This is a genomic window from Chloroflexota bacterium, assembly GCA_016219275.1.
Taxonomy (GTDB): Bacteria; Chloroflexota; Anaerolineae; order UBA4142; family UBA4142; genus JACRBM01.
In genome coordinates, this window is record JACRBM010000086.1 from 1 (window position 1) to 57,414 (window position 57,414).

General features: G+C 56.8%; 60 protein-coding genes and 1 tRNA gene (1 of these 61 only partly in view). 50 read left to right on the forward strand and 11 right to left on the reverse strand.

Annotated features, from left to right (window positions below; translation table 11 throughout):
* The first annotated feature begins 159 nt into the window (after positions 1-159).
* The 9 genes from HY868_22800 (at position 160) to HY868_22840 (ending at position 9,926) form a co-directional block, all read left to right on the forward strand.
* Complete coding sequence (locus HY868_22800) at positions 160-387, forward strand: GxxExxY protein (GenBank protein ID MBI5304979.1); 228 nt, start codon at positions 160-162, stop codon at positions 385-387.
* A gap of 49 nt (positions 388-436) precedes the next feature.
* The gene (locus HY868_22805) at positions 437-1,678 is read left to right on the forward strand and encodes a DUF2088 domain-containing protein (protein ID MBI5304980.1); all 1,242 of its coding nucleotides are present in this window, start codon (positions 437-439) and stop codon (positions 1,676-1,678) included.
* A 140-nt stretch (positions 1,679-1,818) separates the two neighbouring features.
* Positions 1,819-2,928, forward strand: coding sequence for a hypothetical protein (locus HY868_22810; GenBank protein ID MBI5304981.1), 1,110 nt, complete (start codon positions 1,819-1,821; stop codon positions 2,926-2,928).
* A gap of 36 nt (positions 2,929-2,964) precedes the next feature.
* Complete coding sequence (locus HY868_22815; protein ID MBI5304982.1) at positions 2,965-3,531, forward strand: hypothetical protein; 567 nt, start codon at positions 2,965-2,967, stop codon at positions 3,529-3,531.
* Between the two features lie 70 nt (positions 3,532-3,601).
* Entirely contained in the window at positions 3,602-4,666 is a 1,065-nt protein-coding gene (locus tag HY868_22820) for a hypothetical protein (protein MBI5304983.1), read from the forward strand.
* 86 nt (positions 4,667-4,752) lie between these two features.
* Entirely contained in the window at positions 4,753-5,520 is a 768-nt protein-coding gene (locus HY868_22825) for a corrinoid protein (protein ID MBI5304984.1), read from the forward strand.
* 110 nt (positions 5,521-5,630) lie between these two features.
* A complete protein-coding gene (locus HY868_22830) occupies positions 5,631-6,491 on the forward strand; it encodes a dihydropteroate synthase (protein MBI5304985.1) in 861 nt (286 codons plus the stop codon).
* 35 nt (positions 6,492-6,526) lie between these two features.
* Positions 6,527-8,332 (forward strand): oligoendopeptidase F, encoded by a 1,806-nt coding sequence (gene pepF / locus HY868_22835; protein ID MBI5304986.1) that lies wholly within the window; start codon positions 6,527-6,529, stop codon positions 8,330-8,332.
* Between the two features lie 82 nt (positions 8,333-8,414).
* Positions 8,415-9,926: a hypothetical protein gene (locus tag HY868_22840; protein MBI5304987.1), complete on the forward strand. Its 1,512-nt coding sequence runs from the start codon at positions 8,415-8,417 to the stop codon at positions 9,924-9,926.
* Positions 9,927-10,000: 74 nt separating this feature from the next.
* Here HY868_22840 and HY868_22845 read toward each other — a convergent pair whose 3' ends face one another.
* The 5 genes from HY868_22845 to HY868_22865 all read right to left on the reverse strand — a co-directional run bounded on the left by HY868_22845 (position 10,001) and on the right by HY868_22865 (position 13,792).
* Positions 10,001-10,399 (reverse strand): transcriptional regulator, encoded by a 399-nt coding sequence (locus tag HY868_22845; GenBank protein ID MBI5304988.1) that lies wholly within the window; start codon positions 10,397-10,399, stop codon positions 10,001-10,003.
* Positions 10,396-10,680 (reverse strand): type II toxin-antitoxin system HigB family toxin, encoded by a 285-nt coding sequence (locus HY868_22850; protein MBI5304989.1) that lies wholly within the window; start codon positions 10,678-10,680, stop codon positions 10,396-10,398. The genes HY868_22845 and HY868_22850 overlap by 4 nt, the downstream gene beginning before the upstream one ends.
* A 46-nt stretch (positions 10,681-10,726) precedes the next feature.
* Entirely contained in the window at positions 10,727-11,248 is a 522-nt protein-coding gene (locus tag HY868_22855; GenBank protein MBI5304990.1) for a hypothetical protein, read from the reverse strand.
* Between the two features lie 88 nt (positions 11,249-11,336).
* The gene (gene uxaC, locus HY868_22860; GenBank protein ID MBI5304991.1) at positions 11,337-12,755 is read right to left on the reverse strand and encodes a glucuronate isomerase; all 1,419 of its coding nucleotides are present in this window, start codon (positions 12,753-12,755) and stop codon (positions 11,337-11,339) included.
* Between the two features lie 62 nt (positions 12,756-12,817).
* Positions 12,818-13,792, reverse strand: coding sequence for an acetylxylan esterase (locus tag HY868_22865; GenBank protein MBI5304992.1), 975 nt, complete (start codon positions 13,790-13,792; stop codon positions 12,818-12,820).
* A gap of 206 nt (positions 13,793-13,998) precedes the next feature.
* On the opposite strand from HY868_22865, the gene HY868_22870 reads away from it, so the two are divergent.
* The 25 genes from HY868_22870 (at position 13,999) to HY868_22990 (ending at position 38,946) form a co-directional block, all read left to right on the forward strand.
* Positions 13,999-14,703 (forward strand): ABC transporter ATP-binding protein, encoded by a 705-nt coding sequence (locus tag HY868_22870; GenBank protein MBI5304993.1) that lies wholly within the window; start codon positions 13,999-14,001, stop codon positions 14,701-14,703.
* Entirely contained in the window at positions 14,700-16,556 is a 1,857-nt protein-coding gene (locus HY868_22875; protein ID MBI5304994.1) for an ABC transporter ATP-binding protein, read from the forward strand. Before HY868_22870 ends, HY868_22875 begins: the two co-directional genes overlap by 4 nt.
* A 111-nt stretch (positions 16,557-16,667) precedes the next feature.
* Complete coding sequence (locus tag HY868_22880; GenBank protein ID MBI5304995.1) at positions 16,668-19,187, forward strand: ABC transporter permease; 2,520 nt, start codon at positions 16,668-16,670, stop codon at positions 19,185-19,187.
* A gap of 86 nt (positions 19,188-19,273) precedes the next feature.
* Complete coding sequence (locus tag HY868_22885) at positions 19,274-19,525, forward strand: UPF0175 family protein (GenBank protein ID MBI5304996.1); 252 nt, start codon at positions 19,274-19,276, stop codon at positions 19,523-19,525.
* A complete protein-coding gene (locus HY868_22890) occupies positions 19,512-20,009 on the forward strand; it encodes a DUF3368 domain-containing protein (protein MBI5304997.1) in 498 nt (165 codons plus the stop codon). Before HY868_22885 ends, HY868_22890 begins: the two co-directional genes overlap by 14 nt.
* A gap of 233 nt (positions 20,010-20,242) precedes the next feature.
* Positions 20,243-21,364 carry a carotenoid 1,2-hydratase gene (locus tag HY868_22895; GenBank protein MBI5304998.1) on the forward strand — a complete coding sequence of 374 codons (1,122 nt, stop codon included), beginning with the start codon at positions 20,243-20,245 and terminating at the stop codon, positions 21,362-21,364.
* Positions 21,365-21,539: 175 nt separating this feature from the next.
* On the forward strand, positions 21,540-22,682 hold the full coding sequence (locus HY868_22900) for a citrate synthase (GenBank protein MBI5304999.1): 1,143 nt from the start codon (positions 21,540-21,542) through the stop codon (positions 22,680-22,682).
* Between the two features lie 81 nt (positions 22,683-22,763).
* Positions 22,764-23,051, forward strand: coding sequence for a cupin domain-containing protein (locus HY868_22905; protein MBI5305000.1), 288 nt, complete (start codon positions 22,764-22,766; stop codon positions 23,049-23,051).
* 113 nt (positions 23,052-23,164) lie between these two features.
* Positions 23,165-24,106, forward strand: coding sequence for a malate dehydrogenase (gene mdh, locus HY868_22910; GenBank protein MBI5305001.1), 942 nt, complete (start codon positions 23,165-23,167; stop codon positions 24,104-24,106).
* 43 nt (positions 24,107-24,149) lie between these two features.
* Positions 24,150-24,479: a DUF433 domain-containing protein gene (locus tag HY868_22915; GenBank protein ID MBI5305002.1), complete on the forward strand. Its 330-nt coding sequence runs from the start codon at positions 24,150-24,152 to the stop codon at positions 24,477-24,479.
* On the forward strand, positions 24,472-24,804 hold the full coding sequence (locus HY868_22920) for a DUF5615 family PIN-like protein (GenBank protein ID MBI5305003.1): 333 nt from the start codon (positions 24,472-24,474) through the stop codon (positions 24,802-24,804). The genes HY868_22915 and HY868_22920 overlap by 8 nt, the downstream gene beginning before the upstream one ends.
* 20 nt (positions 24,805-24,824) lie before the next feature.
* Entirely contained in the window at positions 24,825-26,117 is a 1,293-nt protein-coding gene (locus HY868_22925; protein MBI5305004.1) for an insulinase family protein, read from the forward strand.
* The gene (locus HY868_22930; GenBank protein MBI5305005.1) at positions 26,114-27,388 is read left to right on the forward strand and encodes an insulinase family protein; all 1,275 of its coding nucleotides are present in this window, start codon (positions 26,114-26,116) and stop codon (positions 27,386-27,388) included. The genes HY868_22925 and HY868_22930 overlap by 4 nt, the downstream gene beginning before the upstream one ends.
* Positions 27,389-27,473: 85 nt before the next feature.
* On the forward strand, positions 27,474-28,097 hold the full coding sequence (locus tag HY868_22935; protein ID MBI5305006.1) for a hypothetical protein: 624 nt from the start codon (positions 27,474-27,476) through the stop codon (positions 28,095-28,097).
* Positions 28,098-28,175: 78 nt separating this feature from the next.
* Positions 28,176-30,272: a hypothetical protein gene (locus HY868_22940; GenBank protein ID MBI5305007.1), complete on the forward strand. Its 2,097-nt coding sequence runs from the start codon at positions 28,176-28,178 to the stop codon at positions 30,270-30,272.
* A gap of 1 nt (position 30,273) precedes the next feature.
* Entirely contained in the window at positions 30,274-30,951 is a 678-nt protein-coding gene (locus HY868_22945; GenBank protein ID MBI5305008.1) for a histidine phosphatase family protein, read from the forward strand.
* A gap of 70 nt (positions 30,952-31,021) precedes the next feature.
* Positions 31,022-32,359 carry a glutamine synthetase gene (locus HY868_22950; protein ID MBI5305009.1) on the forward strand — a complete coding sequence of 446 codons (1,338 nt, stop codon included), beginning with the start codon at positions 31,022-31,024 and terminating at the stop codon, positions 32,357-32,359.
* A 207-nt stretch (positions 32,360-32,566) separates the two neighbouring features.
* Positions 32,567-32,755: a hypothetical protein gene (locus HY868_22955; protein MBI5305010.1), complete on the forward strand. Its 189-nt coding sequence runs from the start codon at positions 32,567-32,569 to the stop codon at positions 32,753-32,755.
* Positions 32,733-32,921: a MoaD/ThiS family protein gene (locus HY868_22960; protein ID MBI5305011.1), complete on the forward strand. Its 189-nt coding sequence runs from the start codon at positions 32,733-32,735 to the stop codon at positions 32,919-32,921. Before HY868_22955 ends, HY868_22960 begins: the two co-directional genes overlap by 23 nt.
* Before the next feature lie 93 nt (positions 32,922-33,014).
* The gene (locus HY868_22965; GenBank protein ID MBI5305012.1) at positions 33,015-34,022 is read left to right on the forward strand and encodes an adenine nucleotide alpha hydrolase family protein; all 1,008 of its coding nucleotides are present in this window, start codon (positions 33,015-33,017) and stop codon (positions 34,020-34,022) included.
* Positions 34,023-34,051: 29 nt separating this feature from the next.
* Positions 34,052-35,620, forward strand: coding sequence for a murein biosynthesis integral membrane protein MurJ (gene murJ / locus HY868_22970; GenBank protein MBI5305013.1), 1,569 nt, complete (start codon positions 34,052-34,054; stop codon positions 35,618-35,620).
* A 45-nt stretch (positions 35,621-35,665) separates the two neighbouring features.
* Positions 35,666-35,953, forward strand: a complete 288-nt coding sequence (locus HY868_22975) for a hypothetical protein (protein MBI5305014.1) — start codon at positions 35,666-35,668, stop codon at positions 35,951-35,953.
* A 41-nt stretch (positions 35,954-35,994) separates the two neighbouring features.
* Positions 35,995-37,704 (forward strand): M3 family oligoendopeptidase, encoded by a 1,710-nt coding sequence (locus HY868_22980; protein ID MBI5305015.1) that lies wholly within the window; start codon positions 35,995-35,997, stop codon positions 37,702-37,704.
* The gene (locus tag HY868_22985; protein MBI5305016.1) at positions 37,694-38,575 is read left to right on the forward strand and encodes a sortase; all 882 of its coding nucleotides are present in this window, start codon (positions 37,694-37,696) and stop codon (positions 38,573-38,575) included. The genes HY868_22980 and HY868_22985 overlap by 11 nt, the downstream gene beginning before the upstream one ends.
* A 125-nt stretch (positions 38,576-38,700) precedes the next feature.
* Positions 38,701-38,946, forward strand: coding sequence for a hypothetical protein (locus tag HY868_22990; protein MBI5305017.1), 246 nt, complete (start codon positions 38,701-38,703; stop codon positions 38,944-38,946).
* Positions 38,947-39,031: 85 nt separating this feature from the next.
* On the opposite strand, the gene HY868_22995 is transcribed toward HY868_22990, so the two are convergent.
* From HY868_22995 to HY868_23005, 3 genes are all read right to left on the reverse strand, one after another.
* The gene (locus tag HY868_22995; protein MBI5305018.1) at positions 39,032-39,778 is read right to left on the reverse strand and encodes a hypothetical protein; all 747 of its coding nucleotides are present in this window, start codon (positions 39,776-39,778) and stop codon (positions 39,032-39,034) included.
* Entirely contained in the window at positions 39,775-41,538 is a 1,764-nt protein-coding gene (locus HY868_23000) for a GAF domain-containing protein (protein ID MBI5305019.1), read from the reverse strand. The genes HY868_22995 and HY868_23000 overlap by 4 nt, the downstream gene beginning before the upstream one ends.
* A 60-nt stretch (positions 41,539-41,598) precedes the next feature.
* Positions 41,599-41,672: transfer RNA gene (locus tag HY868_23005), tRNA-Val, on the reverse strand.
* A gap of 105 nt (positions 41,673-41,777) precedes the next feature.
* Between HY868_23005 and HY868_23010 the strand changes: the two genes are divergently transcribed.
* Positions 41,778-42,503, forward strand: coding sequence for a hypothetical protein (locus HY868_23010; protein ID MBI5305020.1), 726 nt, complete (start codon positions 41,778-41,780; stop codon positions 42,501-42,503).
* A gap of 55 nt (positions 42,504-42,558) precedes the next feature.
* Here the strand turns inward: HY868_23010 and HY868_23015 are convergent, their stop codons facing one another.
* Both HY868_23015 and HY868_23020 read right to left on the reverse strand, forming a co-directional pair.
* Complete coding sequence (locus HY868_23015; GenBank protein MBI5305021.1) at positions 42,559-42,819, reverse strand: hypothetical protein; 261 nt, start codon at positions 42,817-42,819, stop codon at positions 42,559-42,561.
* A 12-nt stretch (positions 42,820-42,831) separates the two neighbouring features.
* Positions 42,832-44,229, reverse strand: a complete 1,398-nt coding sequence (locus HY868_23020; GenBank protein ID MBI5305022.1) for a hypothetical protein — start codon at positions 44,227-44,229, stop codon at positions 42,832-42,834.
* A 209-nt stretch (positions 44,230-44,438) separates the two neighbouring features.
* Here HY868_23020 and HY868_23025 point away from each other — a divergent pair, with 209 nt between their 5' ends.
* From HY868_23025 to HY868_23055, 7 genes are all read left to right on the forward strand, one after another.
* Positions 44,439-45,086: an MBL fold metallo-hydrolase gene (locus HY868_23025; protein MBI5305023.1), complete on the forward strand. Its 648-nt coding sequence runs from the start codon at positions 44,439-44,441 to the stop codon at positions 45,084-45,086.
* Positions 45,087-45,229: 143 nt separating this feature from the next.
* Positions 45,230-45,718 (forward strand): MarR family transcriptional regulator, encoded by a 489-nt coding sequence (locus HY868_23030; protein ID MBI5305024.1) that lies wholly within the window; start codon positions 45,230-45,232, stop codon positions 45,716-45,718.
* A gap of 9 nt (positions 45,719-45,727) precedes the next feature.
* On the forward strand, positions 45,728-47,965 hold the full coding sequence (locus HY868_23035) for an ABC transporter permease (GenBank protein ID MBI5305025.1): 2,238 nt from the start codon (positions 45,728-45,730) through the stop codon (positions 47,963-47,965).
* Positions 47,966-47,976: 11 nt separating this feature from the next.
* The gene (locus tag HY868_23040) at positions 47,977-49,029 is read left to right on the forward strand and encodes a hypothetical protein (GenBank protein MBI5305026.1); all 1,053 of its coding nucleotides are present in this window, start codon (positions 47,977-47,979) and stop codon (positions 49,027-49,029) included.
* A gap of 13 nt (positions 49,030-49,042) precedes the next feature.
* Positions 49,043-50,146, forward strand: coding sequence for an efflux RND transporter periplasmic adaptor subunit (locus HY868_23045; protein ID MBI5305027.1), 1,104 nt, complete (start codon positions 49,043-49,045; stop codon positions 50,144-50,146).
* Positions 50,147-50,232: 86 nt separating this feature from the next.
* A complete protein-coding gene (locus tag HY868_23050; GenBank protein ID MBI5305028.1) occupies positions 50,233-50,961 on the forward strand; it encodes an isoprenylcysteine carboxylmethyltransferase family protein in 729 nt (242 codons plus the stop codon).
* Between the two features lie 14 nt (positions 50,962-50,975).
* Positions 50,976-51,809, forward strand: coding sequence for an ABC transporter ATP-binding protein (locus tag HY868_23055; protein ID MBI5305029.1), 834 nt, complete (start codon positions 50,976-50,978; stop codon positions 51,807-51,809).
* A 55-nt stretch (positions 51,810-51,864) separates the two neighbouring features.
* Here HY868_23055 and HY868_23060 read toward each other — a convergent pair whose 3' ends face one another.
* A complete protein-coding gene (locus HY868_23060; protein ID MBI5305030.1) occupies positions 51,865-52,701 on the reverse strand; it encodes a GNAT family N-acetyltransferase in 837 nt (278 codons plus the stop codon).
* Positions 52,702-52,914: 213 nt separating this feature from the next.
* Here HY868_23060 and HY868_23065 point away from each other — a divergent pair, with 213 nt between their 5' ends.
* The 8 genes in view from HY868_23065 to HY868_23100 are tightly spaced (at most 59 nt apart) and all read left to right on the forward strand, a layout consistent with a single transcriptional unit that may run on beyond the window.
* Complete coding sequence (locus HY868_23065) at positions 52,915-53,832, forward strand: DMT family transporter (GenBank protein ID MBI5305031.1); 918 nt, start codon at positions 52,915-52,917, stop codon at positions 53,830-53,832.
* Entirely contained in the window at positions 53,819-54,700 is an 882-nt protein-coding gene (locus tag HY868_23070; GenBank protein ID MBI5305032.1) for a CPBP family intramembrane metalloprotease, read from the forward strand. Before HY868_23065 ends, HY868_23070 begins: the two co-directional genes overlap by 14 nt.
* Before the next feature lie 48 nt (positions 54,701-54,748).
* Positions 54,749-55,240: an aminoacyl-tRNA deacylase gene (locus HY868_23075; protein ID MBI5305033.1), complete on the forward strand. Its 492-nt coding sequence runs from the start codon at positions 54,749-54,751 to the stop codon at positions 55,238-55,240.
* Between the two features lie 58 nt (positions 55,241-55,298).
* On the forward strand, positions 55,299-55,646 hold the full coding sequence (locus tag HY868_23080; GenBank protein ID MBI5305034.1) for a hypothetical protein: 348 nt from the start codon (positions 55,299-55,301) through the stop codon (positions 55,644-55,646).
* Positions 55,643-56,413, forward strand: coding sequence for a hypothetical protein (locus HY868_23085; GenBank protein ID MBI5305035.1), 771 nt, complete (start codon positions 55,643-55,645; stop codon positions 56,411-56,413). The genes HY868_23080 and HY868_23085 overlap by 4 nt, the downstream gene beginning before the upstream one ends.
* A 59-nt stretch (positions 56,414-56,472) precedes the next feature.
* Positions 56,473-56,772, forward strand: a complete 300-nt coding sequence (locus HY868_23090) for a hypothetical protein (GenBank protein ID MBI5305036.1) — start codon at positions 56,473-56,475, stop codon at positions 56,770-56,772.
* Between the two features lie 15 nt (positions 56,773-56,787).
* A complete protein-coding gene (locus tag HY868_23095) occupies positions 56,788-57,174 on the forward strand; it encodes a DUF309 domain-containing protein (GenBank protein ID MBI5305037.1) in 387 nt (128 codons plus the stop codon).
* Positions 57,175-57,213: 39 nt separating this feature from the next.
* Positions 57,214-57,414, forward strand: the 5' portion of a protein-coding gene (locus HY868_23100) for a ferredoxin family protein (GenBank protein ID MBI5305038.1). 42 nt of this gene lie beyond the right edge of the window; only the first 201 of its 243 coding nucleotides appear in the window; its start codon is at positions 57,214-57,216; its stop codon lies beyond the right edge, outside the window.

Consider the following 57,414-nt stretch of genomic DNA (forward strand, 5'->3'; position numbering starts at 1 on the left):
GTAACTACTCAGCCAACCCACATTTACGCCGATGAAAAAACAAATTTATCCGCGAATAACGCGAATTGCGCGAATAAGAAGAAAAAATTAGCGAAGATTCGCGTAATTCGCGGATAAAGGAACGATGGCTGAGTAGTTACAAAAATTCAAGGTGAAGCGATGACCGAGTTGCTTTTCAAAGAAGAAGTGTATACGATTGTTGGTGCGGCAATCGAAGTTCATCGCGAATTGGGTGACGGCTGTCTCGAAGCCGTTTATCAAGAGGCGTTGGAAATCGAACTGGAATCTAGGGGAATACCATTCCAGGCAGGGCAGGCGCTCCCAGTCTTTTACAAAATCAACTTTGGCAGCGTCGGAATGTTAGAGTGGAGACGATTCATTCGTTGAATTAACTTTCGTGATCTTCGTGCCCTTCGTGGGCAAATAAGGAGTTACTATGATCTGGTCAGTGTCGGAATCCCACCATCATCTCAGCGAGACCCAGGTTCGCGAGACGATGGTCAAGGCATTCGATAGTTCGAATCTACGCGGCAAGCGTGTGCTCGTGATCGTGCCCGATGGCACGCGCAGTGGTCCGCTCGGCTTGTTCTACAAATTGCTCGTCGAGTTAGTCAAACCGCAAACCCAGGCGCTCGACATTTTGATCGCGCTCGGCACGCATCCCGAAATGAACGAGGACGCGATCGCGCGCCGACTCGACACGACGCCGGGCGATTGGACGCGGCGCGGCATTCGCGTGTTCAACCACGAATGGTGGAAACCGGAATCGTTCTACACCGCCGGCGTCATTCCCGCCGACGAAATCGCGCAGATCACGAACGGGATGTTGAAGCTCGACGTGTCGGTCACACTCAACAAACTGATTCTCGATTACGATGTACTGCTCGTGTGCGGTCCGGTATTTCCGCACGAAGTCGTCGGCATGTCCGGCGGAAGCAAGTACTTGTTCCCCGGCATCGCGGGCGATGAAATTATCAACGTGACGCACTGGATCGGCGCGCTATTGACAAGTTATTCGATTATCGGTACAAAGAACACGGCTGTGCGCGCGGTGATCGAACGCGCGGCGCAAATGGTCAACGTGCCCAAACTCGGTTGTTGTTACGTCGTCGAAGGCGATGGTGTCGAGGGCGTGCACATCGGCGATTTGCGTGAGGCGTGGAATGCGGCGGCGGACCAAGCCGCGCAGACGCACGTCGTGTACGTGGACGAGCCACTGCCGCGTGTGCTTTCGGTGATGCCGAAAATGTACGACGACATCTGGACGGCGGCGAAGGGCATGTACAAAATGGAACCGGCGATTGCGGACGATGGCGAAGTCATCATCTACGCGCCTCACATCACCGAAATTTCGTACGTGCATGGCAAAGTGATCGAAGCGATCGGGTATCACGTGCGCGATTACTTTGTCAAACAGTGGGACAAGTTCAAACATTATCCCTGGGGCACGCTCGCGCACAGCACGCACTTGCGCGGTATCGGCGAGTACGACGCGGTGCGGTGTGTCGAAACCCCGCGCATCCGCGTGACGCTCGCAACGCAAATCTCGCGCCAACGCTGCGAGCACGCGAACCTGGGTTATCTCGATCCGAACACGATCAACCCGGACGAGTGGCGCGCGCGCGGCAAAGCGTTCGTTGTGCCGAAAGCCGGCGAGATGTTGTACCGGTTGAAATAGTGTTTTTGTCATTGCGAGGAGCAAAGCCACGAGGCAATGTACCCCTCCCAACCCTCCCCTTACAAAGGGGATGGCTAGGGTGGGGCTGGGGATTGCTTCGCCCCTTCGGGACTCGCAATGACAATCAATGAGAAAATGCCGTGAGCGATTTTGATCCGCGTCCTTATCTCGATAAATTGGAATCGTTAGTGGATGTCGCGCACCAAAAGCGCGCCGAGCAAAAACAACTTGCTGCGCTCAAATACGAGCCGCTCGATTTTCGTCCGACGATTGTCACGTGCCGCGCGCCGTGGAGCCATATTCAAAACGATTTCCCGCCGGACTGGATTCGGATTTCGTACGGCGAGGCGTTCCGCGATCCGGCGAAAATGATCGTCAGCGAATTGATGCTGGCGTACGAAGGCGCGTTATTAAAAGATGATCGCGTGTTCACGATACGTCCGAACTATGGATTGATTCTCACGACTTCGCTTCTCGGCGCGGGTTATTCCCAGGACGAGGACAATATGCCCTGGGCAATGCCGGTCGAAAACCTCGACGAGACGCGCGCGATGATGGCGCGCGGGATGCCCGATCTCAACAACGGCATCGGCGCGCAAGTCTGGGAGACCGAAGCGTACTTTCGCGATACGCTCGCGCAGTACCCGAAACTCAAAGAGACCGTGCACATCGGTCATCCCGATCCGCAAGGTCCGTTCAACTTTGCGGTCAACCTCGCGGGCGTCGCGATCTACGAAGCGGCGATTGAGGATCCCAAGTTCGTTCACGAGTTGCTCGATTTCTTCGTGCCGCTTTATATCGCGGTCATCAACAAGCATCGCTCGATTGTGGGCGACCAGCCGGACGCAGGATACAAATTCCTATGTCGTCAGATCGGCGGCGCGTGTATCCCCGACGATTCGGGTGTGATGCTCTCGCAAAAAATGTACAAAGAATTTTGCGCGCCGTACAACACGCGTGTAGCAAGCGCGGTCGGCGGTGCGCTCGGGCATTTCTGCGGTCACGGCAATCAGTTTTTTGAAGAGATGGCGGATACGCCCGGCATCACCGCGATCAATTTCGGTAATCCTGAAATGCAAAACCTGGTCGAGCGATACAAGATCGCGGCAGAGAAAAAGATTTGCTTGATGTGGGACGGCGCGATTCCGGTTGAAGCCGCGCACATCAACACTGGTATTATTCATCGCTATGTCGTCAACAGTTGGGGTGAAGCGGTCGTCACGGCGAATCGGTTGTTTGGAGAAAGATGAGAACGTGATACCTAGAATACAAGGAGAATATCATTCGTGCAGACTCAAGTTTTCTCTCCCAGGAACTTGACTTATTTCTTTCGCATCTCTGTCGTTGGATTTGTGTTGAGTTTGCTAATAAATTTTTCTACCTATTTTGCGCTCGACCTTCCAACAAATTTTATGCTTGTTCCCATGCTCGGTTTGGGAATGGGTATCGGTGTTTGGGGCGCTTTAATCTGGATGGTATATTGTTTCGTTAGGAGAAAGCCATCCCCAGATTATTGGAAAATGTTTTGGGGTATTAAACCGCTTTGGATGAAGTTACTGTTTTTTGTTTTTGTCATTTATTTTTTTGTTGGAGGATTCATGTGGTTTTATACTCCGACTCTTGTAGAAGGTAGGTTGTCAAGGCAGGGAAGTGATTGTTTACTTGAGAAACAAGGGCAGATCGTGCGGGCGTTGTCAGAGTCTGAATGTCAACAAAGATCAATAGCGGATGCTCGCGCTGAGACAAACGTAGACATGCTCTTTTATTGGTTTTGTGTATGTGTGTTCAATGGTCTGCGGGTTCGTCCTTCCGAACTTATTTACAAAAACAAGATTAGACGCAAACCGTATTGAAAGTTTTATGTCTGACGAGCATTTTGTCGTTTTCACACATCGCGCATCACGTCTCACGCATCAGGATACAATGGATATCAAACCTAACTCATTCCTCCCCATCGAAGTCGTGTTCCACACCAGTTGGTGGAACAAGCATTACGGTATCACATTTGAAGAAGCGTTTTACTTTGATCCCAAGTTGCGTGTCGAACGCGAACAGCAGATGCGCCGAATTTTGCACGAACGTTTTAGCGACCTGGGAATGGGCGAGGCGAATCCCGCGCCCAAGCCCATCGTCGGACCGATTCACATCGCGGCGGGCTGGATGCCTTCGGCAGTGCTGGGTTGCGAGATTTTGTTCGGCGATGACATCTCGCCCCAGGTCGTACCGAGCAATCTCGACGACGACGCGGAGATGGCGTTGCAATCACCCGACCTCGCGACGAACCCAGTGTTCAGTCGCATCATCGCGATGATGGACATGCTCGAAAAACAATTTGGCTATCTCGAAGGCGATTTGAACTGGGAAGGCGTGCTCAACGTCGCGCTCAATGTGCGCGGTCCGCAAATTTTCGTGGACATGTTCGAGAACCCAATGCTTGCGCGGCACGTGCTCGATGTGGCGTACGAGACCGCGCGCAACATCGCGCTCTACGTCAAGCGACGCACCGGCACGACTTCGATTGCGGTCAATCGCGGCGTCCGCAATATCAACGCGCCGATCAGCCTGCACCCGAATTGCAGTGTCGAGATGGTGTCGCCGCAAACATTCCGCGAATTTTTGCTGCCTTATGATAAAATGCTCGCAAGCGATTTGTATCCGTACGGTATTCATCATTGCGGCAAGGACATGCACAAGGTCGCCGCGCTGTACGCCGAGATCGAGGGCGCGGTCTTTTTCGATGTCGGCTGGGGTTCGGATATTGCCGCGTGTCGCCGCGCCCTGCCGAACGCGATTTTCAATCTGCGGCTCAGCCCGGTGCGCGTCGCGACGTTATCGCGCGCAGAGGTCGTCGCGGATGTCGAGCACGTGTTGAGCGCGGGCGCGCCGCTCGAACGCGCGGCGGTGTGTTGCATCAACATGGACGGCGAAACGCCGGACGAAAACGTCCGCGCGATTTACGAAACGGTGGCGCGTTATCGTCAGAAATAATTTGCCCACGAAGTTCACGAAGAACACATAAATTCTTCTTTGTGATCTTGGTGTCCTTCGTGGGAGAAAAACAGAAGGAGAGGATAATGGCACGCGAAGACGAGATCAAACAAGGTTTGAACGAACATACGATTGCTGGACACGCGAAAGATGTCAAGGCGTTGACCGAAGAAGGTCTCGCGTTGGGAATGCAACCGCTCGATATGTTGTTTGGCGCGTTGATTCCGGCGTTGCAAGAAGTAGGACGGCGTTTTGAAAAGGGCGAGTACTTTGTGCCAGAGATGTTGATGTCGGCGAAGGCGATGGGCGAGGCGTTGAAATTGTTGCGCCCCATCCTCGCGCAAACCGGCGCGAAACCGGTCGCCAAGGTCATCATGCTCACTGTCAAGGGCGACTTGCACGACATCGGCAAGAACTTGTGCGACATGATGCTCGAAGGCGCGGGCTTTGAAGTGATTGATCTCGGCACGAATGTGCCGCCGGAAAAATTTATCGCCGCGGTCAAACAACACCAACCGCAACTCGTCGGTTTTTCCGCGTTCCTCACGACAACGATGCCCATGTTCAAAGTGAACATCGAATTGCTCGCGAAAGAAGGACTGCGCGACAAAGTGAAAGTGATGGTCGGCGGCGCGCCGGTGAATCAGGCGTACACGGATCGCGTGGGCGCGGATGGGTATGCGCCGGATGCCAGCTCGACCGTGCGGCTCGCGAAAAAATTGTTGCAAGACATGGGCTACGACGCGAATGCTGGGTCGGAAGCCAAAGCCGAAGTCGTCGCCACCATTGACGCGATGGAAAAACTGATGGAGCAGGTCGGGCAAGCGGAAGCGAAGCAGGCGAGTGAACAGTGAACGGTGAACAGTAGGGCAGTGTTCAGGGTTCAGAATTCAGTCCAATTACCAATTAGGAACTTACAACCTCCAACTTCCAATCGCTAATTTCTAATCCCTAACGAGGAAACATGGAAACGATAATTCAATCGAAAACGAAGACGGTCGTCATCGGCGCGGGTAATCCGTTCGTGATGATCGGTGAACGCATCAATCCGACCGGACGAAAAAAACTGGGTGAGGAAATGGTCGCGGGCGATTACTCACGCGTCGAGCGCGATGCGATCGCGCAAGTTGCCGCGGGCGCGCACATTCTCGATGTGAACGCGGGCACGCCGATGGGCGATGAGCCGACGATGATCGTCGCCGCGATTCGCACAATTCAAAAAGTGACGGATGTGCCGCTGTGCATTGACTCGTCGGTGATCGAGGCGCTCGAAGCCGCGCTCAGCGTGTACGAAGGCAAGGCGCTCGTCAACTCGGTGACCGGCGAGGATGAACGACTCGAACGCGTGTTGCCGCTTGTGAAAAAGTACGGCGCGGCGGTCATTGGTCTGGCAAATGACGCGACCGGTATTTCGAGCGATCCGGAAGAACGCATGCGCGTCGCGGAAAAAATCATTCAGCGCGCCGCGGATCACGGCATTGCGAAAGAGAATATCATTATTGATGCGCTGACAATGACGGTCGCGGCGGATCCCGAAGCGGCGGGGAATACCTTGGCGACGATGCGAATGATTCGCGAACACCTGGGTGTGAATTTGATCGCGGGTGCGAGCAACGTGTCGTTCGGCTTGCCCGACCGTTCGCCGATCAACGCGGCGTACTTGCCGATGGCGATGTTGTGCGGGCTGACGTGCGCGATCACCGACCCGACCAACCCGGTGATTCGTCAAGCGATTCTCGCGAGCGATGTGTTGCTCGGCAACGACCAGTACGCCGCGAATTGGATTGCGGACTTTCGCAAGCGAAGCGCGGCGAGTAAAGTGTAAGGCAAATTTCAAATTTGCTATGTAGCGAGGTAGATATGCCTAACATGGTGCCCCTTCGCAAAGACGTTCCACTCGAACATCGCTGGGACGTCGAAAGTATTTTTCCGGACGATGACGCGTGGGAAACTGAATTCAAACGCATCGAAGAGATGTTGCCCTCGCTCGCGCATTTTCGCGGACACCTTGCCGATAGCGCGGCGATGCTTGCCGAGTGGTTCGCGGCGAGCGAAGAAATCGAAATGCGCGCGGGCAAGGTGGTACTCTACGCAAGTATGCGGCACACGCCCGACACGACCGATCAAGTCGCGGTCGGTTTGAATGATCGCGCGCGCGGACTCGCGGCGCGTCTCGGCGCGGCGATGTCGTTCGCCGAACCCGAATTGCTCGCAATCGGTTTTGACGCATTGCGCGCGTGGATGCGCGATGAACCGTGCCTCGCCCAGTACGCGCACTATTTCGAGCGACTCGAACAACGCGCCGCGCACGTGCGTTCGTCCGAAGTCGAAGAATTGTTGAGCCAGGTCACGGATGCGTTTCGCACCGGCGCGGCGACGCATGGCATTCTTGCGGACGCGGATTTGAAATGCGCACCCGCGCGGAATGATGCGGGCGAGACGTTCGAGGTAACACAAGGCACGATCAACGCGCTTCGCACGCATCTCGACCGCACGGTGCGTCGCACCGCGTTCGAGAATTACGCCGACGCGCATCTCGCCGTGAAGAACACGATGGCGAATGCGCTGTCCGCCGGCGTCAAGCAAGATGTGTTTCGGATGCGCGCACGGCGTTACGCGTCGTCGCTCCAAGCATCGCTCGCGCCGAACTATATTCCGCTCGACGTGTTTCACAATCTCATCAAAACGTTTCGCGCGAATTTGCCGACCTGGCATCGGTACTGGGCGATCCGTAAACGCGCGTTGGGTTACGACACGCTTTACACGTACGACGAAAAAGCGCCGCTGACCAACGTAAAACCGCGCGTCGAATTTTTGCAGGCGGTGGATTGGATTTGTGAAGGCATGAAACCGCTCGGCGAAGAATACGTCGGCGTGTTGCGGCGCGGTTGTTTGGATCAACGCTGGGTGGACAAGTACCCGAACAAGGGTAAGCGCGCGGGCGCATTCTCGACCGGCGTGCCGGGCACGATGCCGTTCATCCTGATGAGTTACAACGACGATCTCTTTTCGATGAGCACACTCGCGCACGAACTGGGTCACTCGTTGCACAAGTATTTTTCGCAAAAGACCCAGCCATTCGTGTATCGCAGTTACGGCTTGTTCCTCGCCGAGACCGCGTCGAATTTCAATCAAGCGATGGTGCGCGCGTACATGCTCAAGACCCAGTCCGACCGCGATCTGCAAATCGGTATCATCGAAGAAGCGATGTCGAATTTCCATCGTTACTTTTTCATCATGCCCACGCTCGCACGGTTCGAGTTGGAGATTCACGAACGCATCGAGCGCGGCAAGGCGCTGACTGCCGACACGATGAACGCGTTGCTCGCGGATTTGTTCGCGGAAGGGTACGGCAGTCAAGTTGTAATGGATCGCGAACGCGTGGGTGTCACGTGGGCGCAATTCCCAACGCATCTGTATTCCAACTTTTACGTGTACCAGTACGCAACCGGCATTTCCGGCGCGCACGCGCTCGCCGAAAATATTTTAGCGGGTAAGGATGGCGCAGTCGAAAGATATTTCGGTTTTTTGAACGCGGGCGGTTCGGCGTTTCCGCTCGACGTGTTGAAACGCGCGGGCGTAGACCTCACGACGCCAGAGCCAATCGAAAAAACATTCGGGGTGCTCGCGCGCTACGTAGATCGTTTAGAACAACTGATAAAATGACCGCCGACAGTAGACCGCTGACCGCCGCGATTTTTACCGTGGTGGTCGGCGGACAGTAAACCGCGGTCGAAAAAGGATCTCGATGGCAGAAAACATTTTTCCATTTTCACTGAACGAATTGCGTTCGCATCTCACGACGATTTATCCGGATTCATTTGTCGTGCAGAGCGACGCGGCATTTTGGTTGCATCAAGCGCGCATGGGACGCCAGGTCGCGGTGCTCACGCGCCCCGACAATCCGGTGCTCGATGCGTTTCACGGCGAGCGGCATGCGTTTCGCTCGGGCTATGTGCTCAAGTTGTGTCCGACCGATCACGCGAACGCGCACGCGTTGCGCGAGACGTTGCCCTGGCTCAAACCGACGCTCCTGGGTTTGGTCACCTCGGCGGGCATGGGCGACCGACTCGGACTCGCGACGCCGGGGCACGTACGCGCGGTGCGCGCGACCGGCGACAAGATCGCGCCGATCTTTTCGCAGCAGTCCATTCGCGAAATGGAACGCACCGGTCGGTCGCCGAACGATGTGATGAGCGACGCGACCTGGGGTGCGTTCCAAGCCGGGTGGAACGGCAAACTCGGCGCGGACGCCGATCACCTCAAGACGCCGGAGAACATTGACATTTGCGTTGCCGCCGGTTTTTCGTTTTTCACGATTGATCCTGGCGCGCACGTGGACAGCGCGGCGGATAAGGATTCCGCGGCGACGATCCAAGAAAAAGTCGCAGCTCTGCCGTGGATCGAACTCGAGAGCACCGCGGCGGATTTGGAAAAGCATTACGTTGGTCAAACCATCGAGCTGGAAAACCGCGCGCTCAAACTCGAAAAAGGCGCGATCCTGCGCGCGGCGGCAAAGTACGGTCATGCCATCGCGCACGTCGTCAAAATGTATCGCTATCTCGTCGCGCAAGAGGTGGCGTTCGAGTTGGAAGTGTCGGTGGACGAAACGGATACGCCGACCACGCACACCGAGCACATCTTTTTCGCGAGCGAGTTGAATCGTCTCGGCGTCGAGTGGGTGAGTCTCGCGCCGCGCTATATTGGGCGTTTTGAAAAGGGCTCGGATTACATCGGCGATCTGAAAGAGTTCGAGAAGGATTTCGCGGTGCACGCGGAAATCGCGCGCGCGCTCGGTCCGTACAAATTGAGTTTGCATTCGGGGTCGGACAAGTTCAGCGTGTACGGCATCGCCGCGCAACACACGCGCGGGATGGTGCATCTTAAAACGGCGGGGACGAGTTACCTCGAAGCGTTGCGGACGATTGCCGCGCTGGATACGGCGTTCTTCCGTTCGATCTATGTGTTCGGGCGCGAGCGGTACGAAAACGATCGCGTGAGCTATCACGTCTCGGCGCAATTGAGTAGAGCGCCGTTGCCGGGCGATGTGAGCGATGCTGAGCTCGCGTCACTGCTCGACCAATTCGACGCGCGCGAGATTTTCCACGTCACGTTCGGCTCCGTGCTCCGCACGCGCGATGCCCAGGGCAAGTTGATGTTCTACGACAAGCTGATGGCGCTGTTGCGCGCGAATCCCAACGCGTACGCGGCGAATCTCGAAAAACATTTTGTGCGGCACTTGAAACCGTTTGTCCAGTAAATTTCGACGAGGGACAAAAAACAAAGGACGGATGATGGGTGGTCATCCGTCCTTTTCGTTGCGTGGCAAAGTGATTAGAGAAATACGGCGGGCGAGAGGTGAAATCGTTTTGCCAGAGCGCGAATTTGTCGAACGTTCAAATCGCGCTTGCCGTTTAGCACCTCGGACACAACACCTTGCGAGCCGATTTCCGGAAAATCCATTTGGGTCAAGCCGTGTTCTTCGATCAAGTAGCGCAGCACATCAATGCCGGATGCTTTAGGCATGGCTTGATGTTCATCTTCGTATGCCGAAATTAGGGTGCCCAAGGTGTCCAACAATCCATACAAGGGATGGCGCGTATTGGCGCCAACCTGGTCAAGCAATTGATTGAGCCGTTTGACCGCCGAATCGTACTCGCGTTCATTACGGATGGTGAGCAAAGGACGAATATTTGTCCAATGTCCCTGAACTTCTTTTGTAAAAATGGTCATTTCCAGCCCTCCCGCGTGTACTCTTGGTGTGTGAGCACATGACGAACGTACACTCTGCCTCGATTAAAATGGATTGAAGCAATCAGCCGATATTTGTTGCCGCCGATGTTGAAGACGACCCAATCTTCTACTTGATCGGCAGACGGAAACACCGCGCGTAGTTCAATGAGATTGCGCGGGCTACAATGTTCGATGATCTTGAACCAACGGGCGAGAGCGTTCTTGCTGTCAGGATGCCGTTCCGAGAACTGGCGCAATGCTTTACGCGAGATGATTCGCATGACTTTATTCTATCGCAATTTGAGATATAGTGCAACAGCCGAATTGCTACGCCGGACGATCAAAGAAAATACTCTTGCCGGTCGCGGCAAGCGGAATGCCCATCACGAAATCCGCGTCAATCAAACCCATCGCGCGTGCGACGACACCCGCGCGATACATGATGCGATTGTCCACGTTTAACATGCTCGCGGTCTTGGCGGCGGAGCCGAGCGCGATGCCCATGTCGAGTAGACGGAACGCGCACTGCGGTCCGCGAAATTCGCCCTCGACGCTGTTGATGAGCAACTCGGAGCACGATTCTTTGCCGCACGCGCTGCAATTCAGGTTGAGCGATTGCGCGCTCTTGAGTCCGATCAGCACGAGTGCTTCAGACGCGGCGACGTTGCTCGCGTCGCGGTCGAAATTCTTTTTACCGGTATGTGCGCCGAACTTGACCATTTCGTCCGCGAGTGTTTTTAGAATGTCGCCTTCGAGCACGCGCGTGACGATGTAATCTTGCCCAGCAGATTTTGGCGCGGTACGCGCCGCGATTTCCATTAGATCGGTTACAGTGTGTAGACTGTTCATTGGAATATTCCTTGTGGATAGACCGCCGACCACCGACGGCTGACCGCTTGTGATTGCGGCGGTCGGCGGTCGGTCGTCGGCGGTCATTCTATAGTTTGTATGCTTTCTGCGCTAGTCCGTACGCCATCTCACGCGCCATCGCCTCGGCTTCTTCCACGTCCACGATACCGCGCACGACCAAGCCGGCGAGCCAGTTGCACGCGGCGCGCCGCCACACATCGTGCCGCGCGGGAATCGAACAGAACGCGCGGGTGTCGTCGTTGAACCCAGCCGTGTTGTACAGCCCGGCGGTCTCCGACATCAAATCGAAATAACGATTCATCCCATTGAGCGAATCGAAGAACCACCAGGGCGGACCCAGTTTCAACGCGGGATAATGTCCAGCGAGCGTCGCCATTTCGCGCGAGTACGTGGACTCGTCGAGGTTGAACAGAATCAAGGTGAGCCGCGGATCCGTCCCGTACTTGTTCAGCAAAGGACGCAGGTTGCGCGTGAACTCGCTCGCGATGGGAATGTCTGCGCCCTTGTCGAGACCGAAGCGTGAAAAGATCATTTCGTTGTGATTGCGGAACGAGCCGACGTGCAGTTGCATCGTCATGCCGTCTTCGATGCTCATGCGCGCCATTTCCATCAGCATGTGCCCGGTGAAGCGCATCGCGTCGTCGGCGTCGGCTTGACGCAACAAGGCGCGTTGGAAGATCGCATCCGCTTCTTGCGGCGCGAGTTCGTTGGTGTATGCGCCGAGCGCGGCGTGATCGGTCGCGGTCGCGCCCATTTGCTTGAAGAAGGCGCGGCGGTTTTCAAGCGCGGTAATTAGTGAATGGTAATTGGTTATAGTGATACCCGTGATTTGGCTCAACGCCTCAAGATTGGTTTTCCAATTCGGCGCGTCGAGATTCACGACCGCGTCGGGGCGAAAGGTCGGGACGATGCGTCCGTGCCAGCCCGATTCGCGCAACGCGCGATGATGCTCGAGCGTGTCCGTTGCCGCGTCGGTCGTCGCGAGCGTCTCGATGTTGAATCGCGCGAACAAATGCCGTGGGCGAAAGCCGGGCAAGGCGAGTTTCTCGGCGACTTGATCGTAAATCACCTGCGCGGTTTCGCCGTTCAGTTTTTGTTCGACGCCGAACACGACGCGCAATTCATAGTTCAGCCAGATGCCGGTCGGTGTGCCGCGGAATAAATAGAAATTTTCCGCGAATAATTGCCAGATTTTGCGATGATCGCTTTCGACCGGCGTGCCATCGCGCGTGGGCACACCCAGGTTTTCGAGCGCGACGCCCTGTGAATAGAGCATTCGAAAAACATAGTGATCGGGGATGATGAATAAATCCGCCGGCGAACCGAACGAATAATTCGGATCGGAAAAGACGCGCGGATCAACGTGACCGTGTGGACAAATCAGCGGCAAATCCTTGACTTGATTGTGTAAATGAATTGCCGTTTCTTTTTGTTCGGGATCGGGACCAAAGTAGCGATCATCGGGAAGAGAGATCGTATTGGACATGATGACTCCTTGAATATACCTCTCCCTAACCCTCCCCTTGCCAAGGGGAGGGGAGGGTGGGGTTACGCATTCCACGCCTCGCGCAAAAAGCGCAGTCGTTCCAAGACCTGGTATGCTCCGCCCCCATCGTGTTGATTGAACTCGTACACGCGAATTTGTTTCGCGCCGACGTAGTGATTGTACGCGGCGTACACGGTCGAGGGCGGGCAGATGTCATCGCGCAAGCCGACGCTGAACAACGCCGGCGCGGTCGCGCGCGCGGCAAAGTTCACTCCGTCGAAGTACGCGAGCGTGTGAAAAACGGTTTCAGTTTTGTCGCGATGCGTTTTGCAAAAGTTGACGATCTCGCTGTACGGCGCGGTGTCAATCAATTTGGTCGCGCGACGATAGTGACAGAGGAACGGCACATCGGGCATCACGATTTGCACGGTCGGTTCGAGCGCGCCCATCGCGAGCGTGATGCCGCCGCCTTGACTCGTGCCGGTGACCGCGATGCGCGTTGCGTCCACCGCGGGATGACTGCGCGCGGCTTCAATCGCGCGCACGGCGTCGCTGAACACGCGGCGATAATAGTACGTGTTCGGATTGAGCACGCCGCGCGTCATGAACCCAGGAAATTGCGGATTGCTGCCGTCCGCTTCGAGATCAGGCGTGTCGCCGTTGAGCCAGCCGCTCCCTTGCCCGCGTGTATCCATCACGAAATGCGCGTACCCCGCGCTCGCGTAGACGAGCCACTGAGTTGGAAAACCGCGTCCGCCGCCGTAGCCGAGGTACTCGACGACGCACGGTAACGCGCCTTTACGTTCGCGCGGCAAAAGTAGCCAGCCCTTGATCGGTTGACCGGCGTACCCATTGAAGGTCACATCGAACGACTCGATTGCGCGCAGACCAAAATCGGCGGGCACAAAACGCGCGTCGAGCGGATGCGCGCGCGATTCCGCGAGCGTCGTTTGCCAGAACGCGTCGAAATCATTCGGCTCGACGCGCGGCGGTTTGTAAATTTGTAATTCTTCTAGCGCGAGATCAAAATATGCCATCGGGGATTGCTCCTTGTGAATTGAGCGCATTATAAGCGATTGCGGAGGAAACGCAAGAATTTTATTTGACTTGTCGTTGAATCAGTTGACAGATGTGAGATTCGGGTATAATCAGTATTCCGGATTGCGGATGGCGAATGGCGGATGGCATCACGCAAAACGCAATACTTGATACGCATTTTGTATTTTTCAACGCGGAGTCTTGAATGACATCATTGCATCACATTCGATTCGAAAACGTGAGCAAGGAATTTCAGGAAGGCGAGAAACGCCGCGCGGTGTTGTGCGATTTGAACGCGCACATCGCGCGCGGCGAATTTGTCGCGATGGTTGGACGTAGCGGTAGCGGCAAGAGTACGCTGTTGAATTTGCTTGCCGGGTTGGATGTGCCAACAGCCGGCGATATTTGGATCGGCGACGCGCGCATCAGCGCGCTGGACGACCGTGCGCGTACGCTGTTTCGCCGCGATCACATCGGCTTTGTGTTTCAATTTTTCAATTTGATTCCGACGCTGCGCGTGCGCGAAAATGTGTTGCTGACCGCCGAGTTGAACGGATGGAAAGAAAAAGAAGCTCTCACGCGCGCGAACGAATTACTCGATGCGGTCGGTTTGCTCGACCGCGCCCAGGTTTTTCCGGACAAACTCTCCGGCGGCGAGCAACAACGCGTTGCGATTGCGCGCGCCCTGTGTGCCGATCCCGCGCTGATTCTCGCCGATGAGCCGACCGGCAATCTCGATGCGGACACCGGCGTCAAGGTTCTGGATTTGTTGACGCGGCTCGCGCGTGAGCACAGCAAAACATTGGTGATGGTGACGCACTCGCTTGATGTCGCCGCGCGCGCGGATCGCGTGCTGCGGCTCGATCATGGGCGATTGGTTGAAGAGAGGAATGGCAAACACGCAGTATGAGTGAATCACTTGGACTGACAAATCGTTGGACGCGCTGGCTCAACGAGCACCGCGGCAACATCAAGGACGCGGCGATCAATGTGCGCCGCGCGTTCGGCTTGGTCTGGGAATCGCATCGTCCGTCCGCGCTCGCGATGCTAGGTTGCACGCTGGTTGGCGCGATGTTACCCGCGAGCCAGGCGTGGGTCGGCAAGTTGATCGTGGACGCGGTCGTGGACGCGATCAACACTCGCGCCGGCGCAGAAGCCGGCTTGCAGGCAATCGCGCCGTTGCTCGCGGCGGAATTTGTCTTGGTCGTTTTGCAAGCGGTCAACGGTCAAGCGCGCACATTCGCGGAGCACGTTCTGCACTCGCGGATGAATCTCGCGATCAACACGCGCATCATTCGCAAGGCGCTCGAATTGGATTTGACGCATTTCGAGAATGCCGAGTACTATGACAAACTCCAAAACGCGCGCCGCGAAGCGGATTGGCGCGGACTGCAAATCGCGAACGGCAGTTTTTATCTCGTGCAAAGTGTTATTACGTTGCTGTCGTTCGGCGCATTGCTATTTCGTTTCAGTCCCTGGCTCGCGCTCATTCTTTTCATCGCGACGATTCCCGCGTTCATCTTTCAGAGTCGCTATGCCGAACTGAGTTTCCGCGTATTGTCCTGGCGCGCGCCCGAAGCGCGGCAACTCAACTATCTCGAACATTTGTTGACCGATTACGACGCGGTCAAAGAAGTGAAACTGTTTGGCTTGGGTGAACCGTTGCTTGCGCGGTATGCAAAACTCTTTTGGAAATTTTTGAAGCAAGACCAAGCCATCGCGCAGGGGCGCAGTTTCGCGTCGGTTGGCTTCGGTTTGCTCGCGACGCTCTCGTACTATGGCGCGTACGCGTGGATCGTGTGGCGCGCGGTCAGCGGCGAAATCACGCTCGGCGATATGACGCTGTACCTGGGAATTTTTCGCAGTAGCCAAAGCACCTTCGAAGCGATTTTCTATGGACTGAGTGAATTGTACGAGAACGGTTTGTTCATGAGCAACCTGTTCGCGTTTCTCGCGCTCACGCCGCAGATGACGATTGCGACACGTCCCGCGCGTGTGCCGCGCAAAATTCAACAGGGCATCGAATTTCGCAACGTGGGATTTCAGTACGTCGGGCAAACGGGCTGGGCGTTGCGCAACGTCAACTTGAAGATTTGCCCGCGCGAAAAAATCGCGCTCGTTGGTCCGAACGGCGCGGGTAAGACGACGCTGATCAAATTGCTCACGCGCTTGTACGATCCGACCGAAGGCGCGATTTTGCTCGACGGTGTGGATTTGCGCGAGTACGATCTGCGCGAATTGCGCCAGCGTATCGGCGTGATCTTTCAAGATTTCGTGCGGTATCATTTGAGCGCGGCGGAGAATGTGGGCTTTGGGCAGATCGAAGATTTGGATGAACGACCGCGCATCGTGAGCGCGGCAGAGAAAAGCGGCGCGCATCCATTGATCGCCGCGCTGCCGGAGGGCTATGAGACGATGCTGGGTCGCTGGTTCAACAAGGGACGCGATTTGTCCGGCGGCGAGTGGCAAAAGATCGCGCTCGCGCGCGCGTTCATGCGCGATTGCGAAATGCTCGTGCTCGACGAGCCGACCGCCGCGCTCGATGCGGAAAATGAGTTGAAGGTGTTCGAGCAATTTCGTGAACTCACGAGCGACAAGACTGCCGTGATTATCAGTCACCGTTTTTCGACGGTGCGCATGGCGGATCGCATTTTTGTCGTCGAGCAAGGACACATTTCCGAACAAGGTTCCCATTCCGATCTGCTCGCGCGCGGCGGGACGTACGCGCGCTTGTTCAACTTGCAAGCGGAATCGTACAGGTAAATCGTAATTGGTAAATGGTAATGGGATGAATTGTATGACGCACACACAATACCGCGTAAACGCTCGCCTCCATTGCGCGGAGCAACTAGGCAACGATTCAACTAACCAACGATGCAACTAACATTATTCAAAACTGCCATACGCGATCAACTGCGCCGACCCTGGATGACTCTGCTCGTCATTCTCTCGGTCGCGCTTGGTGTCGCGGTCGTCGTGGCGGTGGACTTGGCGAACGCGAGCGCGTCGCGCGCGTTCAAACTTTCGACGGACGCGGTCGTCGGCAAAGCGACGCATCAAATCGTCGGTGGAAGCGACGGTGTGGACGAACGCGTCTATCGCGATTTGCGCGTCGCACAAGCGAATCGTTTGACTGCGCCGGTCGTCGAAGGGTACGCGGGCGCGAAAGAATTGGGCGGACAAGTGTTGCACGTGCTCGGCGTGGATATTTTTGCCGAAGCGCCGTTTCGCACCTACCTCACCGCGTCCACGCAACAAATCGGATTCGACGCGTTGTCCGCGTTCTTTACGCAACCGAACGCGGTTCTGTTGAGCACCGCGACGGCGGAACGCGCGCATCTCAACATCGGCGACACGCTCACGCTCGTCATCGGCACGCGCGAAAAACGCGTCACGAGCATTGGCTTATTACGTCCGCCGAACGACGTGTCCGCGCGCGCGCTCGATGGTTTGCTGCTCGCGGACATTTCGACCGCGCAAGAATTGTTCGATCTGCGCGGCAAACTCTCGCGCATTGATTTGATCGCGGATGAGGCGATGGTGAAATCCATCGCGGCAAAACTGCCGAGTGATCTACGCATTGTCCCAGCATCGGAACAAGCGAACACGGTTGCGCAATTGACCGCCGCGTTTCAACTCAATCTCACCGCGTTCAGTTTGCTCGCGCTCGTCGTCGGCATGTTTTTGATTTATAACACGACGCTTTTTTCGGTTGTGCAACGTCGGCGCGTCCTGGGAATTTTGCGATGCGTCGGCGTCACGGGTCGCCAAATTTTCGGCATGATCTTGAGCGAAGCCGCCGTCAGCGGCGTCATCGGCGCGATCATTGGCATCGCGCTCGGCATTGTGCTGGGACGACTCACGGTCGCGCTCGTGACGCAGACGATCAACGATTTGTACTTTTCCGTGACCGTGCGCGATGTGGACGTGGATGCGTTTTCGATTGTCAAGGGGATGTTGCTTGGAATTTTTTCCGCGATTCTTGCCGCCGCGTTGCCCGCCGCCGAAGCCGCGAATGTTCCAGCCGTGACCGTGTTGCAACGTTCCGATCTCGAATCGCGCGTGCGGCGCAATGTGCCCGCGATTACGTTTGGCGGCATCGCGTTGACCGGCGTTGGCGCGTTGATCTTGATTCTCATTACGAACAGCGTGACCGCGTCGTTCCTCGGAATTTTTATCGCGTTGTTTGGCGTGACGCTCGGCGCGCCGCTTTTCACAATTCTGTTAATGCGCGGCGCGACGCGAACCCTGGGACGATTCAACTTGCTCGTGCGGATGGCGGCGCGCACGGTCACGCAAGCGTTGAGCCGCACCTCGGTCGCGATTGCCGCGCTGATGGTCGCCGTGTCGGTCGTGATTGGCGTCACGGTGATGATCGAATCGTTTCGCACGACGGTCGTGCACTGGCTCGACGAAACGCTCACTGCCGACATTTACATCTCGCCGCCAATCGTTGGCGCGAATCGTAGCAACGCGCTTGATCCCGCGCTCGTCGAAAAAGTGCGCGGCGTCAGCGGCAGTGCGCGTGTCGAGACGGTGCGCGATGTCAACGCGTACTCGCCCGACCTGGGACAGGTGCGGCTCATCGCGGCGTCCACCGCGCAAAATCGCGTGCTGAAAACGAATCGTCCGAACGCGCGTGACGAGTGGAAGCAAGGCAGCGTGTTTGTGAGCGAGCCGTTTGCGAATCGTTTCCGCGTCCAGGTCGGCGATCACATCACGTTGCAGACCGATCACGGCGCGCAACCCTTTCTCATCGCCGCGATCTTTTTCGATTACTCGTCCGACCAGGGCTTGGTTTTAATGTCGCTGGGAGTGTATCGCAACTTTTGGAACGATCCGAGTATTTCGGCGATTGGTGTGTATCTGCCGCGCGAGGCGAACACGGATCAAATCGAGGACACGATTCGCGCGGCGTTGGGCGACGCCCAAGTGGTTGTGCAAAGCAACAAATCTCTGCGCGAGGCGGCGCTCGTGATTTTTGATCGCACGTTTGCGATCACCGCCGCGTTGCGCGTCATCGCGATTTTCGTCGCGTTCATCGGCGTGCTTGGCGCGCTGATGGCGTTGCAACTCGAACGCACGCGCGAACTCGGCACCCTGCGCGCGACGGGAATGACGCTCGATCAGTTGTGGCGGCTGACGTTGCTGGAAAGCGGGTTGATGGGTGCGACGGCGGGCGTGCTCGCGATACCGACCGGCTTGGTGCTCTCGGCGATTTTGATTTACGTGATCAACTTGCGTTCGTTCGGCTGGACGATTTTCTTCGAGCCAGTTCCCGAAGTGTACGCGCAAGCGTTGGTCGTTTCGATTGTCGCCGCGTTGCTCGCCGCGGTGTACCCGATGGTGCGGCTGGGTCGCTTGCAGGTCGCGGACGCGTTGAGGGAGGAGTAGTGGGCAGTGAACAGTGAACAGTGAACAATGTTCGTCAAGAGTTGGAAATTCGTGTATAATCAAGGTGTGGGAAGGAGTGTAACGTAATGAGTATCCAACTTGAAATTCCAGATTCGATTGCAGAGGCGATGCGCCTCTCGCAACAAAATCAAAAAGAACAATTGATGGTCGAACTGGCTTGCGCCTTGTATGCCCGGGGAATTCTCTCATTCGGCAAAGCGCGCGAGTTGGCGAACTTGAACAAATATGAATTCGGTTTGCTATTGGGCAAGCGCGGCATCCCGCGTCACTATTCCGCTGAAGATTTACAAGACGATGTGAGCTATGCCCGCAGTTAGCAACACGTCGCCGATTCTCAGTCTCGCGATTATTGGAAAATTGGACTTGCTCAAGATTCAGTTCGGGCAAATCTTGATTCCCAAAGAAGTACGGGCGGAACTCAAGACTGAGACCGATTTGGCAGGCACGGAGATTATTCGACAATCACTCGCAGATTGGTGGATGCGCGAAATTCAGATCGAGGACGACGATTTGTTTCGTGCGCTCGCGCTAGAATTGGATCGGGGCGAATCTGCCGCGATTGTGCTCGCACTTGAACAAAAAACTCGTGTGATTCTGATGGATGAGCATGATGGACGCGCCAAAGCCAAAGCGATGGGCTTGCAACCAGTGGGAGTGCTCGGTATTCTTTTGCGCGCGAAACGTAGTGGGGATTTAGCCTCCGTTAAAGACGCGATGGAAACGCTGCGACGAGATGCAGGATTCTTTATCGGCGATGATCTTTATGCTGAGATACTTGACGAGGCAAATGAGAAATCATAGCCCCGGAACCGTCACTGTTAAACGAAAAAATCGCGCGAGACTGGAGGATATCCCGTCACCTGCGCGATTTCTGTTTCATGGGCTACGAAAGTTTTGTCCGATTAATCTGATGGTAACCGTTGTTCCTCCGCGTGGAATGTTCAAGGAAGAGGAGGTCGCGTGCGCTTTGTGCTGGATTTTTGGGGGACGATCAAATGAAGCGTAATGTGTTGATTGTTTTGGTAATCCTTGGTGTGACTGGTCTCGTTTTCATACTCCTCACCTCCCAGCCATCTCCCCAAGTCACCGCATCTGTCGTCGGCTTGCAGGCGAGTACTGACATTGCCGGTTACGCGCGCGCGGATCGTGCGCGCGATTTCAAATTCCCGGACGATCACGGTCCGCATCCGGAATTTCAAACCGAGTGGTGGTACTATACTGGGAATCTCCAAGCGAACGATGGGCGACGATTTGGTTATCAACTCACCTTCTTTCGCCGCGCAATCTCGTCAACCGCGAACGCCCGCGCATCGGATTGGGGCACGAATCAAATCTATTTCGCACACTTTGCGCTCACCGATGTCAAGAATAATCAGCACACCGCGACCGAACGATTCAGTCGCGGCGCGGCGGGACTCGCGGGCGCGAGCGGCAATCCGTTCCGCGTGTGGATCGAGAATTGGAATGTAGAGACGTTGCACGCAACGTCTCTACCGGATGACGGCTCACGCGTGCAATTATTCGCCGAAGACGAAGGACGCGTTCTTAATCTCATGCTCGCATCGCAGAAGCCGCTGGTTCTACAAGGTGATCGCGGCTTGTCACAGAAATCGGCGGATGCCGGGAACGCGTCGTACTATGTTTCGTTTACGCGACTCGAAACGAGCGGAACAATAACAGTGAACAGTGAACAGTTAACAGTTACCGGTACTTCGTGGATGGATCACGAATGGAGCACCGCAGTGCTCGGCGAGAACGCGGTTGGCTGGGATTGGTTTTCGATTCAACTGAGCGACAATCGTGAATTGATGCTGTTCCAGATTCGACAGAAGGATGGAAGCATCGAGCCGCTTTCGTCCGGCACACTCGTCGAACCTGATGGCACGACGCGACGATTGACGCGCGATCAATTCGACATTCATGTGCAAGACAAGTGGACGAGTCCGAAATCGCGCGCGACGTATCCGGCGCGCTGGACTATCGCGGTTCCATCGGCAAACATTCGACTGGAATTGAAACCGTACATCGCGGATCAAGAGATGAATGTTTCGATCACCTATTGGGAAGGCGCGGTCGAAATCAACGGACAATCGCGCGGCGCGCCAGTGAACGGCAAGGGGTTTGTCGAGATGACCGGGTATGTCGGTAAACAGTGAATCGGGCGATTACGATGATCCCGGCATGCGTCCGACGCATACAACCAAAGTAAAAGCCGGCGCTGTCACGTCCGCGTGCATCATGCATCTAATCGAATGAAACGCCGAGTCGTTGACAAATCCAGACGAGCAGACTATAATCTCGGCGCGAACCTCAGAATCCAAAGGAGATACGATGACTGAAGCAAGCGCAACACCGCAGGTTGCCAAAGGTTTGGAGGGTATTTATGCCGCTGCCACTTCGCTGAGCGAAGTGCGCGGAAGCGATGGAATCCTAGCGTATCGTGGATTCAACATCAACGATCTCGCTGAAAAATCTACGTTTGAAGAAACTGTTGATCTACTTTGGTACGGTATTCTCCCCACACGCGAACTACTCGACAAACTGACGCGCAAGTTTATCGTTGCGCGCCCTCTGCCGCACGAAGTCATTGAAGGGATGGAACTGTATCCCCGCCATACCTCCACGATGGATGTTCTGCGTACCGTTGTCTCGGTGCTGGGTTTGCACGATCCGGACGGCGCGTCGAATTCGGTGTCGGCGAATGTCCGCAAGTCTATTCGCCTCAGCGCGCAGATGCCGACGATCGTCGCCGCGTGGCACAACATCCGCAGCGGGCGCAAACCCATCGCGCCGCGCGCCGATCTTTCGCACGCGGCGAATTTTCTGTACATGCTCGATGGCAAGGAACCTTCGTCCCAGGTCGCGCGCGTGCTCGACATCGCATTGATCCTGCACATGGATCACGGACTGAACGCGTCCACGTTTGTCGCGCGCGCGATCGCTTCGACCGAGTCGGATATGTACTCGGCAATCAGCGGCGCGATTGGCGCCCTCAAAGGACCGTTGCATGGCGGCGCGAACGAAGCGGTGATGAAAGTGCTCTTGCAGTTGGGCGATGTATCCAAAGTTGAGCCATACATCATGTCTCAGCTCGCGCACAAGGGCAAGATTCCCGGTTTCGGTCATCGGATTTACAAGACGAACGATCCGCGCGCGTTGCAACTTCGCCGCATCGCGGGCGACCTCGCCGAGCACACAGGCAATCATAAATGGTGGGAGATGTCGGAAAAGATGCGCGAGGTGATGGCGCGCGAGCGTCCCAACATCTACGTCAATGTAGATTTTTACTCCGCATCGGTGTACTATACGCTGGGAATTCCGGTTGATTTGTTCACGCCGATTTTCGCGATCAGTCGCGTGGCAGGATGGACGGCGCATGTGATGGAGCAACTGATGGACAATCGCATCATGCGTCCTGAATCGCTGTACGTCGGTCCACACGACCAACACTATGCGCCAATTGAACAGCGATAAGAGAGCAGCGCATTGACACTTCGACTAACCCGTTGGAATCAAGAGACATCGCCGTCTCTCGAAGCACTGCGGAGTGCGCTAATGGGTGAAGGATGGACGGTTTCGGAATGGAGCGATCCGGCGGGCACCGTATACCCGCTTCACGCGCATGAGTACGCCGAAGTGCGCGTCGTGGTGAGCGGACGCATGCGCGTTGGATTGCCGGAAGCTGACGAAGAAATCATCCTTCAACCCGGCGATCGTTTAGAAATTCCCGGCGATTTGCCGCACTGGGCAGACGTGGATGGGGATGAGCCGGTCGTTTATCTTGCCGGTCATCATCAAGACCATACGCATCGCAAAAAACCTGTGGTGCGCATGAACGCGTAACCACTCGCGCGTTCGAACCTGCTTCAATTTACCACCAAGGCGCGCGCGCGCGAAGAGGACCTCTTGGCGCGTGTGTGTCTTGGTGGTCATCTTGCAAAATCCTGGAGGAATACATGCGAAGGAAAATTACGGTCGTCGGCGCGGGCTTTGTCGGCGCGACGACCGCGCAACGATTGGCGGAACGAAATTACGCGGATGTGGTGCTCGCGGACGTCGTCGAGTTTGTCGCGGAAGGCAAGGCGCTTGACTTGGCGGAAGCGGGACCGATCGTTGGCTACGACGTGAACGTTTCCGGCGTCACGGTGAAAGACGGCGTCGGGTACGAAAAAATCGCGAACTCGGATATCGTCGTGATGACGGCGGGCATCGCGCGCAAACCTGGGATGAGCCGCGACGATTTGATTCTCACGAATCAGAAAATCGTCGGCGGTTGGGGCGAGCAAATCGCCAAGCACGCGCCGAACGCCATCGTCATCATCGTGACGAATCCGGTGGACGCGATGACGCAATTGATTTGGCACATGACCAAATTCCCCAAGCATCGCGTCATCGGTCAAGCCGGCGTGCTCGACAGCGCGCGCTTTCGCACGTTCGTCGCGATGGAACTGGGCGTGTCGGTGCAAAACGTGGACGCGTACGTCCTGGGCGCGCACGGCGATCAAATGGTCCCGCTCCCGCGTTACACAACGGTCGCCGGTGTGCCGATCACCGAGTTGTTATCGAAAGAAAAGATTGATGCGCTCGTCAAACGCACGCGCGATGGCGGCGCTGAAGTCGTGAACTTGCTCAAGACTGGGTCGGCGTTCTACGCGCCGAGCGCGGCGGTCGCCGAAATGGTGGACGCGATTGTGTACGACAAGAAAAAGATTTTACCGTGCATTGCGTACCTCGAAGGCGAGTACGGCATCAACGGCGTGTACGCCGGCGTCCCTGTGCGCCTGGGCGCGCAAGGCATCGAGGAAATCGTCAAGTTGAATCTCAACGCCGACGAGCTGGCGCTCTTGCAAAAATCCGGCGAAGCGGTGCGCGCGTTGAACAAGGTGATGGGAATTTAGGAATTCAGAATTCAGAATTGTGAGTTCTGTTCGTGAGGCAAAGATGGTGGTGCGGAACGCGATTGCGTTAAAAGAGAAAAAACCATACATTGTCAAGACGCCGGGAATTGCGGGTGGACGTCCGCGCATTGACGGTCACCGGATTCGCGTGCAGGATGTCGTCATCTGGCATGAAACAATGGCAATGTCGCCGGATGAGATCGCAGACCAATTCGATCTGACATTAGCAGAGATTCACGCGGCATTGGCGTACTATTACGACCACATCAAGGAAATTCGACGCGATTGGGAACGCGATAAAAAAATTGTCGAGCAATCCAAAAAACGCCACCCATCGAAATTGCAAGACAGGATAAAGACGCTGCGTGGCTGATCCGATTCGATTTTATCTCGATGAGCACATGCCCAGGGCGCTTGCTGTCGCGCTTCGTCGTCGCGGTATTGATGTTGTGCGTGCCCAGGATGTTGGCTTGCGTAAGGCAACTGATCTTGAACATTGGCAGTTTGCGGAACAAGAACGGCGCGTGCTTGTTACAAAAGACAGCGATTTCCTGGGAATGGATCAGAAAAGCATGTCCCATTTCGGGATTGTGTACTTTGAAGAGGACAGACGTATCGGCGAAATGCTTGACGCGTTGACACTGATTTGTGGAGCAATGTCGCCTGGTGATATGGTCAATCACGTTGAGCATTGGTAAGAACGTCCGGAGGATGATGGATGAATAACATCCGCGAAGAGTGTCTCGATAACGGCTTGAAAATTCTGCTCAAATCGGTACGCACCGCGCCGGTGGCGACCTTTTGGGTGTGGTATCGCGTCGGCTCGCGCAACGAAGTGCCCGGCATCACCGGCGTTTCGCACTGGGTCGAGCACATGATGTTCAAGGGTACGCCGACGCTGGGCAAAGGCGAGATCATGCGTCTCGTCAATCGCAACGGTGGATCGGATAACGCGTTTACGTGGACCGATTTCACCGCGTACTATGAAACCTTGCCGAGCGACCGCATTGACCTCGCGCTGCGGATTGAAGCGGATCGTATGGTCAATTCATTGTTCGACCCCACCGAGGTCGCGAGCGAGCGCACCGTCATCATCTCCGAACGCGAAGGCGCGGAGAACGAGCCGCGGTTTTGGCTCGCCGAAGAAGTGGGCGCGGCGGCGTACAAGGTGCATCCGTATCATCACGACACGATCGGTTGGAAGACCGATCTCGAAACGATGACCCGCGACGATCTCTACCATCACTACAAAACATTTTACGCGCCAAACAACGCGGTCATCGTCGCGGTCGGCGATTTCGACGCGGACGAGATGCTTCAGAAAATCGCGGACGCGTTCGGCAACCTGCCGCGCGGCAAGGACGCGCCGTCCGTCACAATGGTCGAGCCGCCGCAAGAAGGCGAACGCCGCGTGTTGTTGCGCCGTCCCGGCGCGACGAGTTATTTCCTCGCGGCGTATCACGGTCCGCGCGCAACCGATCCTGATTTTCTCCCCGCGTTTGTTATGGCGGGTGTGCTCGCGGGCGTGGGCGGGATGAGTTTTTCGGGACACAGTAGTCCAGGACGTTCATCGCGTTTGTATCGCGCGCTCGTCGAAACCGGACTCGCGACGGATGTGGATTGCGGTTTTCGCGCGACGATTGACCCAGGTACGATTGACCTATCGGCGACGGTACGCCCAGGTGTGCCGATCCGCAAAGTCGAAGCCGCGATCTTTGCGGAATTGGACAAAATCGCGCACAAGCCGATCAGCGAGTCCGAGCTTGCCACGGTGATCAAGCAGGTCAAGTCCCAGTTTGTGTACGCGACGGACGGCGTGATGAATATGGGCTATTGGCTTGGGATGCTGGAAATCGTCGCGTCGTACCAAATGTACGAAACGTTTTTGGACAATCTGATGCAAGTAACAAAAGCGGATGTGCAACGCGTCGCGCAAAAATATTTGATCGCGACGAATCGTACGGTTGGTTGGTTCGAGCCGGCGAATGGCAAACCAGGGAGAGGACGATGACCACACTTCCCATTACTCCCGAAACGATCACGCGGGTCACGCTCGATAACGGCTTGACGATTTTGGTGCGCGATAATCCGAACAACGCATCGGTAACACTGCGCGGTCGTTTGCGCGCGGGTGGACTGTACGACACGGACAAGACTTCGGGTCTCGCGCATTTCGCGACCGCCGCGCTCCAACGGGGCACGCGCAAACGCACCTTTCAAAAATTGAACGAAGAACTCGATCGGCGGGGTATGTCGTTCGGCGTGGGCGCGGGGATGGAGACGATTGGCTTTAGCGGCAAATCGCTCGTCGAAGATTTCGATCACTTGCTCAACCTCGCCGCCGATGTGTTGATGCATCCGGTCTTTCCAAAAGTCGAAACCGAAAAATTGCGCCAGGAATTACTTGCCGACCTCAAAGAAGCGGACGACGACACGCATCACGTGGCGTACCGCGAGTTTCGCGCGTTGTGCTATCCCAAGACGCATCCGTACCATCGTTTATCCGATGGCAGGGCAGAGACGGTCAAACGCTTAACGCTCGCCGACTTGAGCGATTTTCATGCGCGCTATTTTCGTCCCGATGTAACGACAATCGTGATTGTCGGCGATGTGCGCGCGGGCGATGCGATTGCCAAGATCGAACGCGCGTTGGGCAAGTGGCGCACACGCGGCAAACCGGCGGAACACACCTTGCCCGATGTTCCTCCGCTGAAGCAGAACGCGCGCAAGGTTTCGGCGCTCGCCGGAAAAATGCAAGCCGATCTTGTGCTGGGTCATGCCGGCATCCGCCGCACCGATCCCGATTACTACGCGCTCAGTATCGGCGATTTGATTTTTGGACGGCTCGGTTTGTACGGACGACTCGGCGCGAACGTGCGCGACAAGCAAGGGCTGGCGTACTATGTGTTCAGCGGACTCGAAGCGAATATCGGCGCAGGACCGTGGGCGGTGCGCGCCGGCGTCAATCCCAAAAACATTGATCGCGCGGTGGACGGCATCCTGGCTGAGATTGTGCGTTTTCGTTCTGAGCCGGTGACCCAGGATGAGTTGGACGAGGCGCGCGATTTTGTAACTGGCTCGCTCGCGTTGCGACTCGAAACGAACGATGGGGTCGCGGCGACGCTAGGAGACATCGAGTTGTTCAGTCTGGGCTTGGATTATTTGCAGCGCTATCCCAGCATCATTCGGGCGATCACGGCGGAGCAAATTCTTGCGGCAGTCCAGAAACACGTCCAGATCGAAAACTATGCGCTGACGATTGCGGGTCCAGTGAGTCAGTGAACAGTGAACAGTGAACAGTTTTCAGTGTTCAGTATTCAGAGAACCAAATCGAAACCTGAAACATGCAAGCGAGTCAGGAGTCACGATGGTCGAACCAAAGAAACGCGCGCCTCGGCGCAAAAAAATTGAAAAGTTTGAGGAAGAGTCCATCGAATTGGAAGATGCCGGCGCGCGCGATGTGAGCGCGCATACGGTCAACATCCGGCATGGCGGCGTGCGCGACATCAAAAAAGCCGATACGGTTACGGTAACACAAGGCGGCGTGAACGCAGTGGATGCCAAGAACGTGACGGTCAACCAGGGTGGCATCGTCCAGGTTGAGGCGGATTCTGTCACCGTCAAACAAGGGGGCATCGGGCGCGTCGAAGCGAGCGAGGTTTCGGTTACACAAGGCGCGGTGATGTTAGCGCAAGCGGAGAACGCGCAGTTGAGTCAAGGCACGGCGTTGGCGGTGACCGGCACGAACATCGGCGTTGAGATGGGCGGCGCGCAGTACATGCTCGCGCGCGAATCCATCCATGTTCAGCAGGGCGGCGCGATGGTCATGGCAGCGCCGCGCATTCAAGTGGAGAACGGCGGCGCGATGTTTCTGTTTGCGCGCGAGGTGCATGGCGACGTGCGCGTCATGTTCGACCGGCGCAGCGCGCTCGTCTTCGGCATCGCGGCGGGAGTGGTGATCGGGTTGCTTACGCTAGCAAAGCGAAAATAGATTGGTCGTCAAGATGCTCACTCGCACCGAGTGAGCATCTTTGACTTGTACCCGCGTTCGAATTATACTGGGTATACGATGTTGCCGATTATTCAGAATTACGCGGCGATTATTATTTTCATCATTGCGCTGATTTATGGCGCGGTGGTGTTTTTGATCGCGCTTTCCACCAACCGCGCCGCCGAAGCCACGCGGCGCAAAGCCGAGGCGCGGTTCAAAGAAGCCAAGGACGAACGCGCGGCGGCGGCGCACGCGTTGCAACAATCGGTGATGGAACGCCGCAAAGCCGAGGACGCGTTGCGGCTTGCCGACGACACGATGCGCCAAGCACGCGCGGAGTACGAGCAGGTTCGCAAAGAGCAAACGACGCTGCAACACTTGCTCAACCAAACCGAACAAGAACGCGAGTCCGCGGCGGAAGCGCAGCGCGCCGCGAATGCTACCCTCAAGCAAGTCGAAGAAGAACGGTTGAAGGCGCAAGAAGAGCGCCAGATCGCGGAGCAAGCCCTGACGAACGCGGAGGAAGAACGCCTCGACGCGGAAGAAGACCGGTACGCCGCCGAAGTCGCGTTAAAAAAAGCGGAAGAGGAAAGCGCGCGCGCTGGCGATTGGAACGCCTCGGCGGAAGAAAAATTGGAACAAGCCGCGGCGGAACACGAACAAGCACGCGAAGAACGACTCGCCGCCGAACAAAAACTTACCTTGGCGGAAGACCGTTTAGAGCAAGCTGACGACGCGCAGCAATCCGCGAAAAAGACGTTGCGCCAGGTAGTCGAAGAACGTTTTCTCGTCGAAGAGAAACGGCGCGCGGCTGAGGATTTGATGCGTCGCGCCGAAAACGAACGTCGCGCGGCGGAGCAAATGCGAAGCCAGGTCGAGGCGGAGCGCCAAGCGGCGGAACGCGCGTTGCACGAAGCGAAAGAATTGCGCGACCTTGCCGAACCTATGATGGCGCGCGCCCAAGCCGAACGACAGAAAATCGAAAAGGACCGGCTTGAACTAGAACAGAACCGCTTGCGTTTCCAAACCGAACAAAGCGATTGGCACGCGCAAGTGGAACGCGAGCAAGCCCAGCACACGCGCGAGTGGACGCAGGCGCGGCAAGCGTTCGAGCAAGAGCAAACCGATTGGCGCGCCCAGGCGGATCAGGAACAAGCTCGGCACGAACGCGAGTGGACGCAAGCGCGCATCGAGTTCGAATCCGAAAAGAGCAACTGGCGGTCGCAAAAAGAGCGCGAACAGGCGCAACTCGCGCGCGAAGCGGCGCAAGCGCGGCAAGCGATCGAACAAGACAAACAAGCCGCGCGCGAGCAACTCCAAAAAGAGCGCGACCAGCACGCACGCGAGTTGGCGAACGCGCGTCAAGCATTCGAGCAAGAGCAGAACGCGTTACGCGCACAATTGGAAGAGGAACGCGAACAACGCACGCGCGAACAAGCCGAAGCGCAACAGGCATTGGAGCAAACACAAGCCACGTGGCGAACGCGCGCCGAGAAGGAACTGGCTTTGGCGCGACAACAACTGGAGAGTGAACGCGCGCGTGTGAATGAGATGTTCACGAATGCGGAACACAAACACCTTCAGGCGTTGGAATCGCGCCAGCAGGCGCGCGAATCACGCGTGGCGGCGGAACAGGCGCGGCGCGAAGCCGAGCGCGCGCTCTATCGCGCGCAAGAACTCGAACGCGAGACCGCCGGGCGACTCGCGCAAGCGCAAGAGAGCGAACGTCGCGCCCAGGAATCGCGCGAGGTCGCCGAGCCGTTGACGGCGCGCGCGCACGAGGACCGCCTCCAAGCCCAGCAAGATCGCGCGTCGGCGGAACAGGCGTTGCGGCAGGCGCAAGCGGACCGCCAAGCGGCGGAAGCCGCGCTGCGCCAAGCCGAAGAAAAACATCGGCTCGCGCGCGAAGCGCAGGTGGACGCGGAACTGGGTTTCCAACAAGCGCAACGCGACCGCGAGCAAGCCGCGCAGGATCGCGCCGCGGCGGAATCCGCGCAACGCGAAGCGGAAGAGTTGCGCGCGCAAGCGCAAGACCTGGCGCGCCAAGCCACGCAAGCCCAGGATGAAGTGCGGCGCGAACGGCGCGAGCAAAAGAACGAACCCGATTCGCTATTGTTGCGCCGCTTGCGAAAGCGCGACGCCGAAGAAGCCAAACAAAAAACGCGCACCGATTGAAATGCAATTCTACTTTATTCGTCATGCCCAGTCCGCCAACAATCATCTCTACGCCACGACCAACTCGACGCTGGGACGCAGTCAAGACCCCGAACTGACCGAACTCGGCGCACGCCAAGCCAAACTGCTCGCGCAATTCATTCGCGCGAGCGATTTGAATCTCACGCATCTCTACACCAGTCTGATGATTCGCGCGATTGAAACCGGCGTGGTCGTCGCGAACGCGATCGGCGTACCGCTCGTCGCATGGGATGACCTTCACGAAACTGGCGGAATCTATCTCGACGACCCAGCGACCGGCGGACGGATCGGGCAAGCCGGTAACAATCGCGCATACTTTGAGAATCGTTTTCCGCATTTGGTTTTGCCCGCGACCCTGGGTGAAGCGGGGTGGTGGCACTGCCGCCCCTTCGAGGAACGCGAATGGCGTCCCGCGCGCGCGGCGCGCGTGCTTGCCGAGTTGCTCGCGCGGCATGGCGGCACGGAAGATCGCGTCGCGTTTTTCAGCCATGGTGGTTTCTTCAACTATTTGCTCGCCGCGATTCTCAAATTGCCGACTCTCGAGGCGTATTGGTTCGAGTGTGCGAACACGGCGATCACGCGGATTGATTTTGGCGAGCGGATTGAAATCGCGTACGTCAATCGCGTGGATTTTTTACCGCGCGAGATGATCACGTAAAGTAAATTTCCTATTTGCTCGTTTCACATCGTAGTTTGCATCGCGGATACATTTTTACACAGGGGGGAGAATGAACGACAAGCAAAAAGAACTGGTTGAACGCGCGCAAGCCGACGGCGTGCAATTCGTCAGTCTGCAATTGACCGACGTGTTCGGCTCGATCAAAAATATTACGATTCCGGTGGGGCGTCTAGGCGAGACGCTCGAACACGGCATTTGGTTCGACGGTTCTTCGATCCAAGGTTTCACGCGCATTTATGAGAGCGACATGTTTATGGTGCCGGATATTGCGACGTATCGCGTGCTTCCCTGGACAGAAGGCGACCATCGCGTCGCGCGATTGATTTGCGACGCGTATCGCCCCGACGGCGAGCCGTTCGAAGGCGACCCGCGCGGAATTTTGCGCCGCGTGGTTCAGCGCGCCGCGGCGATGGGTTTGCGATATTACACCGCGTCCGAGCCGGAATTTTTCCTGTTCCGCCAATCGGACGGAGCGAAACCGGTCGTGCACGATGTCGCCGGCTATTTCGATTTCTCGCCGCGTGACCTGGCTTCCGAAGTGCGCCAGGACATTATTCTCGCACTCGAGCAGATGGGCATCGAAGTCGAACGCGGGCATCACGAAGTGGCGACCGGTCAGCATGAAATCAATTTTCGCTACGACGACGCCGTGTCGAGCGCGGACACGTTGATGACGTTCAAGTACACGGTCAAAGCCATCGCGCAGGCGCATGATCTTTACGCGACATTCATGCCCAAGCCCATCGCGGGCATCAACGGGTCGGGCATGCACACGCATCAAAGTCTGTTCGATGCCAAGGGCGAAACGAATTTGTTTTACGATGCGAACGATGCATACCACCTCTCGCCGCTCGCGTACAACTTTCTCGCCGGTCAACTCGAACACGCGCGCGCGCTTGCCGCGATTGTCGCGCCGACGGTGAATTCGTACAAGCGGCTCGTGCCCGGTTACGAAGCGCCGGTCAACATTTGTTGGGGACAGATCAATCGCTCGGCGTTGATGCGGATTCCGCGCTACTCCAAGGGTCGCGAAAAATCGACGCGTATGGAATTGCGTTGCCCCGATTCGAGCAGCAATCCGTACTTGGTGCTCGCCGCGATGCTCGCCGCCGGTCTCGACGGCGTTCAGCGCAAACTCCAAGCGCCGCCGCCAATTGAAGAGAGTTCGTACGAAATGACGGACGCGGATATGCAGGCGCGCGGCATCGGCGTGTTGCCCGGCTCGTTGGGCGAGGCGCTCGCCGAGTTGGAGAAAGACGAGGTCGTGCGCGAATCGTTGGGAGAACATGGCTACAAGGGTTTTGTCCGCGCTAAACGTCGCGAGTGGGACGAGTACCGTTTGCAGGTTTCGCAGTGGGAGTGGAATCGGTACTTTGAAGTCGTCTAGGTGTGTGGTTGGATAGTTGCGTGGTCGCCTAGTCGTCGGTGAGTTGAAGACCTTTCGGGTTGGGCGCGTGAAAACCTGGGAGGTCTTTTTTCTATTCCCTCCCCTGCGAAAGCGGGGGAGGGTTAGGGCGGGGGGTGAATTTCGGCGCGCGTCGTTTGCGCAACTCACGCGCTTGCCTTATAATGCGCCACACGCGACGAGGGGGAAATGAAAAAACGAAACAAGGATTCCATTCATCGTCGGAAGAAACCGTCTGTTGTAGAAGACCCAACACTGCGGATTATTGGTTTGGGACATTCTGGTAAGGGCGATATTTCGGTCAATCACGATGATTACATTGTCAAGGCGATACGCAAGAAAAGTATAGAACAAGATGCAAATCACCTTTCGCAATAAAACGTACGAAGTGAAACCGGGCATCACCGCGCGCGACGCGATCAAAAAAATCGGGCTTGATCCCGAAGCGGTGCTCATCACGGTCAATGGCAAACTTGTCACCGACGATGTGATTCTGCGCGATGAGGATCAGGTGAAGCTCGTGGCGGTTGTTTCCGGGGGATAAAATAAAATTTTCGATTTTCGATTTCTGATTTTCGATTGTCACCCGGCAATCACAAATCGCAAATCGCAAATCATAAATCAGAAATGGTGTGTGATGCGTTGTCGAAAATGCGGCACGAACGCGGTCATCAACATGCGGCAACACAAGTTGTCGCTGTGCGGTGAACATTTCGTCGAGTGGTTCACCACACAGACCGAACGTGTCATCGAAAAATATAAAATGTTCACGCGCGAGGAGCGTATTCTTGTCGCGGTGAGCGGCGGCAAAGATTCGCTCTCGTTGTGGGATGTGCTGTTGCGGCTTGGCTATCAAGCGGACGGGTTGTACATCGGGCTGGGCATCAACGAGCCACAGCCGTACTCGGATGTGTCGCTGGAGAAAACGCGGGCGTTTCTAGAATTCAGAATCCAGAATCCAGAATTCGGAATTCAGAATTCGGAATTTAACGCGGAAAGCGATTCGCCATCTGCCATCCGCGATTTTGCGCCAACCCTCCACGTTGTTGACGTTCCCGAAACGTACGGCAAGACGATTCCGGAAATTGCGCGCGAGAAAACGCGTGGGCAGGGACGACCGTGCGCGGCGTGTGGTTTGACCAAACGCTACATCATGAATCGCCTCGCACACGATAAGGGCTATAACGTGCTCGCGACCGGGCACAATCTCGATGATGAAGTCGCGGTACTGTTTCAAAATACACTGCGTTGGCAGACAGGGTACCTCGCGCGCCAAGCGCCGATTCTGCCCGCGTCGCACGAAGGGTTGACGCGCAAGGTCAAACCCTTCTGCCGATTCTACGAACGCGAGACCGCGACGTACGCGCTCGTGCGCGGCATCGAGTACATTTACGACGAGTGTCCGCACGCGACCGGCAATCAGATGAATTTTCACAAGACGTTGTTGAATCAACTCGAAACCGAATCGCCCGGTTCCAAGCTTGCGTTCTATCTCGAATTTTTGCGCGCGCGCGGCGAAGGTCTGTTCGATAAATTCAACGAGACCGAAACGCTTCACGCGTGCGAAGTGTGCGGTCAACCGACGAGCGCGCCAGGGCGCTGCGCGTTTTGCCGGATGTGGGATGTGAGTGCAATAGTTCGATAGTGCGATAGTTCAATAGTCGGAGTCATCCAATCTCCAATCTCCAACTTCCAACCTCTAATTCCGCAAGCGTCGCGCGCGCGGCGGCGATCATCTCGCTTGGTAATGTCGCGAGCCGCGTGCTGGGTCTCGTGCGCGAGATGGTGATTGCCTACCTCTTTGGCGCGACCGGCTATGTCAGCATTTTTCGTGTTGCCGCGACGATCATCCAAACGCTGTACGACTTTCTGGTCGGCGGCATGGTGAGCGCGGCGCTCGTTCCCGTGTTCTCCGATTTTTCTGCGCCGGATCGTCGCGCGGAACTATGGCGCGTGGCGAGTGTCGTCGTCAACCTCCTCGCGATTCTTCTCGCGCTCGCGGTGCTCGTTCTCGAAATTTTCGCGCCGCAACTCGTGTGGCTTCTCGGCGGCGGGTACGACGCGGAACTCCAAGCCGCGGCAGTCGAGATGATTCGCTTGATACTTCCCGCGCTCTTTTTCCTGGGCATGTCCGGCGTCATCACCGGATTGCTCTACTCTCTCAAGCGTTTCACCTTCCCCGCGTTCACCACCGCCGCGTACAACGCGGGCATTGTTGCCATCGCGCTCGCGCTTACACCGCTGCTGGGTATTAGGAGTTTGATTGTCGGTATCATCGTCGGCGCGGCGTTGCAAGTCGCGTTGCAGTTGCCTGGGTTGCGCGATATGCGTTATCGTGTCGCGCTTGATTTCACGCATCCGGCGCTGAAAAAAATCCTGGGTCTGTACGCGCCGGTCGTCGTCGGTCTCGTGGTCAGTGTCATCGGCGTGACGATTGATCGCAATCTCGCGTCGCGCACCGGCGATCAATCGCTCGCGTGGATGCAGAACGCGACCGTGCTTGTGCAATTCCCGCTCGGCTTGGTCGCGACCGCGATTTCGTTCGCGATTCTACCGGTACTCAGTCAGCAGTCAGCCGTAAGTTCAGAATTACGAATTACCAATTTCGAATTTCGATCCACGCTTGCGTTCGGCATCAAACTTGTTCTGCTCCTCATTCTTCCCGCGACCGTTGGCTTGTTCGTTCTCGCTCATCCGATTGTCGCGCTCGTGTTCGAGCGCGGCGCGTTCACTGCCAACGATACGAATTGGACGGCGCGGGCATTGCAGTTCTACCTCTTCGGCTTGTCCTTTGCCGCGATTGACCAGCCGCTCGTATTCGCATTCTACGCGCGCAAAAACACGCTCTTGCCGAATCTCGTCGCGATTGCCGGCGTCGCAATTTATCTGGTCGTTGCGCTTGCCCTGATGCAAACCTGGGGATTTATCGCTTTGGTGATTGCGAACTCGGCGATGCTGACCGGGCACGCGCTCTTGATGCTGTGGTTCACGCGCACGCGCCTTGGTGGATTGGGCGGGCAGGGTGTTGTCGCATTGACGATCAAAGTGATGCTTGCGTCGGGGGTGATGGGTGCGGTTGCGCTCGCGATGTTCAACGCGCTGGTAAATGTCGCGATAGTGTGGCAGGTGATCGTCCCAACGATAGCGGCAGGCGCGGTGTACGTCGCGCTGTTGCGCGTGTTACGCGTGCGCGAAGCAGAGCACGTGTGGACGATGGTGTGGTCACGGCTAAAACGCGGTTGACGCACGTCAAGATGAGCGTATAATTCGCGGCAAGGAGTGACTGAAATGGTAAATTATTTGGATCAAGTTTTGGAGCGCACACTGGCGGTCTTGCCTGTAGCTAAAGAAGATTTGTTGGTGCGCGGAATTACCGCCGAAGTTACCGCACGGATTGTGGACTTGAAAAAGACCACGGCGCGCTTGCAGTCCAAGTACGGTTCGCGCGATGTGTCGGAGCAACGCATCGCCCAAATCGGCGTAACGCCGGACGATCATACCGCGTACACCGATTTGATCGAGTGGCGCGCGATGGAAAATGAAACGCGTGAATTGTTTGGTATCCTGGGAACGTAGAGAATTACCTAGGTATTGCCGAGTCGAGAATTGGAGCGTAGATGTTTAGCGTACTTCCCCCCAATGCCACGACGATGCTCGATTGGTCGTGGTCGCAGATCGAACCGTACTACAACGACCTCGCCGCACGCGAATTGAACGCGGGCAATGTCGCGCCATGGCTTGCCGATTGGACGCGCATCGCCGAGTTGGTCGAGGAGATGTACGCGCGTTTGAATGTCGCAACGACGGTGAATACCGCGGACAAGGAATCTGAAGAACGCTATCGCGCGTTTCTCGATCAAATTTTTCCGCCCGCGCTTGCCGCCGAGCAAAAGTTGAAAGAAAAATTGCTCGCGAGTAATTTGGAGCCGGACGGATTTACGATTCCACTCCGCAACATGCGTACCGAAGCCGCGATTTTTCGCGTGCAGAATCTGCCGCTGCAAGCCGATGAACTAAAGCTGAGTAACGAGTACGACAAAATTATTGGCGCACAAACGGTGCCCTGGCAAGGTGAAGAGGTCACGATCACGCAGTTGCGTCCAGTGTATCTCGAAACCGATCGCGCGAAACGCGAATCCGCGTGGCGGCTCGCGGCGCATCGTCAGTTGGCAGACCGCGCGACGATCATCGAACTCTGGAAAAAATTTCTCGACCGGCGGATCCAGATGGCGGCGAACGCCGGTTTCGCCGATTATCGCGCGTATCGCTGGCGGCAACTTTTACGCTTCGATTACACACCGGACGATTGCAGGAATTTCCATCGCGCAATTGAGCAAGTCGTCGTGCCCGCCGCGCTGCGCGTGTACGCACGGCGTCGCGTACGCCTAGGAGTCGCGACTCTGCGCCCCTGGGATTTGGATGTAGACCCGCTTGGTCGCGCGACTTTGCGTCCGTACCATGATGTGGCATCGCTCAAGCAACAGGTCAAGCGGACCTTCGATCATCTCGATGCGACGCTCGGCAATTATTTCGACGTGATGATGCGCGAGGATTTGCTCGATCTAGAAAATCGTAAGAACAAGGCGCCGGGCGGATACTGCACCGCGTTCGCGGCGGCAAAGCGACCGTTCATTTTTATGAACGCGGTCGGCTTGCACGATGATGTGCAAACGCTCTTGCATGAAAGCGGGCACTGTTTCCACGTGTTTGAATCGGCTGGATTGCTGTACGCACAGCAACGCAATGTCGGCTCCGAGTTTGCCGAGGTCGCTTCGATGGGAATGGAGTTACTCGCTTCGTCGTTTTTGACAACGGAGCGCGGCGGGTTTTACTCCGAGCAAGACGCGGCGCGCGCGCGCATCGAACACCTTGAGAAAAGCATTTTGTTTTGGCTCTACATGGCGGTGGTAGACGCGTTTCAGCACTGGGTGTACGAAAATCCGCACGACGCGATGGACCCCGCGAATTGCGACGCGCAGTGGGCGATGCAGTGGACGCGTTTTATGCGCGGCGTAGATTGGTCTGGGCTTGACGAAGAAATGAAAACGGGCTGGCAGCGCAAATTGCACATTCACCAATTGCCGTTTTACTATATCGAGTACGGTTTGGCGCAGTTGGGCGCGGTGCAGGTGTGGGCGAACTCGTTGCGCGATCAAGCCGCCGCGATTGCGAACTATCGCCACGCGCTCGCGTTGGGCGGCACGGTGACGTTGCCAGAATTGTACGCGGCGGCTGGCGCGAAATTCGCGTTCGATGCGAAAACCCTGGGTAATGCCGTTGCGTTGATGGAAAAAACGATTGACGACTTGGAGCACGATGCCGGATAAACGTACGCTCGACGAAGTGAGTCTCGACGAACTGGAACGCGTGGTCGAAGAACGACGACGACTCTCGCGCGCGCAACAGTTCGCGGAAAAAGTGGACGGACCGCGCTTTCGTCCGGTGACGGTGATGCCGGTTGAAAAACCAGCGGCGCCGGCAAGCCGCGCGATAAAGCGCCGTAGCTGGCGCGATCGTTTTCTCTTTGCGATTGAAATTGTGGCGGTTCTCGGATTGACCGCGATCATTGTGGGTTCGTTCGTGAACTTGCAAGCGTTGAATCAAGAAGTCGTCGCGCAAGTGCGCGGAAGCGGTACGCCAAACCCGACGGCGGTTAGTGGAAACGGCGAAACGTTGCCTGGGTCTTCGTTTCCGCCGGCGAATCTCGTGAGTGAATTGCCGGGATCCTCGTCGCCGCCGGAAGCCGCGCCGCCTGCGTTGGGCATTCGTTTGCAATCGGTCGCCGCCGTGCCGGTACCGACCCCAGGTCCACGTTCACCTACGCGTATCGTGATTCCCGCGCTCAACGTGGATTGGCCCATCGTTCCCGGCGATGGCTGGGATGAGTTAAAGCAAGGGATCGGACACCGCATTGGCACGGTGAATCCCGGCGAGCGCGGCAACATTATCTTGTCTGGGCACAACGATGTGTACGGCGAACCGTTTCGTGACCTCGAAAAATTGGAGATGGGCAAGGATGTGATGATCTATGCGGGCGGAACGGCGTATCGGTACATCGTGAAATCGAAACGGGTCGTTGCGCCGACTGATCTGAGTCCGTTGTCGCCCTCGCGCAATCCGATTGCGACGCTGATTACGTGTACGCCGTATCGCGTGGATACGCACCGTTTGATCGTCGTCGGCGAACTCGCGCCGTAATGATTTCAAATTGCAGATTTCGGATTTCAGACTATAATGCGTTCGATTCAACCGCCGGAATTTCGTCAGAGAATCGAAAATCAGAAACCAGAAATCATAAATCAGAAATTGGAAATGGAGAATGTATGCCCAAGAAAACTCGTAAGATGAAACAGCGCGCCTCGTTGCGTCGGGGTCTCGCGCCCGAAGCGGGAATCGAAGAAGGCGAATCCGCCGCCGAACCCATGACGACGATGCGCTTCGAAACGAATCGCGCATTTACGCCATTGTCGTACGACTATAGTCATATCTATGCCGACCTCAAGCGCATCGTGCTTTTTGCCGGATTCTTCTTCGTCGTGCTGGTCGTGTTGTCGTTCGTGATCAAATAAAACGTCCGCACAAATGGAAACGACGCGGCAGATTGCTACGCCCTTAAGGACGTGGCAATCTGCCGCGTCGTTGTGTTTTTTTCGATTACGCGTGATCGACGCGCGCGTGCGGAAAACCGATCACGCGTCGAATGGCGAGCGCGAGGAGCAGGTGCACGATCAAACAGTACCACGAATTTTGGGTCAGGATGAACACCAGCGTGCTAATGATCGCGAGACTCGCGCGCCACAGCGGCGCATCGGCGCGCGTCACTTCGTCTATGCGTGCGCGCACGTGTGGATCGCTCCAACTTTCGAGGAGGGTCAGTGAGAGACCGAACAAGCCGCCCCAGTAAAAATCAGCCAGCCACATGACGGGACCACTGCGATAAAATGCCCAATGCGTTTCCTGGTACAGCGTCTCGACGATTTGTCCCGCCCAGTACCAACCCGTCTCGTCAATCGCGTGGGGATGCAGCGTGCGCGCGTACGGACGCCACACCCAGATCACGACGAGCATCGCGCCGATGCCGAGCGCGGCAAACGCGAACGCGGTCGAGAACCAATCCATCCGCCAGATGCCGAGCGCGCGCGTCGTGTTCCACCCGAGCATCAGCGTACCCCATGGAAGCAGGAGAAAGTACACCCAACGCGCGAGATGCCCGATCACGCGCGCGAGGCGCGACGTGGAAGACCAAAGCGCGAATCGTCCGAGGCGATCCGTGCGCAACGTCCAACGACGGCTTGCCCACGCAAGATTCGACGCGAGCGTGTACGCGCCAATCGAAACGCCGAGGAGGATCGCGATCGCGACGCGCGGCTCGATGGCGTAGAGCGCATCGAGGAAATTCACTGAGGTCTCTCGAGTGGATGGGCGGAGATGAGCGGCACGACGAGGGTCACGCGAGTGCCTTGATTCGGCGCGGAGTCAATTCGCAATTCGCCGTTGATCAACAGCGCGCGTTCGCGCATATTTTGCAAGCCGAGACTGCTGCGCCGATCATACGTGCTAGTGACGCGATGGACGTCAAATCCGGGTCCCTGATCTTGTATCGTCGCGACGAGGGCATTGCCTTGCCGCGCGACATGCACTTGGATCGGGGCGCTGTTGCCGTGCTTACGCGCATTGCCGACCGCTTCTTCGATGACGGCGAAAATTGTTGCCGCGGTATTCATGTCCAGCTCGCTGGAAAAATCGCCCGGCTCGATCGTGATGGACACGTTTTCCGTTTCGCGCAGGCGTTCGCCGTACTGTGCGAGCGCCGCGGACAATCCCTTCGATTCGAGCGCGAGCGGGCGCAACGTGAACAACGCGGTGCGAATTTCTTTGACGGTCTGTTGCGCCGTCGCGCGCGCTTTATCCAATTCGCGCTTGGCTTCGGGCAAATCGGTTTCGAGCAAGCGTGTGATGAATTCCAACTGCATCACCAAGCCGGAAATTTTTTGCGTGGGTCCGTCATGCAAATCGCGCGCGAGTTTGGCGCGGACATCGGTATCGCTGCGGATGATGCGGTCTTGTTCCTTGCGCGTGATTTGGTACAACCGCGCGTTTTGAAACGCGATGCCGGCTTGGCTGGTGAACGCGCGCATCAAATCCAAATGTTGTTGGCTCGGTCGGCGCGGTGCGGGACTGGCGAGCACGACGACGCCGTATTGCTCCAAGCCGGATTGCAGCGGATAGCATACCGCGCAGCGTCGTTTGGAAAGCGTGGTGAATGCCACCAATTCTGGATCGCGGTGGACCTGTTCCGTCATGGTGGCGTGTCCAGTGTGGAGCGCCTCGGCGACGATGCCGGATTTGCCGTCAATCACGCGGTTTTCGTCGGTCGTCTCGAGATTGCGTGAGGCGACCACGCGCAAGCGTTTTTCCGGATCGTGATCGTCAAAGAACATTGCAAAGCCAACCGAAGGCGCGTCATCGCTCCGCGCTTCGGGCAAGCCGCGCACGCCGGCTTCGAGCATAGATTCGAGGACCGGGCGGTAGCTAGTCGTCAACGAGAACAGATCGCTCGTTTGATAGAGCAGTTTTGCCCCCGCGACGACGCCGCGCAATTCGTCCAATTCCATTGCCGCTTCTTTGGCGGCAACTTCTTTTTCTTGTTTGGATAAAAATCCGACGATGACCACGCCGCCGAACAAGCCCGCCACCGGCAGCGCGCGCGCGACGAGCGCGCTGGACATCGAGTTACCGGAGGCGGTGATGGCGTTGCTGATGAGCATCAGCGTCAACACGCCGGCAGTAATGAGACCGGCTCGGGGACCAAAGCGCACCGCGGCAACGAGCGCCGGAAAGATTGCGAAGAATTCGAGCATACTCGAAGGCGGACTGATAAAAGAGGGTAGCGCGCCAAAGAGGATCACGTCCAGAATCAACGAAGGAATGGGTAGCCACTTGGCGGCGCGCGGCGCAAAACGCAAAATGATGCCATACGCCATATTCGCAATGGCGAAGACGATGAGCCACGAAACCATCTGTGACGCAAACGCCTTGTCGCGGGTTTCGATCCAGACAATCAGTAAAACGACCAACCCCAGAACCCAGCGTAGACGAAACAGCGAACCATCGGTGCGCGTGGATGGAGTGGCGATCATCGAGGAGGTGGAATCAACCAAGCGTATGCTCCGGTTTATCAAAGAACCGCGGCTGGCTGCCGCGGTTCAGTCATCGAAGAGTGGGCGGTATAGGAATCGAACCTATGACCTCGCGGATGTGAACCGCGCGCTCTAACCATCTGAGCCAACCGCCCGTACGTCCGGCATTATAGCACGGGGAATGGTAAATTGCAAATTGCATTTTTATTCTGCTCGTGGTATGATTTTTGCGCCCAGATTATAGCGCGCAAAGGAGTGCAATGAAGGAACGCTCTTACGTAATTGCGATTGTGGTCGTGCTCGCGATTTGCTGTCTCGGCGTGTACGTTGCCGTTACTGGGTATTTGAACAGCCAACCTTCGACCACTGCCCCGAGTACTTCGGGCGTGATTGCTTCGCCGGTGGTGACGGTATTGCCGACAGAGACGATTGCGCCGTCGAAACCGGTGGCGGTCGCGCCGGTGATTTCGGCGACGACCGCGCCGGCGCCTTCGCCGCTTGGCGCGATCCGAACGATCACTGCCGTCGTACCAACGCAGCCGATTGCGCCCGTCGTTGCCGCGCGTCCCTCTGCGACCCCGGCGCCGCCGCCACCCGCGACGACGGTCGCGCCAGCGTCACCCGCGTGTTCCGGTTTTGCATACTGTTGGAGTAGCGGTGTGCCGGATTCGACGATTGGACCGGGCGGCAACGAATGTCCGGCGAATTATATTTTCGGACGCGTGGTGGATTCCGGTGGGAGAGGCATTCCGAATATGCAAATTCGTTTTCGCGATCCAACGGGCATTAGCGCGGGCACCACAACCAAGAGTCCGCCGGATCCGGCTGGCGCGTACAACATTCCAACCGGACAACCCGGCAGTATCTGGGAACTGTGGCTTGAAGTGAATGGAAACCAAGCGAGCAACCTAGCCAAGATCACGACGCAGCGATACACCGGCGCGGGCAATTGTCCCAACCGCGTTGATTTCATTCAGCAAAAATAATTCGTGACGAAAAACAAAAACCGAGAGAAGAACGCTCCTCTCGGTTTTGATTTTGCTAACGCGTGGGCGTGCGCGGCGGCGTAAGAATTGGCGTGGCGACGCGCGTGGGAACCAGTGTGCTCACCGCGGTGGTCCTGGCAGTGGCAACCGGCGTGTTGGGCGCGCTGGCGCGGTTCGGCGATGTGAGGATGTTGATTCCCAACCACGCGATCAACGCAAGGAACAGCCAAAGCACGACCAATCTGCGCGGCGGGCGTTCCGGCAGTTTAAAGCGCGATTTGTCTTCCGATGGTGCGCTAGGCGGTTTTGCGCTCACGCGAATCTCATTTCATTTGGGCATGGATTTGAGGCGCACGAACGCGCCGCGCGGTGTGCCATCCGGTTTGGTTATAGACCACCAATACTCTTCCGTGTCTTCGGTCCAGTCTGGGTTGGCAAGATAGATTACGAACATCGCGCCGATCCAGGGCGTCCAATTTTTCTTAGCGTACTGGTACGCATCCACGATGTACTTGGCTTGCGTTTGCTCGTCCACTTTGAACCACGAGTACGCTGGATGAATCGCGTCGGTCGTCCAACCGAACTCGAGAATCATGATCTGTTTCGCGCTGTCGCCCTTGGCAACCATGATCTTGCGAATGTCTTCGACGTGACGGAACGCATAGATGCGTCCGTTCGGATCGTTGTTGTTGTACGCCGGATTTTTCGCGACATCGTCGGGACTCATTTCCGGCGGCGCTTTGAAACCGGGTGCGTGAACTCCGAGCGCGTCGAAATACCCGTCCGACTTGTTGCCCATCGCGGCATACATCCTTTCGATGTAGAGCGCGTCGGGCATCGCTTCGTCGTCGTTGCGCGATGTGGGCGTCATGCCAGCGGTGACGATGCTCGCGTTGGGGTCAATCGCTTTGATCGTTTGGTACGACAATTTGAGGAGTGCGGCGTATTCGGTTGGGTTGGGCGCGCGCCCGCACCACTCGCGCGAGAGATTCGGTTCGTTCCAGATTTCGTACGCGCGGATGCGCCCTTTGTAACGCGTGACGAACACCTTGAGAAAATCAACCCAGTCTTGATTGTTTTTCGCCGGACCCATCTGTTTCTTTTGGGTGTTGAAACACCCGGGCGCTGCCCATTCGGGCGCGTTGTCCATCCGCGCGAGCATGTCAATCCCTTTGCCATTGGCGAGATAGACCGCGCGATCGGCGTTCTCCCAGTTGAACGCGCCCTTTTTCGCGCCTTCGATATCGCGCCACGAAAAAGTTTGCTTGACCCAGCCAAAGCCCATCTCTTTCGTCAGACCCAAATCGCGGTCGGCGGTTTCGGGTCGCCACCACAAAAATGCTTGCACGCCGTACTCGGGTGAATTCATTTTGATCGGTTTGGCTTGCGGCAGGGCGGGAATCTTGGGCGTCGGTTCAGGCGCTTCGGTCGCGGTTGGTTTTTTCGCGGGCGTGCCCTGGGTCGGCGCTGGCGCGGCTTTGGTTGGCGCGACGGTGACTGCGCGAGTGGTCGTTGTGGTGGCGCGCGCGACGGGCGCGGGTGTGTTGGTCGCTTCCGGCATCAGCGCGGTGAGTCCGCCGTTCTGCCAAACGACCACGCCGGCGATGCCAAGACAACACACCACAAGTCCCACGATGACCAGCGCGATGATTCCACCAACGATCAACTTGCGATTCGTCGGTGGTGGCGCGGGTTCGGGGGTTGGATAGGACGGATTTTCGTACATGCGCTCCTCGTTTGGAAATGTTAAAGTGATTATATCAAACGCGTTGTAGGGGCGCAAATTCTTGGTTTGGCGCGTTGACAATCCCGGTTATCACTTTTATAATCGCGCCAGACATTTCGGTAGGGCAAGTTTCCAACTTGCCATGCCTTGCATGTGCGCCGGTCAAATGCGGCAAGTTGGAAACTTGCCCTACAATATCAGGAGAGCGTATGATTCTCGATACCTTGGTTGTTGGTCCGTTGGGCGTGAATTGCTATCTCATCGGCGACGCGGAAACGCGGCAAGCCATCGTGATTGATCCCGGCGGTAACGCGCGCGATATTCTCAAGGCGATTGAGCGACTCAAGTTACAAGTCACGCTGATCGTCAACACGCACGCCCATTTCGATCACGTGATCGCGTTGAGCGAAATTCGCGTTGCCACGCGCGCGCCGTTTGTGCTTCACGCGGAGGAGGCGCCGGTCTTGGCGCACGCGCAGGCGAGCGCGGCGTTGTTCGGAATGACGGTGCGTCAGCCCGATCCCGCCGACCGATTGTTGGAAGAAGGCGATGACATCCGCGTCGGCTCACTCGCGTTCAAGGTCTTGCACACCCCAGGTCACACGCCGGGCGGATTGTGCTTGTCCGGCGAGCAGTGCGTCATCACCGGCGATACGCTGTTTCAGGGGAGTATCGGGCGCACCGATTTGCCCGGCGGCGATTACGTCACATTGATGCAATCTATTCGCGATAAACTGCTGATGCTGCCGGACGCGACCGTCGTCTATCCGGGGCACGGCGACGCGACGACGATGGGCGAGGAGCGCGCGCTCAATCCCTTCCTGCGTCCGCTGATCACCGGGCAGTGGAACGTATGACGAACGCAAGCGATGTGGCGACACATCGCTATTTTATTTCACACGGCTAATTGGGATAGTTAGGATGATACAATTAATTCGTTCAATCTTGACTAAACAGATTATAAATGCTACAATCCGAGGCGTTCACAAGGAGGCGAACGATGAGCAAAAAAACGGAGGATGGCAGTAGTTCGGCGAAGCGACACTTCGCCGAAGAGGTTGGCTTGATGTTCGACCAGGAGGGGTTGCCGCAGATGGCGGGTCGCATTTGGGGTTGGATGCTGATTTGCGAGTCGCCGCAGGTCTCCCTGCAGGAGCTTGCCGAGGTTCTGAATGCGAGCAAGGGGTCTATTAGCACGATGAGCCGACTGCTGATTCGTGCGGGGGTAATCGAGCGCATCGCGATCCCAGGGCATCGGCGGGATCACGTGCGGCTCAAGAGCGGCGGTTGGACGCATTACGTCGAAGAAAGTATGTTGCGTGTGTCGGCGTATCGCGCGTTGGCGGAACGCGGTCTGGAATTGCTCGAAGGCAAAGATCCCACTGCACGCGCCACTCTGACGGAACTGCGGGATTTATACGCGTTCTTTGAACAAGAAATGCCGGCGTTGATGGATCGGTGGGAGAGAAAGCGCAAAAGCGCACGATAGAAGGTTGGAATGGTTTTCAAGAATTTGATGCGTCGCAAGACACGCACCTTGTTGACGGTGATTGGCATTGCCATCGGCGTCGCAGCAGTGATCGCGTTGGGCGCGTTCGCGGAAGGTTTTATCAACTCGTACGCGACGATTCTCACGTCGAGCGGCGCAGACGTGATCGTCACACAAGGCGACGCCGCCGACATTATCCTTTCAGCAGTGGATGATACGGTGGGACCGCAGGTGAGCGCGTTGCCCGGTGTCAGCAAAATCTCCGGCGTTTTGCTTGGGATGATCACGACGCCGGACGTGCCGTACTTTGTCGTGTTCGGTCTTGCGCCGAACGAGTTTGGCATCGGGCACTACAAGATCATCAACGGCGCGAAGATCGCGGGCGCGCGTCAAGTGTTGCTCGGCAAAGTGGCGGCGAAGAGTTTCAAAAAACAGGTTGGCGATAATTTCAAAATCCAGGGCGTGTCGTTTCGCGTCGTCGGCATTTATGAAACCGGGCAGAACATCGAAGAGATGGGCGCGGTGCTCGCGTTGAAAGAGGCGCAAGAGATTTTCAAAAAGCCGCGCCAGGTCACGTACTATCAACTTCAGGTGCAACGTCCCGAAGCGACCACGCCGGTGATCGCCGAGATCGAACGACGATTCCCAAAGTTGACGGCATCGCGGTCGTCCACTTTTATGGACGACCAGCAAGAAACGCAGATGTTGCGCGCGATGGGCTGGTTCATCGGCTTGCTCGCGATCATTGCGGGCGGTTTGGTGATGATGAACACGATGCTGATGAGCGTCTTTGAGCGCACGCGCGAAATTGGTGTGTTGTGCGCGCTCGGTTGGCGGCGCGGACGCGTGTTGCGGTTGATCTTTGGCGAAGCAATTGTCCTGAGCATCCTAGGAGGCATCCTTGGAGTGGTGCTCGCGATTGCGCTCGTGTACTGGTTGAATCAACTCCCCGCGCTGATTGGATTTCTTGACAACGCGATTACGCCGGCGTTGATCGCGCAAGGCATGGTAACCGCGCTGTTTCTCGGCGTGGTCGGCGGATTGTATCCCGCATGGCGCGCGGCGGGCTTGCAACCGGTCGAAGCGGTGCGCTACGAAGGCGCGGGTAGTTCGGCGAAAACAAAAACTGGGAATTCATTCCTCGGGAATATCGGCGGGATTGCGTTTCGCAATGTGTTTCGTCAACGGACGCGCACCGTGTTGACCGCGCTCGCGATTGGCGTGGGCGTTGGACTCGCGGTGACGCTGGGCGGCATGGCGGAAGGACTCATGGGACAACTGGGCGCGATTGGGAGTCAGAGCGGCGAGTTGACGATCACCGAAGCGAAAGCATCGGACATGTCGCTCGCGGCAATTGACGACAAGGTCGGACGCTGGGCGGCGGGCTTGTCTCCGGTGCAGTACGTGTCGGGCACGTTGATCGGCGTGACCTCGATGCCGGGCACGCCATACTTTCTCGTGTGGGAACTCGATCCGACGAGTTATGCGATTCGGCATTACGCAATCACCGAAGGCGAGCGAATGCGCTTGCCGCGCGAGATGATCATCGGCAAGGTCGCCGCGAAAAATTTGAAAAAGAAAATCGGCGATGCCGTGACGATTTCAGGGAACTCGTTTCGAATCGTGGGGATTTACGAGACCGGCGTTGGCTATGAAGACGGCGCGGGCGTGATCGCCCTGCAAGAAGCGCAACGTATTTTCAAAAAGCCGAACCAGGTGAGTTTCTACTTTGTGAAATTGCGCGACCCCGGTCATGCCGAGGTGGTGAGCCAGCAAATCGAGGCGCGATGGTCCGAGGTGAGCGTATCAAAATCCACCGAGTACGCGGAAAAAACGAACGACATGCAATCGTTCCGCGCGATGTCGAACGCGCTGTCGTTCGTCGCGATTCTGATCGGCGGCGTCGGCATTATGAACGCGATGTTGATGAGCGTGTTCGAACGGACGCGCGAGATCGGCACACTGCGCGCGCTCGGTTGGCGGCGACGACGCGTCGTCGGCATGATCGTGCGTGAATCGCTCTTGCTCAGTTTCTTGAGCGGATTTGCCGGCATCGCGTTCGGCGTGGGCTTGGGCACACTCCTCACGCTCGAACCGACGATGGGCGTGATGCTCAAAGGGGATTACTCGCCCGCGCTGTTGGCGCAAGCGATGGGCGTGGCTTTGGTGCTGGGCGCAGTCGGCGCAATGTATCCGGCGTGGCGCGCGGCGAATCTTTCGCCGATTGAAGCGCTGCGCTATGAATAAAGGAGAATGGCATGTTGTCTTCGGCGTTTGAATTGAAATCGTTTGACCCGCGGAATGCCAGTGATGAAATATATCGCGCGGCAAACGCGTTCAGTAATCGAATGCGCGCGGAAACATTACCGGACGATCCACCGATTCCGTTCGACGAAGCAGTGCGCGGTTGGCGCAACATTCCGGCATTCGTCAACGTTACGGCGTGGGGCGTCACACGCGTAGGAGCGATGCAGTTCGTCGCGACGAGTAACATCGCTTGCTTGATGACGGAAGAGAATCGGCATCTTGCCGAAATGCAAATCGAGGTGTTGCCGGAATTTCGTCGTCAAGGTCTGGCGCGTATTTTACTCGCGCAGATTGCCGAGACCGCGACGCGCGAACGACGGCGCTTGCTCATCGGAACGACGGGCGAACGCATTCCGGCGGGCGAAGTGTTTATGGCGCGACTCGGCGCGCAAAAGGGACTCGAAACGCACACGAACCAACTCAGAATCGCGGAACTGAATCGTGATCTCTTGCGCGAATGGTTGGCGCGCGGCGAGGAGCGCGCGACGGATTTCGATTTGGGATTTTGGGATCGCGCCTATCCAGAATCAGACTTGCAAGCGATTTCCGAGTTGTTGCAAGTGATGAACACCGCGCCGCGCGGTGATTTACAGTTCGAAGATTTCAAGTTCACACCCGAGCATTTACGCCAGATGGAAAAATCGGCGCTCGAGCGCGGCGCGCAACGGTGGACGCTGTACGTGCGTGAACGCGCGACTGCCAAGTTTGCCGGCTTTACTGAAGTCTTTTGGCATCCGAATCGCCCGGAGATTTTACAGCAGGCGGGCACCGGCGTGTTTCCCGAATTTCGCACGCATGGTTTGGGACGCTGGCTGAAAGCGGCGATGTTGGAAAAAGTATTGCGCGAGCGTCCGCAAGTGAAATTCGTTCGGACGGGCAACGCGGATTCAAATGCCGCCATGCTCAAGATCAATAATGAACTCGGCTTCAAGCCATACATTTCGCACGCGATATGGCAAATCGAGACGGCGCGCGCGTTGGAATATCTTCAAGCATCGCGCTAATGCGGGGGTGAAAATGTCAAAGCGAAATGTGTTTATCGGGATCATTCTGTTGATCGTGGTGGTTGGCGCGTTTTTAGCGACGGGCGGGAGCAATCCACTCGCGCCGAAATCAACGCCGACGCCGGTCGCGGCGTTCGACGAACTCGATTACCTGGTCACGGCATCGGGGACGTTGCTGCCGATCAAACGGGCGAACCTGGGTTTCACCGTGCCGGGCAAAATCGTCAAGGTCGAGGTTGCAGAGAACGACGTGGTCAAGCCAGGCGCGGTATTGGCGCGACTCGAAGCGGCGGAACTCGAAGCGGCGGTCGCGGCGGCGCGCGCACAACTCGCGCAATTAAAAGCCGGACCGACGAAAGAAGATATCGCGATCGCGCAGGCGACCTTGGCGAACGCGCAGGCGCAACTTGCCAAGGTGCGCGCGCCGGTCGTAGTGGAAGATGTCGCGATTGCGCGCGCCGCGCTCGAAAGTACGGCAGCCATCATGCGCGACGCGCAATCGCAGTACGACCGCGTGCGAAATGATCCGCAGGTTGGTATGTACCCAGAGAGTCAAAAGTTGCACCTGGCAACCCAGGAGTACCGCATCGCCGAAGCGCGTTACAAGCAAGTGACGAAGGGCGCGATTGCGGAAGATGTGCGGATCGCCGAATCCGCCGTCAATGTCGCGCAAGCGAATATGAATCGCGTCCAAGCCGGCGCGCGCCCGGAAGAAATCGCGGCGGCGCAAGCGCGTCTCGATCAGGCGCTTGCCGCGCTCAACGCGACGATTCTCACCGCGCCGTTCGGCGGTACGATTGCCGCGCTCAATGCGCGCGAGGGCGAAACGGTTGCGCCCGGCGTGTCCGTCATCACGCTCGGCGACTTGAGCGCGTTGCGCCTGGAGACGGACGATTTGAGCGAGACGAGTATCGCGCGCGTGAAAATCGGACAGAGCGTCACGGTGACGTTTGAGGCGCTGTCCGGGAAAAAATTTAATGGGACGGTGTTGAGCATCGCGCCGATTGCATCGGCGAAGCAAGGTGGCACGAATTACACGGTGACGGTTCAGGTGGAAAAGCTCGACCCCGTGTTGCGGTGGGGCATGACCGGGCACGTCGAGATCAACACGCGGTGAGGACGTAAAGCGTGATGCGTAATGCGTGAAAGTTGATCCGCGAATAACACGAATCTTCGCGAATAAAAATTGTCGTGGGGGTTGTCATGGAAAAAGGATTGAATGCTCAGGAACAAACCGCGTTGTCCAAGTCAACCATTCGCAAAGCGGTGGCGGGCTTGGTTGTGATAACGGCATTCCCTGCCGCGATCATGTTCCTTGCGGCAGGACGCCTGGACTGGTGGGAAGCATGGCTTATGATTGGCGTGCTTGCGATCTCGACAATAATGAGTCGGGTGATTATGTTGCGCAAGTATCCCGAACTTGCAATGGAACGCGCGCGCTGGACGGAGAATCGGAACACCAAAGCATGGGACAAACAGCTGATGCCGATCGTCGCGCTGTACGGTCCGGCGTTGATGTGGCTGGTTGCCGGGTTGGACAAACGCTTGAGTGCTTCGCCGCCACTCGCCGTCGAGTTGGAAATTGCGGCGTTCGCTTTGGTGATCCTGGGATACCTGTTCAGCATCTGGGCATTTCTGGAAAACAAATTCTTTTCGGCGGTGGTGCGGATTCAAACGGAGCGCGGGCATACGGTTGTCAACACGGGACCGTATCGCTGGGTGCGTCATCCCGGTTATGCCGGCGGCATCGTCGGTTATTTGATAACGCCGATTGCGTTGGGAACGCTGTGGGTGTTTCTGCCGGCGGTGTTGACCGGCATTGCTGTCATCGCGCGGACGGCGTTGGAAGATCAAACGTTGCAAAACGAGTTAGCGGGTTATCGGGAGTACGCCGCGCGCGTGCGTTATCGTTTGTTGCCGGGCGTATGGTAGAAGATGGAGTAGTTATGGCAGACGCAAAGAAAACCGTGGTCGAAACTAGAGACCTGACAAAAATTTACGGCGATGGCGAGGGCGTCCGCGCGCTTGACGGCGTCAATCTCCAAATTCTCGCGGGCGAATTCGTCGCGGTGATGGGACCGTCGGGCAGTGGCAAGAGTACGCTCCTCAACATTCTCGGCGCGCTGGATCGTCCGACGCGTGGCGTGTGCTTGGTCAACGGGCAAGACCTGGCAAAGGTGCGCGACCTGGATCGCTTTCGTTCCAAGACGGTGGGCTTTGTGTTTCAACTGCACAACTTGATTCCCACGCTCACGTCGGTCGAAAATATCGAAGTGCCACTGCAAGAAGAAAAGATGACCGACCCGGCGCGGCGCGCGCGTGCGTTGCGGTTGCTCGAACTGGTGGGCTTGGCGGATCGCGTTCACTTTTTGCCGAATCAACTGTCCGGCGGACAGCGGCAACGCGTCGCGATTGCGCGCGCGCTCGCGAACCAACCCGCGATCATTCTCGCGGATGAACCGACCGGCAACCTCGATAGCAAAAGCACCGACGAGATCATGGATTTATTGCGCCGGTTGAATCGCGAGCAAGGTACGACCTTTATCGTCGTCACGCACAACCCGGCAGTCGCGCGCGCGGCGGATCGCATCGTCACGGTGCGCGATGGCAAAATTCTGCGCGACGAAAAAATTGACAGTGTGTATCTCGAAGACTTGCGCGAGTTTAAAGAGTCCGCGCTCGGTCACGCGATTCTCGACGGCGCGGTGCCGGAGGAGTTGCGCGGTTTGGGGTTGGAGCGTGTTGCGGGAGAAGTGAAAGCGATGTTGGAAAAAGTGTGATGACGCTGCGCGGATTGCTCGATCATTTCTGCAGTCAAAAGAAGACGGGCATCAGTCAATTGACTGATGCCCGTTTTGTGATTGGAAAATCGGACAATCGTGCGCTCGCGTCAACTTTAATCGCGGTGTAGACGAAATGTTCTGTAACGACAAATTTTTCCAGACCCAAAGTTTCCGCCAACCGGATGGATGCGATATTCGTTTCGCGTACCTGATAGCGGGGCGCATATCCGCACGCGAGTACGTGAGCGAGCGCCGTTTCGACAACGGGACGCGCGAATCCTTGTCTTCGGCGAGAAGGTACAGTGTACACGCCGCCGATCTCCCAAATGTTCTCGAAATTCCGAAATATGAAGCAAGTTGAAATGGGTTCGTCGCGCTCAAAGATTGTGAACGAGCGCGCGCCCTGTTCAAAGAACCGTTCCATTTCTTCGGATGTGTATCCGTTCTCTCGATAACACGCACAAGTGCGTTGATCTAAAACCTGGGATGCGATGACCTGCGGATGAGATCGCAAGCGTCGCGTGTCCGTCGTATACGAGATAAAGGCGGTCATGCGAGTTGAAGGGAATTCGTTAATCACAACTTGGCGCGTCATGTCATCAACGAGTTTGAAAATCAGGTTTTGGTTCCTGGGAATGTGAGTGACAAGACGTTGAACGCAATCCTGATTCGACGCGGCAATCAAGACAACGAATTCAGATTGTGGGTAAGTCTTGGCGTCAAATGGGTTCGCCAGCGTTGGAAGTAGCATCAAGACGCCTTGTTCCGCGTCGTGTTGCGCGTAATGGCAAATCATCTGCTCGGCATACGCGTCAATCATCTTCAAGTGGACGATGTGCTTGAGCGCGTTCGATTTCAAAAACGCGACGACCTCGTGGTGGTACTCCATAGTCCAATCCTTTCTTTCCGCGAATTACGCGAATCTCCGCTAATTTTTTTATTCGCGCAATTCGCGTAATTCGCGGAGAGGAAGAAAATAATCCGCGTTTATCCGCGTCCAATGAAATTCGCAGATACTTTGTATTATGCCATCAGTCGCGCGTAAAACGAAATTCGTTCTCGGCTTGAGAGCGCGCGGTTTCCGTGCTATAATGCCGCCACAATGTCAACCGATACACTCAATCGCGCCAAGGCGTTGATCGCCGCGGTGTTGTGGGGCGCGTCCTTCGTCGCGACCAAGACCGCGCTGCGTGACGTGTCGCCGTGGACGCTCATCGTCGTGCGTTTTGCTTTCGGCGTTGCGATTCTCGCGTTTGCCGTGTGGCGAATGCGACTCGCCAAACGTGTCAGTTTACGGGATTTACTTCTCCTCGCTGTTCTCGGGTTCATTGCCATCACGATTCATCAAGGGTTACAAGCGACCGGTCTCACGTTCACTTCGGCGGGCAGTATGGCGTGGCTCGTCGCGCTGAGTCCGGTTTTTACTGCGCTTCTTGCCGGGATGTTCCTCGCAGAATTATTCAGCGTCACGAAAATTTTCGGCTTGGTCATTGCGTTCGCCGGCGCGATCATCGTCGTCACGAAAGGCGATTTCTCCGGCGACGCGTTGCATTTACCGAGCACGCTCGGCGATTTGCTTGCGCTCGCGAGCGCGCTCAACTGGGCGATCTTTTCGGTCGCGAGCAAACCGGTTCTCCGCCGCCTACCGCCGACGTTGATGATGGCGTATGTGATGGCGATTGGCTGGCTCATAATTCTCCCGTTTTGGGGCGTCGCACAGGGCTGGAACGAAATCGGCAACCTCACGCGCGAGGGCTGGATCGCGATTGCGTTCCTGGGAATCTTTTGTTCCGGCGTGGCATACATTTTCTGGTACGATGCGCTCGCGCACATTGATGCGTCGCAAGCGGCGGCATTCATTTACCTCGAACCGCTCGTCACGATGGTGATCGCGGCGTTTGTGTTGAGTGAGCCGATTATGCCGATCACACTCTTCGGCGGCGTCACGATCATCCTGGGTGTGTATCTCGTCAATCGTCCAGCGCCGCGGCGCGCCGAGGCAGTCGTTGCGGCAGATTAACTTCTCCCCGCGCGCTTATCTTGCGGCGGTGTGGCGCGATGTGCGCGGCATGGTGAGTGGCATACTCGATGATCGCGCAGCAATTGCAACGATTATGTTGTTGCTCTTGCCCTGGGGCGCGCTGATTTTTCTGCGCGATAATTGGAACTGGGTCGAGATTTTCGCGCAAATGCTGGGTATTGCCGCCGTGTTCTGGTGGATGTCGCGCTCGGGCGCATCGCCCGCGCCGCCGGTTCGCAAACCGCGCGTCGAATTCTTATTCGCGTTTTCTCTGATCATTCTGTGGGTGATGTGGCGCGCCGGGATTTGCGCCAGACTGTTCTTTTTTCTGACGGACAATTTCCAATGTTACAAAAACTGGGAAATCGAAATTCTACCCAAGATGATCGAGCAGGTGATTTTTCCCGGACTGGTGTTGCTGAGCGCGGGGTACGGTCTACGCGCCCAGGGTTTGAGTTGGAGTTGGCGCGCGTGGTGGATCTGTTTGCCCGTGCTGTTAGCGTTGCTGGGTTATGGGATTTATCGGCATACGACCGATTTGCCCGCGTACGGGAAATCGCTCGGCGAGTTTTTCTTCGCCGCCGGTTTGCCGGAGGAAATGTTGTTCCGCGCGATTTTATTGACGCGGCTCGAAGCGTGGTGGCGCAACTCGGCGTGGGCGGTGTTCGGCGTATCGGTCATTTTCGGCTTGACGCACTTGCCGATCAACTATCTCGTGTTCACGCAACGCGATTGGCGCGAAGCGTGGATCACGTTGCTGACGTTTCAAATGGGTTTCGGCGCGGTGTTCGCGTTCGCGTACCAACGCACACGCAACGTTCTGCCGCTCGCGGTGATTCACGCGTTGATTGACGCAATGTTTGTATAGTTTTGGATTTGCGATTGTAAAATCGAAAATCCAAAATCCAAATCGGACATGGCTGACAAACTCAACTCGATGCGCTTGCTCGATGCGCGTAAAATTGCATACACCGCCACGACGTACGACGTGTCCGGCGAGTTTCACGCGGCGACAGATGCGGCGCAACTTCTCGGTGCGCCGGTCGAGGATGTGTACAAAACGCTCGTCGTTCTGCGCGACTCGCCCAAAGCCGGTAAACCGATTCTGGTGATGATTGCCTCACATCGCGAAGTGGATTTGAAATCGCTGGCGAAAGCGGTGAATGAAAAAAAGTTGCGGATGGCGACGCAACGCGAAGCGGAAGAGTTGACCGGTCTGCAAGTGGGCGGCATCAGCGCGCTCGCGTTGTTGAATCGCGGTTTCGAGATTTGCCTGGACGAACCCGCGCGTTTGCTCGACCAGATTCACATCAGCGCCGGACAACGCGGCGTGGACGTGCGCCTCGCGGTGAAGGATTTGCTCGCGGTGACGAATGCCAAATGGGTGCAGGCGACGAGTGATGGGTGATCTGCAAATGCGTAATTGGTAATTGGTGGTTCGTAATTCGTAATTCGCTATTTGCCAAATGCCAACGATTCTTTTTTCGATTCCTGACCTAATGTTCTCAACGCGCGTTGAGGATGCTGCAAAGCGCCTCGGCTATCGCGTGGTCGCGCTGAACGTGGGCGACGCGGTGGAGACAGTGATCGCGCGCGAATCGCCCGCGCTTGTGATTGTCGCGCTCGATGCGCCGGACTGGGCGCGCATCGTCGCGTCGGCGAAGCAAGGCGGCGCGCGCGTACTCGCGTTCGGCTCGCATAAGAATGTCGAGCAGATGCAAGCCGCGAAACGCGCGGGCTGCGATCAAGTGATCGCGCGTTCGATGATGGCGGCGGAACTGCCAAATCTTTTGCGGAAATTTGTCGAAGGATGATTGACGACCGATTTGAAAAAGGCGCTTTGCCATACTGGGTTCGTTTTTGTATCGGGTTGGGTGATTTGGAGTACGCGCCGGGTGTGATGCGTTTTGTGTTGAACGGCGCGGAAGACGACAAGTTATCGGATGCGGAGCTGGACGATCATCGCACTGCGCCGCGTCACAAATTGCCGTGGCAACCGCCGTTGCGAATGACCGTTCGTGCGCGCTTTAGCCATCACGCCGGCGAGTTGCTTGGCACGGCAGGTTTCGGATTTTGGAACGATCCGTTCGACTGGGTCGGTAACGTGGACACGCCGCCGAACGCGCTGTGGTTTTTCTACGCGTCGCCGCAGAGCGATATGTCGTTCGTACCGAACGTGCGCGGGCATGGTTGGAAAGCCGCAATGCTGAATGGCGGCAAGGCGGATAAACTGACGATGGCGCTCGGCAATTTTGTTTTTCGTTTGCCGGGAATGAGCAAACTGGTATTTCATCTCGCGCAGTTGCGCGTCGGCGCGCACGAGACGTTGCTCGACGATGTGTCGCTCACCGAGTGGCACGCATATCGTCTCGATTGGCTTGCACACGAGGCGCGCTTTTTCGTAGACGAGGTTGAGGTCGCGCGCGCGCCGAACCCACCGCGCATGGCGCTCGGTTTTGTCGCGTGGATTGACAACAATTACACCGCGATGGGTCCTGGACGCGATTTCTTTTTTGGGCGGATGGCGATGCAACAACGGCAGTGGATGGAATTGTCGCGCGTGCGCATCGAAAAAATCTAGGTGACTGCTCAACCTTGCGAAGGTTTGTAAACCTTTGCAAGGTTGAAGGAAAATCTCCGATGGAATCGTGGTGGATTCTGATTGTCCTGGCGTTCCTGATGGTGATTGTCCCAGTTCTCAATCAGCAATACTCTGCCAACACTGGCAAGCCATCGTTGAACCGGGAAATATTCGTGCGCGCATGGATGACGGGCGTTATGGCGTTCGGCATTGCGATCACAACGCACGAACTCGTAGCGGCGTTGCTCTTTTTCTTTCCGATGTCTATCGCGCTGTCCATCTTTGCGGCGATGAGTTACCCGACGCGAGAAAAAGCGTATCGCGCGATGTACGAACAGAAACAGAAACGCAAATCGTAAGCGAGTGGTGGGACGATGGATTGTCCTAGTGATTACCCAACCCCGCAGATGATTTACGCGTTCGAGCAGTTCAATCGCGGCGAGTACTGGCAGCAACACGAAACGCTCGAACAAGTTTGGCGCGCGGAAACGAACGCGAACATTCGTAATTTCTTCAAGGGAATTTTGCAGGTTGGTGTTGGCTTTCATCACCTCACGCGTTGCAACTATAACGGCGCGGTCAAAGTGTTGACGCGCGGCATCAACTATCTGCGCCCGTACGCGCCGCATTGCCTGGGTGTGGATGTCGCGCGACTGATTGATGAAGCATCGCGCGTGCTCGCTCAAGTTCAAGCGCTTGGTGCGGAACGCATCGGCGAAATCAATTTGGCTGAATTGCCGCGCGTGCACTTTAAATCGTAAATCGAAAAACCAAAATCCAAAATCTAAAATGGAGGACCCATGGCATACGTGATTGCCGAGCCGTGCATCGGCGTGAAAGATAAATCCTGCGTGAATGTGTGTCCCGTGGATTGCATTCACGGAACGGACAGCGACGAAATGTTGTACATCCAGCCGGACGAGTGCATTGATTGCGGCGCGTGCGCGCCCGAATGTCCGGTCAGTGCGATTTATCCGGCAGAGGATGTGCCGGCGCAGTGG

What these genes read in the sequence shown, in the direction of transcription:
- HY868_22800 (MBI5304979.1), top strand. Translation starts at nt 160, where the DNA reads ATGACCGAGTTGCTTTTCAAAGAAGAAGTGTATACGATTGTTGGTGCG.
- HY868_22805 (MBI5304980.1), top strand. Translation starts at nt 437, where the DNA reads ATGATCTGGTCAGTGTCGGAATCCCACCATCATCTCAGCGAGACCCAG.
- HY868_22820 (MBI5304983.1), top strand. Translation starts at nt 3,602, where the DNA reads ATGGATATCAAACCTAACTCATTCCTCCCCATCGAAGTCGTGTTCCAC.
- HY868_22825 (MBI5304984.1), top strand. Translation starts at nt 4,753, where the DNA reads ATGGCACGCGAAGACGAGATCAAACAAGGTTTGAACGAACATACGATT.
- HY868_22830 (MBI5304985.1), top strand. Translation starts at nt 5,631, where the DNA reads ATGGAAACGATAATTCAATCGAAAACGAAGACGGTCGTCATCGGCGCG.
- pepF (MBI5304986.1), top strand. Translation starts at nt 6,527, where the DNA reads ATGCCTAACATGGTGCCCCTTCGCAAAGACGTTCCACTCGAACATCGC.
- HY868_22840 (MBI5304987.1), top strand. Translation starts at nt 8,415, where the DNA reads ATGGCAGAAAACATTTTTCCATTTTCACTGAACGAATTGCGTTCGCAT.
- HY868_22845 (MBI5304988.1), bottom strand. Translation starts at nt 10,399, where the DNA reads ATGACCATTTTTACAAAAGAAGTTCAGGGACATTGGACAAATATTCGT.
- HY868_22850 (MBI5304989.1), bottom strand. Translation starts at nt 10,680, where the DNA reads ATGCGAATCATCTCGCGTAAAGCATTGCGCCAGTTCTCGGAACGGCAT.
- HY868_22855 (MBI5304990.1), bottom strand. Translation starts at nt 11,248, where the DNA reads ATGAACAGTCTACACACTGTAACCGATCTAATGGAAATCGCGGCGCGT.
- uxaC (MBI5304991.1), bottom strand. Translation starts at nt 12,755, where the DNA reads ATGTCCAATACGATCTCTCTTCCCGATGATCGCTACTTTGGTCCCGAT.
- HY868_22865 (MBI5304992.1), bottom strand. Translation starts at nt 13,792, where the DNA reads ATGGCATATTTTGATCTCGCGCTAGAAGAATTACAAATTTACAAACCG.
- HY868_22870 (MBI5304993.1), top strand. Translation starts at nt 13,999, where the DNA reads ATGACATCATTGCATCACATTCGATTCGAAAACGTGAGCAAGGAATTT.
- HY868_22875 (MBI5304994.1), top strand. Translation starts at nt 14,700, where the DNA reads ATGAGTGAATCACTTGGACTGACAAATCGTTGGACGCGCTGGCTCAAC.
- HY868_22880 (MBI5304995.1), top strand. Translation starts at nt 16,668, where the DNA reads ATGCAACTAACATTATTCAAAACTGCCATACGCGATCAACTGCGCCGA.
- HY868_22885 (MBI5304996.1), top strand. Translation starts at nt 19,274, where the DNA reads ATGAGTATCCAACTTGAAATTCCAGATTCGATTGCAGAGGCGATGCGC.
- HY868_22890 (MBI5304997.1), top strand. Translation starts at nt 19,512, where the DNA reads ATGCCCGCAGTTAGCAACACGTCGCCGATTCTCAGTCTCGCGATTATT.
- HY868_22900 (MBI5304999.1), top strand. Translation starts at nt 21,540, where the DNA reads ATGACTGAAGCAAGCGCAACACCGCAGGTTGCCAAAGGTTTGGAGGGT.
- HY868_22905 (MBI5305000.1), top strand. Translation starts at nt 22,764, where the DNA reads ATGGGTGAAGGATGGACGGTTTCGGAATGGAGCGATCCGGCGGGCACC.
- mdh (MBI5305001.1), top strand. Translation starts at nt 23,165, where the DNA reads ATGCGAAGGAAAATTACGGTCGTCGGCGCGGGCTTTGTCGGCGCGACG.
- HY868_22915 (MBI5305002.1), top strand. Translation starts at nt 24,150, where the DNA reads ATGGTGGTGCGGAACGCGATTGCGTTAAAAGAGAAAAAACCATACATT.
- HY868_22925 (MBI5305004.1), top strand. Translation starts at nt 24,825, where the DNA reads ATGAATAACATCCGCGAAGAGTGTCTCGATAACGGCTTGAAAATTCTG.
- HY868_22930 (MBI5305005.1), top strand. Translation starts at nt 26,114, where the DNA reads ATGACCACACTTCCCATTACTCCCGAAACGATCACGCGGGTCACGCTC.
- HY868_22935 (MBI5305006.1), top strand. Translation starts at nt 27,474, where the DNA reads ATGGTCGAACCAAAGAAACGCGCGCCTCGGCGCAAAAAAATTGAAAAG.
- HY868_22940 (MBI5305007.1), top strand. Translation starts at nt 28,176, where the DNA reads ATGTTGCCGATTATTCAGAATTACGCGGCGATTATTATTTTCATCATT.
- HY868_22945 (MBI5305008.1), top strand. Translation starts at nt 30,274, where the DNA reads ATGCAATTCTACTTTATTCGTCATGCCCAGTCCGCCAACAATCATCTC.
- HY868_22950 (MBI5305009.1), top strand. Translation starts at nt 31,022, where the DNA reads ATGAACGACAAGCAAAAAGAACTGGTTGAACGCGCGCAAGCCGACGGC.
- HY868_22955 (MBI5305010.1), top strand. Translation starts at nt 32,567, where the DNA reads ATGAAAAAACGAAACAAGGATTCCATTCATCGTCGGAAGAAACCGTCT.
- HY868_22960 (MBI5305011.1), top strand. Translation starts at nt 32,733, where the DNA reads ATGCAAATCACCTTTCGCAATAAAACGTACGAAGTGAAACCGGGCATC.
- HY868_22965 (MBI5305012.1), top strand. Translation starts at nt 33,015, where the DNA reads ATGCGTTGTCGAAAATGCGGCACGAACGCGGTCATCAACATGCGGCAA.
- HY868_22975 (MBI5305014.1), top strand. Translation starts at nt 35,666, where the DNA reads ATGGTAAATTATTTGGATCAAGTTTTGGAGCGCACACTGGCGGTCTTG.
- HY868_22980 (MBI5305015.1), top strand. Translation starts at nt 35,995, where the DNA reads ATGTTTAGCGTACTTCCCCCCAATGCCACGACGATGCTCGATTGGTCG.
- HY868_22985 (MBI5305016.1), top strand. Translation starts at nt 37,694, where the DNA reads ATGCCGGATAAACGTACGCTCGACGAAGTGAGTCTCGACGAACTGGAA.
- HY868_22990 (MBI5305017.1), top strand. Translation starts at nt 38,701, where the DNA reads ATGCCCAAGAAAACTCGTAAGATGAAACAGCGCGCCTCGTTGCGTCGG.
- HY868_23010 (MBI5305020.1), top strand. Translation starts at nt 41,778, where the DNA reads ATGAAGGAACGCTCTTACGTAATTGCGATTGTGGTCGTGCTCGCGATT.
- HY868_23020 (MBI5305022.1), bottom strand. Translation starts at nt 44,229, where the DNA reads ATGTACGAAAATCCGTCCTATCCAACCCCCGAACCCGCGCCACCACCG.
- HY868_23025 (MBI5305023.1), top strand. Translation starts at nt 44,439, where the DNA reads ATGATTCTCGATACCTTGGTTGTTGGTCCGTTGGGCGTGAATTGCTAT.
- HY868_23030 (MBI5305024.1), top strand. Translation starts at nt 45,230, where the DNA reads ATGAGCAAAAAAACGGAGGATGGCAGTAGTTCGGCGAAGCGACACTTC.
- HY868_23035 (MBI5305025.1), top strand. Translation starts at nt 45,728, where the DNA reads ATGGTTTTCAAGAATTTGATGCGTCGCAAGACACGCACCTTGTTGACG.
- HY868_23040 (MBI5305026.1), top strand. Translation starts at nt 47,977, where the DNA reads ATGTTGTCTTCGGCGTTTGAATTGAAATCGTTTGACCCGCGGAATGCC.
- HY868_23045 (MBI5305027.1), top strand. Translation starts at nt 49,043, where the DNA reads ATGTCAAAGCGAAATGTGTTTATCGGGATCATTCTGTTGATCGTGGTG.
- HY868_23050 (MBI5305028.1), top strand. Translation starts at nt 50,233, where the DNA reads ATGGAAAAAGGATTGAATGCTCAGGAACAAACCGCGTTGTCCAAGTCA.
- HY868_23055 (MBI5305029.1), top strand. Translation starts at nt 50,976, where the DNA reads ATGGCAGACGCAAAGAAAACCGTGGTCGAAACTAGAGACCTGACAAAA.
- HY868_23060 (MBI5305030.1), bottom strand. Translation starts at nt 52,701, where the DNA reads ATGGAGTACCACCACGAGGTCGTCGCGTTTTTGAAATCGAACGCGCTC.
- HY868_23065 (MBI5305031.1), top strand. Translation starts at nt 52,915, where the DNA reads ATGTCAACCGATACACTCAATCGCGCCAAGGCGTTGATCGCCGCGGTG.
- HY868_23075 (MBI5305033.1), top strand. Translation starts at nt 54,749, where the DNA reads ATGGCTGACAAACTCAACTCGATGCGCTTGCTCGATGCGCGTAAAATT.
- HY868_23080 (MBI5305034.1), top strand. Translation starts at nt 55,299, where the DNA reads ATGCCAACGATTCTTTTTTCGATTCCTGACCTAATGTTCTCAACGCGC.
- HY868_23085 (MBI5305035.1), top strand. Translation starts at nt 55,643, where the DNA reads ATGATTGACGACCGATTTGAAAAAGGCGCTTTGCCATACTGGGTTCGT.
- HY868_23090 (MBI5305036.1), top strand. Translation starts at nt 56,473, where the DNA reads ATGGAATCGTGGTGGATTCTGATTGTCCTGGCGTTCCTGATGGTGATT.
- HY868_23095 (MBI5305037.1), top strand. Translation starts at nt 56,788, where the DNA reads ATGGATTGTCCTAGTGATTACCCAACCCCGCAGATGATTTACGCGTTC.